The 56,673-nt window shown below is 50.3% G+C and carries 55 protein-coding genes and 2 pseudogenes (1 of these 57 only partly in view); 29 read left to right on the top strand and 28 right to left on the bottom strand.

Going from position 1 to position 56,673, the window contains the following annotated elements; translation table 11 throughout:
• Positions 1 to 93 precede the first annotated feature (93 nt).
• Both NTV65_04530 and NTV65_04535 read right to left on the bottom strand, forming a co-directional pair.
• The gene (locus tag NTV65_04530; protein MCX6114470.1) at positions 94 to 825 is read right to left on the bottom strand and encodes a hypothetical protein; all 732 of its coding nucleotides are present in this window, start codon (positions 823 to 825) and stop codon (positions 94 to 96) included.
• A gap of 13 nt (positions 826 to 838) precedes the next feature.
• On the bottom strand, positions 839 to 1,126 hold the full coding sequence (locus NTV65_04535) for a J domain-containing protein (GenBank protein MCX6114471.1): 288 nt from the start codon (positions 1,124 to 1,126) through the stop codon (positions 839 to 841).
• Positions 1,127 to 1,331: 205 nt separating this feature from the next.
• Here NTV65_04535 and NTV65_04540 point away from each other — a divergent pair, with 205 nt between their 5' ends.
• Positions 1,332 to 2,216: a cobalamin-dependent protein gene (locus NTV65_04540; GenBank protein MCX6114472.1), complete on the top strand. Its 885-nt coding sequence runs from the start codon at positions 1,332 to 1,334 to the stop codon at positions 2,214 to 2,216.
• Here the strand turns inward: NTV65_04540 and cmoB are convergent.
• Positions 2,199 to 3,209 carry a tRNA 5-methoxyuridine(34)/uridine 5-oxyacetic acid(34) synthase CmoB gene (cmoB, locus tag NTV65_04545; protein MCX6114473.1) on the bottom strand — a complete coding sequence of 337 codons (1,011 nt, stop codon included), beginning with the start codon at positions 3,207 to 3,209 and terminating at the stop codon, positions 2,199 to 2,201. The two genes, NTV65_04540 and cmoB, sit on opposite strands and share 18 nt — an antisense overlap.
• 85 nt (positions 3,210 to 3,294) lie before the next feature.
• On the opposite strand from cmoB, the gene apaG reads away from it, so the two are divergent.
• The 3 genes from apaG to NTV65_04560 all read left to right on the top strand — a co-directional run bounded on the left by apaG (position 3,295) and on the right by NTV65_04560 (position 7,415).
• Positions 3,295 to 3,684: a Co2+/Mg2+ efflux protein ApaG gene (gene apaG, locus NTV65_04550; protein ID MCX6114474.1), complete on the top strand. Its 390-nt coding sequence runs from the start codon at positions 3,295 to 3,297 to the stop codon at positions 3,682 to 3,684.
• A 9-nt stretch (positions 3,685 to 3,693) separates the two neighbouring features.
• A complete protein-coding gene (locus NTV65_04555; GenBank protein ID MCX6114475.1) occupies positions 3,694 to 5,181 on the top strand; it encodes a Mur ligase family protein in 1,488 nt (495 codons plus the stop codon).
• A 143-nt stretch (positions 5,182 to 5,324) separates the two neighbouring features.
• Positions 5,325 to 7,415, top strand: a complete 2,091-nt coding sequence (locus NTV65_04560) for a hypothetical protein (GenBank protein MCX6114476.1) — start codon at positions 5,325 to 5,327, stop codon at positions 7,413 to 7,415.
• An 89-nt stretch (positions 7,416 to 7,504) separates the two neighbouring features.
• Here NTV65_04560 and ahcY read toward each other — a convergent pair whose 3' ends face one another.
• The 6 genes from ahcY to gpmI form a co-directional block, all read right to left on the bottom strand.
• Positions 7,505 to 8,803, bottom strand: coding sequence for an adenosylhomocysteinase (ahcY, locus tag NTV65_04565; GenBank protein MCX6114477.1), 1,299 nt, complete (start codon positions 8,801 to 8,803; stop codon positions 7,505 to 7,507).
• 275 nt (positions 8,804 to 9,078) lie between these two features.
• A complete protein-coding gene (locus NTV65_04570) occupies positions 9,079 to 9,258 on the bottom strand; it encodes a carbon storage regulator (protein ID MCX6114478.1) in 180 nt (59 codons plus the stop codon).
• Between the two features lie 163 nt (positions 9,259 to 9,421).
• The gene (mazG, locus tag NTV65_04575; protein MCX6114479.1) at positions 9,422 to 10,300 is read right to left on the bottom strand and encodes a nucleoside triphosphate pyrophosphohydrolase; all 879 of its coding nucleotides are present in this window, start codon (positions 10,298 to 10,300) and stop codon (positions 9,422 to 9,424) included.
• Between the two features lie 20 nt (positions 10,301 to 10,320).
• On the bottom strand, positions 10,321 to 10,542 hold the full coding sequence (locus tag NTV65_04580) for a phosphoribosyltransferase family protein (protein MCX6114480.1): 222 nt from the start codon (positions 10,540 to 10,542) through the stop codon (positions 10,321 to 10,323).
• Between the two features lie 25 nt (positions 10,543 to 10,567).
• Entirely contained in the window at positions 10,568 to 11,047 is a 480-nt protein-coding gene (locus NTV65_04585; protein ID MCX6114481.1) for a hypothetical protein, read from the bottom strand.
• Between the two features lie 38 nt (positions 11,048 to 11,085).
• Complete coding sequence (gene gpmI / locus NTV65_04590; GenBank protein MCX6114482.1) at positions 11,086 to 12,606, bottom strand: 2,3-bisphosphoglycerate-independent phosphoglycerate mutase; 1,521 nt, start codon at positions 12,604 to 12,606, stop codon at positions 11,086 to 11,088.
• 179 nt (positions 12,607 to 12,785) lie between these two features.
• Here gpmI and NTV65_04595 point away from each other — a divergent pair, with 179 nt between their 5' ends.
• Complete coding sequence (locus NTV65_04595) at positions 12,786 to 13,727, top strand: cation diffusion facilitator family transporter (protein MCX6114483.1); 942 nt, start codon at positions 12,786 to 12,788, stop codon at positions 13,725 to 13,727.
• 90 nt (positions 13,728 to 13,817) lie between these two features.
• Here the strand turns inward: NTV65_04595 and NTV65_04600 are convergent, their stop codons facing one another.
• The 4 genes from NTV65_04600 to NTV65_04615 form a co-directional block, all read right to left on the bottom strand.
• Positions 13,818 to 15,119, bottom strand: coding sequence for a hypothetical protein (locus tag NTV65_04600; GenBank protein ID MCX6114484.1), 1,302 nt, complete (start codon positions 15,117 to 15,119; stop codon positions 13,818 to 13,820).
• Positions 15,120 to 15,238: 119 nt separating this feature from the next.
• Complete coding sequence (gene minE / locus NTV65_04605; GenBank protein ID MCX6114485.1) at positions 15,239 to 15,568, bottom strand: cell division topological specificity factor MinE; 330 nt, start codon at positions 15,566 to 15,568, stop codon at positions 15,239 to 15,241.
• Between the two features lie 88 nt (positions 15,569 to 15,656).
• Complete coding sequence (gene minD, locus NTV65_04610; GenBank protein MCX6114486.1) at positions 15,657 to 16,487, bottom strand: septum site-determining protein MinD; 831 nt, start codon at positions 16,485 to 16,487, stop codon at positions 15,657 to 15,659.
• A gap of 4 nt (positions 16,488 to 16,491) precedes the next feature.
• Positions 16,492 to 17,487, bottom strand: a complete 996-nt coding sequence (locus tag NTV65_04615) for a hypothetical protein (protein ID MCX6114487.1) — start codon at positions 17,485 to 17,487, stop codon at positions 16,492 to 16,494.
• 334 nt (positions 17,488 to 17,821) lie between these two features.
• On the opposite strand from NTV65_04615, the gene NTV65_04620 reads away from it, so the two are divergent.
• The 8 genes from NTV65_04620 to NTV65_04655 all read left to right on the top strand — a co-directional run bounded on the left by NTV65_04620 (position 17,822) and on the right by NTV65_04655 (position 24,642).
• A complete protein-coding gene (locus NTV65_04620; GenBank protein MCX6114488.1) occupies positions 17,822 to 18,346 on the top strand; it encodes a phosphatidylglycerophosphatase A in 525 nt (174 codons plus the stop codon).
• Positions 18,347 to 18,356: 10 nt separating this feature from the next.
• A complete protein-coding gene (locus NTV65_04625) occupies positions 18,357 to 19,439 on the top strand; it encodes an aminopeptidase (protein ID MCX6114489.1) in 1,083 nt (360 codons plus the stop codon).
• Entirely contained in the window at positions 19,436 to 20,365 is a 930-nt protein-coding gene (gene pyrF / locus NTV65_04630; GenBank protein MCX6114490.1) for an orotidine-5'-phosphate decarboxylase, read from the top strand. Before NTV65_04625 ends, pyrF begins: the two co-directional genes overlap by 4 nt.
• Before the next feature lie 105 nt (positions 20,366 to 20,470).
• A complete protein-coding gene (locus NTV65_04635; GenBank protein ID MCX6114491.1) occupies positions 20,471 to 21,049 on the top strand; it encodes a hypothetical protein in 579 nt (192 codons plus the stop codon).
• Positions 21,049 to 21,594, top strand: coding sequence for a hypothetical protein (locus NTV65_04640; GenBank protein MCX6114492.1), 546 nt, complete (start codon positions 21,049 to 21,051; stop codon positions 21,592 to 21,594). Before NTV65_04635 ends, NTV65_04640 begins: the two co-directional genes overlap by 1 nt.
• Before the next feature lie 124 nt (positions 21,595 to 21,718).
• Positions 21,719 to 23,197 (top strand): hypothetical protein, encoded by a 1,479-nt coding sequence (locus NTV65_04645; GenBank protein MCX6114493.1) that lies wholly within the window; start codon positions 21,719 to 21,721, stop codon positions 23,195 to 23,197.
• A 395-nt stretch (positions 23,198 to 23,592) separates the two neighbouring features.
• Positions 23,593 to 23,994: a fasciclin domain-containing protein gene (locus tag NTV65_04650; protein MCX6114494.1), complete on the top strand. Its 402-nt coding sequence runs from the start codon at positions 23,593 to 23,595 to the stop codon at positions 23,992 to 23,994.
• Between the two features lie 84 nt (positions 23,995 to 24,078).
• Positions 24,079 to 24,642, top strand: a complete 564-nt coding sequence (locus tag NTV65_04655) for a glutathione peroxidase (protein MCX6114495.1) — start codon at positions 24,079 to 24,081, stop codon at positions 24,640 to 24,642.
• A 271-nt stretch (positions 24,643 to 24,913) separates the two neighbouring features.
• On the opposite strand, the pseudogene NTV65_04660 reads toward NTV65_04655, so the two are convergent.
• Both NTV65_04660 and NTV65_04665 read right to left on the bottom strand, forming a co-directional pair.
• A pseudogene (locus NTV65_04660) lies at positions 24,914 to 26,172 on the bottom strand (deoxyribodipyrimidine photo-lyase).
• 238 nt (positions 26,173 to 26,410) lie between these two features.
• On the bottom strand, positions 26,411 to 28,594 hold the full coding sequence (locus NTV65_04665; GenBank protein ID MCX6114496.1) for an alpha-glucosidase: 2,184 nt from the start codon (positions 28,592 to 28,594) through the stop codon (positions 26,411 to 26,413).
• Between the two features lie 339 nt (positions 28,595 to 28,933).
• On the opposite strand from NTV65_04665, the gene NTV65_04670 reads away from it, so the two are divergent.
• Positions 28,934 to 31,075, top strand: a complete 2,142-nt coding sequence (locus NTV65_04670) for an RNB domain-containing ribonuclease (protein MCX6114497.1) — start codon at positions 28,934 to 28,936, stop codon at positions 31,073 to 31,075.
• Between the two features lie 12 nt (positions 31,076 to 31,087).
• Here NTV65_04670 and NTV65_04675 read toward each other — a convergent pair whose 3' ends face one another.
• Positions 31,088 to 33,115, bottom strand: coding sequence for an ABC transporter ATP-binding protein (locus NTV65_04675; protein ID MCX6114498.1), 2,028 nt, complete (start codon positions 33,113 to 33,115; stop codon positions 31,088 to 31,090).
• Positions 33,116 to 33,432: 317 nt separating this feature from the next.
• Between NTV65_04675 and NTV65_04680 the strand changes: the two genes are divergently transcribed.
• The 5 genes from NTV65_04680 (at position 33,433) to lpoB (ending at position 38,168) form a co-directional block, all read left to right on the top strand.
• Positions 33,433 to 34,869: a hypothetical protein gene (locus NTV65_04680; GenBank protein MCX6114499.1), complete on the top strand. Its 1,437-nt coding sequence runs from the start codon at positions 33,433 to 33,435 to the stop codon at positions 34,867 to 34,869.
• A gap of 72 nt (positions 34,870 to 34,941) precedes the next feature.
• Positions 34,942 to 36,117, top strand: a complete 1,176-nt coding sequence (locus NTV65_04685) for a PEGA domain-containing protein (protein ID MCX6114500.1) — start codon at positions 34,942 to 34,944, stop codon at positions 36,115 to 36,117.
• Positions 36,118 to 36,128: 11 nt separating this feature from the next.
• Positions 36,129 to 37,130 (top strand): hypothetical protein, encoded by a 1,002-nt coding sequence (locus tag NTV65_04690; protein ID MCX6114501.1) that lies wholly within the window; start codon positions 36,129 to 36,131, stop codon positions 37,128 to 37,130.
• Between the two features lie 14 nt (positions 37,131 to 37,144).
• Entirely contained in the window at positions 37,145 to 37,552 is a 408-nt protein-coding gene (locus NTV65_04695; protein MCX6114502.1) for a DUF1425 domain-containing protein, read from the top strand.
• Between the two features lie 16 nt (positions 37,553 to 37,568).
• Positions 37,569 to 38,168 (top strand): penicillin-binding protein activator LpoB, encoded by a 600-nt coding sequence (gene lpoB / locus NTV65_04700; protein MCX6114503.1) that lies wholly within the window; start codon positions 37,569 to 37,571, stop codon positions 38,166 to 38,168.
• Between the two features lie 13 nt (positions 38,169 to 38,181).
• Here the strand turns inward: lpoB and NTV65_04705 are convergent, their stop codons facing one another.
• Positions 38,182 to 39,864, bottom strand: a complete 1,683-nt coding sequence (locus NTV65_04705; GenBank protein ID MCX6114504.1) for a class I SAM-dependent methyltransferase — start codon at positions 39,862 to 39,864, stop codon at positions 38,182 to 38,184.
• 411 nt (positions 39,865 to 40,275) lie between these two features.
• Here NTV65_04705 and NTV65_04710 point away from each other — a divergent pair.
• Both NTV65_04710 and NTV65_04715 read left to right on the top strand, forming a co-directional pair.
• Positions 40,276 to 40,548 (top strand): annotated as a pseudogene (locus NTV65_04710) (type II toxin-antitoxin system RelE/ParE family toxin).
• A gap of 9 nt (positions 40,549 to 40,557) precedes the next feature.
• The gene (locus NTV65_04715; protein MCX6114505.1) at positions 40,558 to 40,863 is read left to right on the top strand and encodes a putative addiction module antidote protein; all 306 of its coding nucleotides are present in this window, start codon (positions 40,558 to 40,560) and stop codon (positions 40,861 to 40,863) included.
• Positions 40,864 to 41,172: 309 nt separating this feature from the next.
• Here NTV65_04715 and NTV65_04720 read toward each other — a convergent pair whose 3' ends face one another.
• The 8 genes from NTV65_04720 to polA form a co-directional block, all read right to left on the bottom strand.
• On the bottom strand, positions 41,173 to 41,400 hold the full coding sequence (locus NTV65_04720; GenBank protein MCX6114506.1) for a hypothetical protein: 228 nt from the start codon (positions 41,398 to 41,400) through the stop codon (positions 41,173 to 41,175).
• Entirely contained in the window at positions 41,369 to 41,902 is a 534-nt protein-coding gene (locus NTV65_04725) for a hypothetical protein (GenBank protein MCX6114507.1), read from the bottom strand. Before NTV65_04725 ends, NTV65_04720 begins: the two co-directional genes overlap by 32 nt.
• A 77-nt stretch (positions 41,903 to 41,979) precedes the next feature.
• A complete protein-coding gene (locus NTV65_04730; protein MCX6114508.1) occupies positions 41,980 to 42,168 on the bottom strand; it encodes a hypothetical protein in 189 nt (62 codons plus the stop codon).
• A gap of 199 nt (positions 42,169 to 42,367) precedes the next feature.
• Positions 42,368 to 42,928 (bottom strand): hypothetical protein, encoded by a 561-nt coding sequence (locus NTV65_04735; protein ID MCX6114509.1) that lies wholly within the window; start codon positions 42,926 to 42,928, stop codon positions 42,368 to 42,370.
• A gap of 5 nt (positions 42,929 to 42,933) precedes the next feature.
• Complete coding sequence (locus NTV65_04740; protein ID MCX6114510.1) at positions 42,934 to 43,638, bottom strand: hypothetical protein; 705 nt, start codon at positions 43,636 to 43,638, stop codon at positions 42,934 to 42,936.
• A 9-nt stretch (positions 43,639 to 43,647) separates the two neighbouring features.
• Entirely contained in the window at positions 43,648 to 44,337 is a 690-nt protein-coding gene (locus NTV65_04745) for a sigma-70 family RNA polymerase sigma factor (GenBank protein ID MCX6114511.1), read from the bottom strand.
• A gap of 18 nt (positions 44,338 to 44,355) precedes the next feature.
• Entirely contained in the window at positions 44,356 to 45,606 is a 1,251-nt protein-coding gene (locus NTV65_04750) for a glycosyltransferase family 87 protein (GenBank protein MCX6114512.1), read from the bottom strand.
• Entirely contained in the window at positions 45,585 to 48,338 is a 2,754-nt protein-coding gene (gene polA / locus NTV65_04755) for a DNA polymerase I (GenBank protein MCX6114513.1), read from the bottom strand. Before polA ends, NTV65_04750 begins: the two co-directional genes overlap by 22 nt.
• Positions 48,339 to 48,658: 320 nt before the next feature.
• Between polA and NTV65_04760 the strand changes: the two genes are divergently transcribed.
• Positions 48,659 to 49,219 carry a hypothetical protein gene (locus tag NTV65_04760; protein MCX6114514.1) on the top strand — a complete coding sequence of 187 codons (561 nt, stop codon included), beginning with the start codon at positions 48,659 to 48,661 and terminating at the stop codon, positions 49,217 to 49,219.
• A gap of 86 nt (positions 49,220 to 49,305) precedes the next feature.
• Here the strand turns inward: NTV65_04760 and NTV65_04765 are convergent, their stop codons facing one another.
• Both NTV65_04765 and NTV65_04770 read right to left on the bottom strand, forming a co-directional pair.
• Entirely contained in the window at positions 49,306 to 49,650 is a 345-nt protein-coding gene (locus NTV65_04765; GenBank protein MCX6114515.1) for a zf-HC2 domain-containing protein, read from the bottom strand.
• 344 nt (positions 49,651 to 49,994) lie between these two features.
• Complete coding sequence (locus tag NTV65_04770; GenBank protein MCX6114516.1) at positions 49,995 to 50,684, bottom strand: response regulator transcription factor; 690 nt, start codon at positions 50,682 to 50,684, stop codon at positions 49,995 to 49,997.
• Between the two features lie 226 nt (positions 50,685 to 50,910).
• On the opposite strand from NTV65_04770, the gene rplU reads away from it, so the two are divergent.
• The 3 genes from rplU to obgE all read left to right on the top strand — a co-directional run bounded on the left by rplU (position 50,911) and on the right by obgE (position 52,763).
• Complete coding sequence (gene rplU, locus NTV65_04775; GenBank protein MCX6114517.1) at positions 50,911 to 51,294, top strand: 50S ribosomal protein L21; 384 nt, start codon at positions 50,911 to 50,913, stop codon at positions 51,292 to 51,294.
• 51 nt (positions 51,295 to 51,345) lie between these two features.
• Positions 51,346 to 51,621 carry a 50S ribosomal protein L27 gene (gene rpmA, locus NTV65_04780; protein MCX6114518.1) on the top strand — a complete coding sequence of 92 codons (276 nt, stop codon included), beginning with the start codon at positions 51,346 to 51,348 and terminating at the stop codon, positions 51,619 to 51,621.
• Positions 51,622 to 51,710: 89 nt separating this feature from the next.
• Positions 51,711 to 52,763 (top strand): GTPase ObgE, encoded by a 1,053-nt coding sequence (gene obgE / locus NTV65_04785; protein MCX6114519.1) that lies wholly within the window; start codon positions 51,711 to 51,713, stop codon positions 52,761 to 52,763.
• 6 nt (positions 52,764 to 52,769) lie between these two features.
• Here the strand turns inward: obgE and ald are convergent, their stop codons facing one another.
• A complete protein-coding gene (gene ald / locus NTV65_04790; protein ID MCX6114520.1) occupies positions 52,770 to 53,864 on the bottom strand; it encodes an alanine dehydrogenase in 1,095 nt (364 codons plus the stop codon).
• 176 nt (positions 53,865 to 54,040) lie between these two features.
• Between ald and folD the strand changes: the two genes are divergently transcribed.
• The 4 genes in view from folD to gcvP are tightly spaced (at most 30 nt apart) and all read left to right on the top strand, a layout consistent with a single transcriptional unit that may run on beyond the window.
• Positions 54,041 to 54,967, top strand: a complete 927-nt coding sequence (folD, locus tag NTV65_04795) for a bifunctional methylenetetrahydrofolate dehydrogenase/methenyltetrahydrofolate cyclohydrolase FolD (GenBank protein ID MCX6114521.1) — start codon at positions 54,041 to 54,043, stop codon at positions 54,965 to 54,967.
• 10 nt (positions 54,968 to 54,977) lie between these two features.
• Positions 54,978 to 56,075, top strand: a complete 1,098-nt coding sequence (gene gcvT, locus NTV65_04800) for a glycine cleavage system aminomethyltransferase GcvT (GenBank protein ID MCX6114522.1) — start codon at positions 54,978 to 54,980, stop codon at positions 56,073 to 56,075.
• A 14-nt stretch (positions 56,076 to 56,089) separates the two neighbouring features.
• The gene (gene gcvH, locus NTV65_04805) at positions 56,090 to 56,470 is read left to right on the top strand and encodes a glycine cleavage system protein GcvH (GenBank protein MCX6114523.1); all 381 of its coding nucleotides are present in this window, start codon (positions 56,090 to 56,092) and stop codon (positions 56,468 to 56,470) included.
• A gap of 30 nt (positions 56,471 to 56,500) precedes the next feature.
• Positions 56,501 to 56,673: the 5' portion of an aminomethyl-transferring glycine dehydrogenase gene (gcvP, locus tag NTV65_04810; protein ID MCX6114524.1), read on the top strand. The gene runs 2,755 nt beyond the window's last position; the window shows 173 of its 2,928 coding nt (coding positions 1-173); the start codon lies at positions 56,501 to 56,503; its stop codon lies beyond the right edge, outside the window.

A 56,673-nucleotide genomic window follows, 5' to 3' on the forward strand; every position in this document is an offset into this window, starting at 1 on the left:
CATTACGAATGATGTGCTCTACCAACTGAGCTAGGGCGGCCCACTGTCAGGGAAATATAGCCCCAACCTCTGAGTATTTCAACTGAATGTAGGTTAGATGTGCCTGGTCTTTAAAAAGATCGCACATTTTGCGATGACGTATACTCGGCACAGCAGAAAGATACCGATGTAGGGCAGGTAGTCTTCAGGACCTAGGGTTTCTTGGGTAACGTAGCGCACAATAAGCATGATCGGACAGAGTAGTGAAATAAAGTTACACCAAAAAATGAGGTGCTGTCCGGAGGACGGGTATCTTAAAATTATGATATTATTAGTATCGTGCTGGAGCGTAATCGCGTTGACGACCTGAATAGGGTCTGAATTCAGCCCATGGAACCGGATCAATAGGTGAGATCTTTTCACAGTAGATCTTAATTTATAAATAGCTCTGAGAAGTAGCGGCTGTCGTTCTATATAAGATGTAGTGAAGTTCACCGCGAGGTACATGGTTTGCACAGAGCGCTCTGCCCAAACGCGCTGAACATCGGGCCAGAAGAGCTTGCCAAATCCGAGAATAAAAAGGCCCACATTATCAACCCTGATAGATGGTCGGCGGCAACATAGCAGCGTCAGATTCCAGAGCGACATGTTTGTAGCGCTAAATCCAAGGATAATGCCGCAAACTCCCTGCAGGGGAGCCTCCTGCCCAGATTCAATCAGATAGTTGCTTATGTAGAGGGTAACTAGCCCGATTAGAAGTCGCCCAAACGATGCCAACAGCCGTTGATGAATGATAAGGGGCGCCAGTTCAAATAGTGGAGGGGTATAAGATGCTGGACCACGCACCCTCGAGAAGCTATCACCCCCTGTCGGAGGGGTTTGCTGTGTGCTCTTCGGTCTTATAGGGGGGTACGGTACAGGGGGGCCTTTTTTTAGCAGGAGTCTCTTTTGGAAGCTTCCTGATCCTCTCCATGGCATCGTTAATCTTCTTGGTCTCGTTCTCAGCCCTAAGTTGTAGCCGCTTGTCGTGCTGGAAGCGATCGGGGTGCCAGACCCGGATCAGGTCCTTATAGGCCATGGCAATCTCTTGAGCAGTAGCTTCAGGAGGTAAACCAAGGATCGCTAGGTAGTGGGCGCGAGGATGCATACAATGGGGTATTACCTGATAATGACAGGATGTTACACAAAGAGTCGTAACTTATTGAATAATAATTAAAACACCATTTGGTCATGTTGATTGGTCGCCATAAAATTCAATTGAAAGGTTTGAATGCAACACATGTTACAACTGTCAGGTAGTGGGCTTTAGTAGGCAGCTTCAAGTAGGCTCTACGATTAAATGGGGTTCATTTATGGCTCAAGAGATCCTTCCAACATTAAGAGAGGTATACAGCAACGCAATCCTCGCGGGTGAGTCTGAGCGCGTTTGCAAGGTGATCGACCAGGGCTTAGCGAATGGTGTGGTCCCATCAAAGCTTTACCTAGAGGTCGTAATGTCTGTATGGCGCGAGATCGAAGCGCTGTGGCAGCGTGGTCAGATAACGATTCTGCAGGAACGGATCGCGACACAGATAATGCTCCGTCAGATGGGGCGTCTTCGTGAGATGTTAAAGGCACGCCGTAAGCTTGGACTAAAAGCGCTTGTCAGCGCTGTAGTAGGTGATCAGCATCTGGTTAACGCGCAAGCGGTTGCAGATCTCCTTATGGTTGATGGATGGGAGGTGGATTTTCTTGGAGCCGATGTTCCTACCGATCACCTTGTTGCATTCAGTAAGACACGGGGTGCCAATCTCGTCTATATCTCTGCAACACTCGCCGAGCACCTCCCGGCGGTCCAACACCTTGTGGCACAACTTAGAATGATTGAGGCAGCTCCAAAGATCCTAATTGGTGGTGCCGCCTTTGCCGCACACCCCGAAAAAGCTGCAATTATCAAAGTAGATGGATTCTCAAATGATCCACAAGAGATCGTTATGATGGCTCGTCAGGTGAGTGGAGTTCTAACCGCCGAGAACGCCTTGGCGTTATTTCTTATAAAACTTGGACACTCTGTACATGACTACAGAAAGCTCAGAGGTCTGAGCCAGCAGGAGCTCGCCGGTAGCGCGGATCTAGACCGCGCCTATATCAGCGCCGTAGAGCACGGTAAGCAAAACATCAGTATCGGTGCGATCTCAAAGCTTGCAAAGGCGCTCAACCTTTCAATCGAAGAGCTCCTGCTAGGGATTGAATCCTGACGTCTTAGAGAGGCCGACCTCGCCGGTTACAACAGCGCTGTGTGGGGCAGGATGCCCTTCAATCGTCTTAGTATGATCGTGAGGATCTAGAAAATCAGCCAGACTTTCATAAGGGGCCCAGGTGGTTCTTCTTTGCTCCATTGGTGTAATCGGCCCAAATCGATGCACACAGACGTTCTTAAAACCTGCGCGCTCAAGGAGTGTGGCGAGAGCATCGGCGGTTGGAATTATCCAGGCGTTTCTCATCTTTGCGTAACGCTCCGGGGGTAAAAGCAGAAACGATCCAGGCTGATCGATAACGAGGCTCTCAATCAGCACCGTGCCACCTGGACGTAACGACTCAAATAGTTGCCGAACGGCTGCATGCGGGTCACGTTGATGGTACATGACCCCCATGCACACGATCAGATCAAAGAAACGTGGAAAGGCCGTCAGCGCTGAAAGTCCAACCGGAACGAAGCCAAGATTAGGGACCCTTAGGATAGATTGCAGCAGCGCAAACTGTAGCCAGCAGCGGTCGACCGGATCAAATCCTAATGCCAGCTCAGGATATAGCGAGGCGAGCTTAAAGAGAAAATAGCCGTTACTACATCCGATATCCGCGATTCGTAAACCGGAGCGCTTAGGTAATAGTGGAGCTATACGGCGCCATTTAATGTCGGAGCGCCACTCAGCATCGATCTCAAGCTCCCCCAACTTAAATGGCCCGATGCGCCACGGAATAAGCTCCTCGCACAACGCGCGCAGGTTAGAGAGATTGACCTCCGGCTTGAGAGTGGCTGAGATACTATAGTGGTCTAATATGGAGTCTATGCAAGCAAGGCTCTGCGCTATATTCGAACTAAAGCCCCCCTTAAAGCGTTTCCAATGTTCAGACCGAAGTAGCTGCCGCCACGCCCTCTTAAGCTCATGGCTAAGAGCCGTAGCGGCGATCTCCGAGCGATATGGAAAGAGGGGCCGTAGGGTTGATGTAATAGGGGGATAGCTCTGCACCCCCTTGAGCTACCACGGAGTGATGGGATAAGCCAAGCACGCGGTTACTTTCCTTGCGACTGATGCTGGGATAAACTAACGGGTAATGAGCACATTTACCGAGACCACTGCGAGCATCACCATTTCAGTCGAGCCTACCCCTATTCCAGAGGACTCAAGGATAGAGGATGGGGTGTTTGTCTTTGCTTATACGGTTCATATCGAAAACAACTCAGGAGAGACGGTGCAGCTTATGGAGCGGCACTGGGTAATAGAGTCTGCTGATGAGCAGATTGGTGAGGTCACCGGTCCGGGAGTGATAGGGGTGCAGCCAACCTTAAAGCCTGGTACACGCTTTGAGTACACAAGTAGCACAGTTATTCGTGATCCGATCGGAGCGATGAAGGGTAGCTACATATTTCGCCGCAGGGATGGATCTCTGTTCGTCGCTCAGATCCCCCGTTTTCGACTACTCTTTCCGACACTATTTAATTAGATTGCAACTATGCCGAAAGATTTTTTCTCAAGTGCACAAACAACTAGCCTCTCATCACTTACGCACGGTGCAAAGATTCATGTCATCGGTGTATGCGGCGTTGCGATGGCACAGCTAGCTGTTGTGTTAACAGAACGGGGATATCAGGTATCCGGGAGCGATAAGGAGTTTTATGAGCCGATGAAGAGCCTGCTTGGGCGCTCAAAGGTGCAGATCAAAACTGGCTATGCCGCTCATAACGTGCCCCTTGATGCAGCGCTAGTTGTAATCGGTAACGCAATTAGTTACGGAAATCTCGAGGTTGATGTAATTGAGCAACACAATCTGCCCTACACCTGCTTTCCCAAGATTCTGCAGGAGGTGGCTATCTCAGGTAAGCACTCAATCGTAGTTACCGGCACACATGGAAAGTCGACAACAAGCGCCATGATCGCCGCCCTGCTCGTACAACACGAAATAGACCCGTCGTACTTTATTGGGGGTATCGCCCCCGGGCTTCCTAATAGCTTGGCCGTAGGCCGGGGTGATTTTTCGGTGGTTGAAGGGGATGAGTACGATAGTGCGTTCTTTGCCAAGGTGCCAAAGTTCTCGTTTTATACCCCAGATACCGCCGTTATAAACGCAATTGAGTACGACCATGCTGATATCTACCCCAATATAGAAGCAATTGAAGCTGAGTTCACAAAACTTGTTACTGGATTAAAGGCTTCAGGTACCGCCATCTGCTGTACCGACTTTGTATGCGTTAAACGACTCGTAGCGGACTGGAAGAAGGCAGCAGCATGCCGCATCGTTACATTTGGAGAGGATCCGGAGGCTGATTACGTGATTACCGCGCGTGAGCCGGTGGGCATGTCGCAGAACATTTCAGTTCGTGGACCAGGGCTAGGTGATCTGAGTTTCTTCCTCCCGATGGTAGGAAGCTACAACGCTCGCAACGCCCTAGCAGCACTTATCGTATCTCATACGATCGGACTTGAGACGGAAAAGAGCTGCGAGTTCTTAAGCACCTTTCACACAGTAAAACGGAGACAGGAGGTGCGCCTTGCTAAGGACGGAGTAGTTCTGATGGAGGACTTCGCGCATCATCCAACGGCGGTGCAACAGACGGTAGAAGCTGTGCGTGAAGCCTTTCCTGAAGCACGCATCTGGGCTGTATTTGAGCCGCGCTCAAACACGAGTCGTCGTAAGGTTTTTCAAGACGATTACATTAAGGCATTTAAGTGTGCGGATCGGGTAATTTTTAAGAACGTTACTGCGCGCACTATAGATGCCGAGAGCGATCTGATCGACGTTGCGCTGCTTAGTGCTGCAGTCACAGCATCAGGGGTCTCCTCTGTATGTCTGGATGATGTAGGAGCGATACGAGCGCAGCTGTGGAGCGAAATAAAGCTTGATCCAACTCAAACACAGCCGCTAGATGTTATCTGCGTTATGTCCAACGGCTCCTTTGATGGGTTAAACGATCTATTACAAGCCGACCTGGCAGGAGCCTGAGTTTTATCCGTAGCCTTAACAGATTCAGACAGATTCATACACCCTGAGTACGATTAGCAGGCCCCAGAGGGTGGGATAATTGCAGTTAATTAGCGCTCTGTTTAGTATGCTCACCTAAAGATCGACGGCAGATTTAGGGATTCATGACTCATTCTAACGCACATTCGCAGCTTGATACGAGGGACCCGCAACCTCCTGAGGTGTGTCAACCACAGCTCAATAAAATGCCAATTGCAGGCAGCGCGATTTACAATCCGGCCCTAGCACAGAGTCGCACGGAGCAGGAGCGCACGCTGCTCGAAGCGATCTGCCTCGAACATAATGCGCGCGAGAGATCTCCCACGGTCTCGGAGCTGCGAGGTGCCCTTTGCACAACTGCGCTTGGAATGCTCTCAGCCAGTCGCTTGCAACAGATAGTACGCAATATTAACAAACGGCTCGCTGATCCAGCCAACCATATTACGTTGACGGAGGACCGTCCATTTTTCAAGTTTCGCGGAGAGGTTCAAGCTGCGTTCCTAGAGTTGCTAGGCGTATACAACCAAGCGCCAACGCGAAGAGAATTAACTAATCTACTTAGATCAAAGAACGTAAAAATAACAAAACCCTCCCTTGATAATATACTGAGGGATCTACGACAGAGCTCTTCAGAGGGCTCGCAACGAGCCTTTAGGTTGTCGAGATGCAGGCTCCCCGTTACGTGGAGAGATATCAGCAAAGCGTATAACGAGGCTGCTGTGCTTCTAAAGAGCCAAGGGGTGCGCCGAGCTCCTGCATCTGAGGATGTATCGCATTTTCTAAAGAGGGCCGGATTAAGGCTCTCTGCGCGGGCCCTTGAGTATCGAATGCTTAACTGCCCAGAAAAGGTTGGAATAAAGCTGGCTGCCTACTCCGATCCTGCGCCGGATATTATTAGAAGATGTTATAAGAAACTTAAGGTAGCAATCGAACGTGCTCCTACTATTAAGGAGCTAACCAAGGCCTTCAATGACAGCTCCCTTAGGAACACCTCGACAGATGCCGTCTGGGCCCGTATTCAAAGGATGAACGGTAGGGCTAAGGGTACACGAGTGATTCTGACAGAGACGAAGCCCTCAGGTATCTATGATTCCGATATAAAGGCCAATTGCGAGCGGTTTGAAAAGCAACATGCGCGCCTGCCAACATTTACAGAATTAAGAGAGGGATTGCTCAAGGATCTTCCGCTAGCCTGGATCAGGGAGGACTCGTTGCATCGCCGGGTATCGCGCCTAGGAATAACTTTAACGCATGAGAACTGCCTTAAATCAGCAACGCAGCTGGTGGTGTCCGAAACGATCTCCGATCTTAGGATCCGTTTTGGAAGAGGGCCGATGCAACAGGAGGTGCTTGAGGAGCTTATAGAGAGGGGCACCCCGCTAAGCTCTAAGGAGCTTTTTAAAACCCTTGGCACACTAAAAAAGCGCCGCTCTGAAGAGTTTCGGCAGACGGTGTTACTCGGCAGGCCGTACCAGCTGCTCGGTAACTTAAGCTCCCATTACGAGGCCCTCACAAAACAGACCGGACGATCTCCCACCACCTACCCTACAACCGAGGCGCTGCAAAGTACCCTGGGATGGACCCGCGAGGGGCTTACACGAGCTCTGCCTGTGGCTCAAGAGCGCAGCATAGCACGACAACGTTTCCCAATCGTTTTAGCCGATACAACCCTTGGAGAGAGCCTGCAGGGCCTCAGGGAGCTCTCTCTCGCAGTGCTTTATCGGGTGTATGGTAAGGAAAAAGGAGAGATCTCTTCGACATCTTTAGCTAGTATAAAAGCGCTACCAGCGTTACTAAAGGGCTGGCAGTTGCCACCCCTACCTAGCGATCTTAACGAGAACCGATCCGCTATCGATGAGGCGCTACTAAGCTGCGAGCTTTCATGGATCCATCTGGTGTGCATGTACGCACCAGATCGAAAGCTTCCCGAGCAACTTGAGTTTGAGGCGCGCAAGCAAGAGGCGGTATGGGACCGTATATTTTCGATCGTGAATATAGACCAGACCCCATTTAAGGGTATGGCCCAGGCCCTGCTACTTGCTCAACATACGAACAGAATGCAGGGCGTAACGGTTGCGCTCTTACTGGAATCTGCAAGTACAGCTCCTAATACCGCTACGGCCTGGAAGGGGCTTCGTATTGAGGTACAGGCCCTAGCACAGCTCTGTGGATTCCCTAGCCTCAATCTCTTGCGCCCTAGAGCCTCTCTAGAATAAGTGAATAGCTACTAATAAAAAAAGCAGCCGGGACGACTGCCCCGGCTGCTCTTTATTAGAGATCTCTGAATTAGAGAGCTCTGTATTCTTTAGTACCGATAGTGCTCCGGCTTTAGTGGTCCCTGCTTATTAATGTTGAGGTACTTAGCCTGCGCATCGGTCAGCTCCGTTAGGTCAACGCCAAGCTTCTTGATGTGTAGACGAGCAACCTTCTCATCGAGCACCTTCGGAAGAACGTGAACCCCAACTGGGTACTGGCCCTTCTTGGTGTAGAGCTCGATCTGAGCAAGGACCTGGTTCGTAAATGAGGTCGACATTACGAAACTAGGGTGACCGGTGCCGCAACCAAGGTTTACGAGACGACCACGAGCGAGAACGATCAGCGCGCGCCCATCAGGGAACACGAACTTATCAACCTGCGGCTTAATGTTTAGCTCCTTGGAGTTCTTCTCAAGCCACGAGATATCAATCTCGTTATCGAAGTGTCCGATGTTGCACAGAATGGCCTCGCCCTTCATGGCCTTAAAGTGTCTCTCGGCGATAATGTCGATGTTACCCGTTGCGGTAACAAAGATATCTGCGATCGGAGCCGCTGTTTCCATCGTTACAACCTGGAAGCCCTCCATCGAGGCCTGTAGCGCGCAGATCGGGTCGATCTCGGTGATTAGCACGCGAGCTCCGAGCCCTTTCATCGATTGTGCGCAACCCTTGCCGACATCGCCGTATCCGGCTATGACGACTACCTTTCCAGCGATCATAACGTCCGTTGCGCGCTTAATTCCATCTACAAGCGACTCTCTGCAACCGTATAGGTTATCAAACTTAGCCTTAGTGACTGAGTCGTTAACGTTAAATGCTGGAACCTTAAGCTTGCCGGCCCTAAACATCTCATAGAGACGGTGAACGCCGGTGGTGGTCTCCTCAGAGATCCCGATTACATCATTCAACATATCGGGGTACTTTTCGTGCATAAGTATCGTCAGGTCTCCGCCATCATCCAAGATCATGTTGGGGGTCTGGCTACCGAAGTGCAACGTCTGTTCAATACACCAGTCGTACTCCGCAAGGGTCTCACCCTTCCAGGCGAATACAGGGACCCCTATAGCGGCAATAGCTGCTGCGGCATGGTCCTGGGTCGAATAGATATTGCAGCTCGACCAACGCACTTCAGCGCCGAGCTCCGTCAGGGTCTCGATCAGAACTGCGGTCTGAATAGTCATGTGTAGGCAACCCGCGATGCGAGCACCCTTAAGGGGTTGTTGCTTGCCGTACTCAGCACGCAGCGCCATTAGGCCAGGCATCTCCTTCTCAGCTATCTCGATCTCTTTACGACCCCAATCAGCGAGCGAGATATCAGCAACTTTGTAATCTGTTTGATCTGTTTTCATGGCGGTTAACATAGGTATTTATTTTCTCTAAGATTGCGCCTGTACATACGCGTGACAAGCGTCGTTGAATGCTTGAATGTTATAACAGCAACAAGGGGGGGACAAGTCGTTGAGATGAGATTTAGGTTAGTTTAGGTTGCGGAGGGAGGGAGATCTGAAGAGATAACCTTTTTGAAAACCGCCGCATAAATTTATAGAATAAATTTATAGAATAAAACTGTGCAAGCAGCAGTGATAATGTGAGTTATCACTGCTTCTTGCGAACGTTTCTGAACTTAAGCATCTTCAGGGCGGTCATGAGTCTCAGGGGGGAGGAGCTCTTTTCTGAGTATTGGCACATAATCTGGTGCCTCGATACCCAAACGAATCCTCCCTCTATCGACCTCAATCACCGTAATCACTATCGAGTGCCCGATCATGATTTTTTCCCCAACCTTACGAGTTAGTACCAGCATTTGAAGCCTCCTAGCTTAGCTGGAACTGAGTACGAGCGCCGGTTGCCATACATAGCTTTGGCTGCGCATACTCCAGGACGTTGGTGGTCTCTTATGAGCTCCCTCCTCCGCCATAAGGCTGGAAGGAGAGCCTAATATAGCCTAAAATGGGCCATAGTCAAAACTATGGAACAGTGTTTTTAACCTGTTGCCACGCTGTTTGGAGCTGCTCTGCAGAGAGATCCTGCATCTTTTGAGTGCTAAATTCGGACGCTATAATGCCTTCAAGGAGCTTAAATCTCTTAATAAATTTGGCATTTGCGGCTGCTAATGACTGCTCTGCACTAAAGCCCAGATGGCGACTCTGTTGAGCAAGGGTAAAGAGCAGATCGCCGAACTCTTCGATAACTTTGGCACCGACCTCGGCGCCTATTTGGGCCTGTTGTGACTGCTCTAGCTGGTTGGGTTCAGAGCTTGACGGCAGCTCCGCAAGGAACTCCTGGAGCTCCTCCCGCACCTTTTCGGCAACGCCATTAGCTGAGCTCCAATCAAATCCAACCCGTGCGCAACGTTCTCCGATCTCATGCGCACGCAATAGGGCGGGCATAGAGCGTGGTAGTCCATCTAGTAGCCCACTGCTGGTGGTACTGCTGGGTGTGCCGCTCTCTGCGCGCTCGCGCTGCTTAATTATCTCCCAATTCTCCAGCACGTCCTGAATGCCTGAGATCTTAGTGTCGCCGAATACATGCGGATGACGTCTGATTAACTTATCTGTGATGCCCTGAATAACGGATTCAAAGGAGAAGTGAGCGTTCTCGCGACCGATCTGAGCATAGAGCGCAATGACAGAGAGAAGATCTCCCAGCTCTTCGCAGATCTTTGCCGGGCCCTCATCAACGGCATCTCCTATCTCATACGCCTCTTCAATTAAGTGCGGCTTAAGGGACTCGAAAGTTTGCTTGAGGTCCCATGGGCAGCCGCCCTCTGGATCTCGTAATTTTTCGATAGCCTTAAGGAACTCCTGAAAGGCGTGGGCGGCTTGTTCGTGGTGTGTTGCAGACATAAGCGGACGTTAGCACCGCCTCAATAATGCTTCAATGCTGGAGGTTGCAGTAGCTCAAACAACCTTCTGCGAAAGCGTGACCAGACGGTTGTGCGTGCTAACGCTACGATATCAACCTGGATTGCCCCGGCCTGTAGTAAAGCAAACGCGGCCGCAGCGCTCGTTGCTCCGGTAGTGATAACATCCTCTACCACCAGTACGCGCTTGCCACGCAGGTCGCTTGCGCGTTTGACCTGGAACATCTGTCGCAGTCTGCGTAAGCGTGCCTCATGTGAGAGTGTTGCTTGAGGAGAGGCGTTTGCGGTAGTTGGCCCGTGATGATGGTACAGGGATAATAAGATCCCACTCCTGTGTACCGAAGAGCTGCTTTATATTGTGAGCCAAGAGATCCCCGCACATTCGAGCGACCCAGACGCTGGGGCGATACTTCATAGTACGGATCAGATCGCGGGGAATGCCCCCGTACTCCCAGATAAAACGGGTCTGTCTTATAAGGGGAGGGAGTAGCACGCAGCCGGGACATCGCTGCGGTACGTAGCCAGGATATAGCTGCGTATCGTGCGTAGTTAAGATCGGGCTAAAGCATTGAACACAACGCCCCTGCTGAATGCTGCCCCAGTCTGATAATTTAGGCGTACAGCGAAAACAGAGTGAGGAGCCCTTCAAAGGGCGGGTGCACACCAGACACTCGCGTGGCAGGAGAACCTCAAGGCAGTAGTACAGCCAACGTAGGAGTTCCTGAAGCATAGCACGGGATATCGGCGCTTCTAGAATTTAGTTGCGTACTAAAACAAGGAAACTCCCGTCATCTCCTTGGGCTGCTCAATACCCATCATCTTAAGCAACGTTGGCGCAATATCACACAGAGCGCCGTCCTTGCGTAACGTGAGCGGCTGCGGGCAGTTAAACAGAATAACCGGAACCGGATAGGTCGTGTGTGCCGTATGAGGTGTGCCATCTTCATAGTTTATCATCTGCTCGGCGTTGCCGTGGTCGGCAATAATAATCGCTTGTCCCTGCACCTCTCGTAAGGCTAGGAGGATCTCGCCTAGGCAGCTATCAACGACCTCCACCGCTTTAATTCCTGCGCTTAGAATACCGGTGTGTCCAACCATGTCGCAATTTGCAAAGTTAACTAGGATAAAGTCGTACTGCTGTGAGCGCAGTCCGTTAATGACAAGCTCGGTAACTCCGGCCGCACTCATCTCGGGCTTCTGATCGTATGTTGTTACATCACGCGGGGAGGCCACCATTTGGCGCGCCTCTCCGGCGTATTTCTGTTCGATCCCACCGTTAAAGAAATATGTAACGTGAGGATACTTCTCGGTCTCTGCAACGCGTAGCTGCGTTCTACCGGTGTTTGCAATGACTTCACCTAAATGGTTCTTAATATCGAGCTGAGAAAAGAGAAAGGGTAGGGGCACTGTATGGTCGTACTCTGTAAAGCAAAGCACGTTTTCTGGCTTTGGAGGTGGAGTATGGCGCACAAAACCCGAGAACTCCTGTGCGCATAGCGCAGCAACTATTTCGCGCATACGGTCTGCACGGAAGTTAAAGAACACTAGGCCATCACCCTCTTCAAATGAATGATCGCTAGTTACAGCAGGCTCAAGAAATTCATCGCCAACGCCACGAGCATAGCATCCCCTTACGTACGCAAGCAGATCAGAGGTCTGGGTGCCCTTGCCAAGCACGATCGCATCGTAGGCCAGTTGAACACGCTCCCAACGCTTATCCCGATCCATAGCAAAGAAGCGCCCACACACCGAGCCGATTGAGCAACGTGGATAGGATGAAAGGCTCTCTATAAGCTCCTTAAGGTCGCCCTCAAACGCAGAGGGCGAGACATCACGACCATCGCTGATCAGGTGCAGCACGAGTCTAGATGAAGCGTTGTCCTTAGTAAGTCTAGCGAGTAGAAGTTTTAGATGCTCAAGGTGCGAGTGCACTCCACCCGTACTATAGAGCCCGATCACGTGGATAGTTTTTGAGCTTTCAGTAGCTTTGATGAATGTGTTGTACTCAGGGGACTCGCGCAGGAACTTGCCCTGTAGTGCTCGGCTAATTCTGAGTAGCCACTGCTCAATCACGCGCCCAGCGCCGATATTAAGGTGCCCAACCTCTGAGTTCCCCATCTGTCCGGCAGGCAGCCCAACAGCCTCACCAAAAGTCGTAAGGGTTGCGTTCGGAGAGCCGGCCAGCAGCGCGTTGATAACCGGCTTTTTAGCCAAGTGTACGGCGTTGCCCAGCGGATTGGGGTTAAGGCCGAAACCATCGAGGATACAGAGTAACGTTGGCTTTTTCATAGTAGTTGGATCTCCTTAGCACACTATAATAGGGGACCCAAGAACGTGCCAGTAAAACTAAGAGGACAGCTGGTTAAATTTATACAAACACCACCCGATTTCTGGGCAACAGTAGTCCTTACTGTACGAATGATATGACCTAGGTTGCTTGCGGACTAGGAAAGCGGATACAAGGAGACATGAAGCAGGAACAGCACCCTGGTAGCATCCAAGACAGATATCAAGCGGGAGCCCGTGCTGCGCTTATAGGTATGGCTGTTAATGGCGTATTGGCACTTATTAAAGGAGTGGCGGGAGTAGTAGGTAACTCATACGCGCTGATTGCAGATGCTATAGAGTCTGCCTCCGATGTTGTTACATCTCTTATCGTTCTCGTTGGTCTTAGACTGGCCGGCAAGCCTGCCGATCGGAACCATCCCTATGGACACGGCAAATTTGAACCCCTGGCGGCTGTATTTGTTTCTATCATGCTGCTCGGAGCGGCAGTTCTTATTATGGTTGCGAGTGTTCGAGAGATCCTTACCCCGCATCACGCACCAGAGCCGTTCACGTTGGCGGTACTGATTGGGGTAATAGTATGTAAGGAGTATCTTGCGCGTCGTACCAAGTCGAAGGGTGAAGAGCTTAAAAGCATGGCTGTCAAGACAGAGGCCTTTCATCACCGCGCGGATGCTCTCACAAGTATGGCCGCGTTTATCGGCATATCGATAGCTCTTATTGGAGGAGCTGGCTTTGAGATGGCGGATGATATCGCTGCAGTAGTAGCCGCAGGTGTTATCGCAATTAACGCAATGTTGCTAATGCGCCCAGCTTTATTTGAACTGATTGATACTGCACCGAATCCGGAGTTCGCGAAAACCATCCGTGAGATAGCGAGCAAAGTGCCCGGTGTTAAGGGGACCCATAAGTGTGGGGTACGTAAGGTTGGCTTATCTTATTTTGTGGATCTCGATGTCTTGTGCGATCCAAGCGAGACTATTCGTCATGGGCATGAGGTCGCACACAAGGTGGGAGAGGCTATTCATGCCGCATTGCCGGAAGTAGCGAAGGTCTTGGTGCATGTGGAGCCGTCTGATGATTTTGGTAGACGCACACAAGATGCTTTTGGTGTACAGGAATAAGGTGATAAATAGTATTTCACCAACACAGTATTACCCTAAGTAACTGAAGTAATATGCCGGGTCGACATTGGCCTATTGGGTACCCCAACACTACGGTGTCGAAAGAATTGGAGAAGGGGCGCTGCGCGAGCTAAGGGGCAGAGCTTTGCTGGAGGTGCTGCTCTGTGCTGGCTCTACTAAGTGTTGCCACAGCTCTGCGGTCTCCTTAATCAGTCCAAGACGGCTTAGGCACAACCCCTTTAGGTGTATCTGCTCCTGGATTAGCTCGGGGGTGAGCTGCACCCCCTCCTTCTCAGCTAGCGTCTGAATAGAATTAAGAACCTCGCGCGCATCCTCAGCGCGAGTAACGGCGAGTAGGGTACGCGCTACAAAAAGCTCAGACTTAATTCGAAACAGGCCGCGCGTATTTTGCGTGGCGCTACGTGCTGCAGCGAGGGCGTGATCGGCGCGTGATCTTACCTCAACCTGCGGGGCGTTTAACCATAGATCAACGACCTTGTGCCAGCGCGCAGGATCGCCGTTAGCGGCCTTGGCAGCCTTAACAAGTAGCTCGGCGGCGTTATCTAGGTGTCCTAGGTTAATTTCAAGTTGGGCTAGCTGATCGAGGGCTGGAGCATAGTTTGGATAACGTTTTATAAAGGGTGGCAGGGCCTGGCGCAGGGTAGCCTCGTCCTTCGATTCGCGCAGGATATTAGCGAAGGTCAGGCGCGTCTTAATCTGAGTCATCTCCTCAGAGCGATATCCCGTCTTTTCTAGCGCATTCTGGTATTCAAGCGCAGAATCTGGGCGCCCGAGCTCCTCAGACAGCTCCCGTATTAGCTCCAGGGCTCGTTTGTTCGGACCCTTTTCCACGATCAGAGCCAAATTATCGCTGGCAGCAGTGTTATTTCCAAGCTTTCTATTTAATTCAGCCGCACGAAATAGCACCTCTGAGCTTGAGCGGCTGCTATGCCTAGTCTCATCGAGCACCCTTAACGCCTCTCTCAGATCCCCGATTGATTCAAGGCAGTGGGAGAGCTCAACTCGGGCGATCACGTTATTGGTATCGTGCCGCAGTATCTGCTCCAAGACATCGCGCGCCGCACCGAAGTCGGTACTAGCCATATGGCAACGTGCTTGAACGAAGAGCTCAAAGAAAGCCTGGCGGGTACGCTCTATCGAGCGCAGCTTTCTTTCGCGCAGATAGCTCTTAAAACCGAAGAAGAGCGCAACCATGGATGCGGCGACGCAGCCGAGCGTAAAAACGCCGAGATAGATAACGCCTGCGTAGGTAGTGACGTGTAGGGTTGGGCCGAGCTTGAGCGTTGCTGTCTCTGAGTTCGTAAGGGTAACGTACAGCGCCACTGCTACTAAGATCGCAAAGATCAGGAATTTATTGAACTGTTTGAGCATAGACCCCTCACGCTCGTAACGTAGCGCTAGCTAGATAGTACTCCGCTGTTTAATAGGAAGTATACAGTAAGTAATTGCAGTCCGAGCATTATACGCCCGAAAGTTATACCGCCTGAAAGTTATATCGTAGAGACCACAACCTCATCGCGGAGCTCGGGTAGTACCGGCTTCGGAGCATGGCTAATCGAGCCAGCGCGACGCACGATCACCGGCGAATTAATTAGCAAGGTCGTGTGGTCCTCGATACGGTGGTACTTCACGTCGAAGCCCTCTTTGTCTATGACAAAGTACTTCTCAATGACCTTGACCATCTCCTCGCGAAAGCCTGACATCTCCTCGTTTGTCAGTCCAGTTCTGTCCTGGACTAGAACGAAATGCAACCTGCTTTTAGCAAGTGATTTACTTTCGTTAGCATCTCCAAAAATTCTTTTCCTGAGCGCGTTGAACACGTTTTGAAACTCCCTCAGTAAACTATCTAAACTATAATCAGTGTTATGACCTTATCCGCATTATTTACATCCGTACAGATGAAAACCGCTATTGGCCTACCCCAAGTCGGCGGGTAATGCGGGACCAGATAGATCCACCCATAAAGCTTGGGATCGGCACCTGCTCACCACACACACGCGCGGCAATCCTGGTAAATGCCTGGCCTGCCTTAGATTTAGGATTGTACACCACTGGCTCGCCTGTATTGGCGGCAACGATTATCTGCTCGTCGCGCTCAATTACCCCGATTATCTCAACTCCAAGGATATCCTGAACATCCCGGACTGAGAGCATATCGCCGCGCCGTACCATCTCAAAGTCGATGCGGTTGATGATCAGACGGGCTTCGATACCCTTTGAAGAGAGCAGCCCTACAACGCGGTCTGCGTCGCGAATGGCCGAAACCTCGGGTGTGGTTACGACGATAGCGGACTCGGCACCAGCGCAGGCGTTTCTAAAGCCCTGCTCGATACCAGCCGGAGAATCGACCAGGATGTAGTGGAACTCACGCTTGAACTGCTCAAGTACGTAACGAACCTCGGCCTCATCGATCACGTCCTTATCATCGGTCTGTGAAGCAGGAAGGAGGTAAAGGTTGTTTGATTTCTTTGACTTTATGATGGCCTGAGATGGTTTGCAGATCTTCTTAGCAACATCAACGATGTTAAAGACGATGCGGTTCTCAAGGCCAAGGATAACGTCTAGGTTACGCAGTCCGATATCAGCATCAATTACGAGAACCCGTTGTCCACGTAGGGCCAGAGCAGCTCCAAGGCTTGCTGTGGTCGTGGTCTTTCCCACTCCCCCCTTGCCAGAGGTGATAACGATGACCTCTCCGATCTCTCTTTTTCCACCAGTTGAGGTGCTTCTATTGTTCATTAAATTATTCCCTTCTACGTGACCACACGGTTCGTGATTGGTAAGGCTCTACAACGATCATGCTACCATCAACCCGAGCTACCTCAGGCAGCCCTCCGCGCGGCATGCTCTCAGAGTTCTCAGCGCCAGAACCTCTAGAGATAACAAGTCCAATACGGAGTTGGGTTGGTTGTAAATTAAGGCTGAAGATAACGCGGCCGCCACCACTCTCGTCGTAGGCACCAGCGTGGGCGATGCCTCTGAGAGTTCCGAGGATAACGATATCCCCGCCGGCGATAATCTCGGCACCCGAATTAACGTCGCCGAAGATAACGATTGAATGCTCCGTCTCGACCCGCTGCCCCGAACGCAGGGTGCCGTATATAATGCGTGTATCCGGCTCGTCCCAAAGCATCGGATTGGGGGTTGATTGACGCCCGTCAAAGCCCTCTATACCACCGAAAAGACTTACGTTTTTATCCAGAGCTGGGAGCTGCCGTGTGCTCGAACTGCGAGCTTCTAGTGCGCTGCGACCGCCCCCTAAAATAGAGAGGCCTGGGGCTGCTGATGGTGTCGCCGTCATAGCCATTTCAGGGGCGGCTGGAGCAATATCTCCGAGACGGCTGACCGAAGGCTTAAGTCTAGAACTTCTAACAGAAACTGAGAACTGGCTCGAAAGTAATGAGGTAATATCATTAACGATCGAATCCTCAGGCTTGCGCCCAACCCACTCTAAAGCAACATCGTTGCCGGTTAGAAAGGATCGGCGTGATTCAAGGAAGTTAGTAACGGCGATGCTGAGATCCTGCTGCTCAACTCGGCCATCGATGCGCAGTACAAGCCCCTCTGCAGTTCCGCGCGCAGTGATAACGCTGCTTCTCTCCTCGACGAGCTTCTCATGGACGGTAGTTGTTGCATTAGCTGGGGTCGCAGTAAGAACGGCTGCAGGTGATGGTATGCCAGTATCTATTGAGTCAAAAGATGTAGTAGTCGCGCTGTCTTCGTTGAAAGGATTATTCATACCACCCTAGGTTTAAGGCCTGCGCTATAATTAGAACGCACACGAGTGTAGGACTGCGAGATGAAAAAATCTAGGATAAAGCGCATTGCTTAGACCAAAATTTTATCAGAAATATTTCCAGTTGCGCTTGACGACATATTTTAAATAATACACCAAGCGCTTTAACAGGAGCGGGACATTACTTTAAGTGGCTTATAGCAAAGTAGTGGAGCCAACGTCAACAAACAAGTGTTGAAAAACAAAGCGCCCCTAATTTTGCAACGCTAGGAAGGACGCGCCATACTTTGTATCGCAATGAATACAGGACCGGAGTTAATACGGAGCTTGTCGGCTTATGATACATCTCACCTCTATTTTCTCACGCATATTTGTCACACCCGCGCATTGGATCAGTAGTGGGTTCGGGAGCGGGTACGCAAACGTAGCCCCCGGCACCTTCGGAAGTGCGGCGGCGCTTATCTTCTGGTGGCTGCTCTGGTCGTGTGGCATCCTCTCTGGTTTTGAATCTGGGGTGCTGCTCTGTATTATTACGACCCTTGTCGGAGTGCTTGCAATTCGGCGCTGTCTTAGGGCAGAGGGGGCGGGCTCAGACCCACAGCTATCTGACCCGCAGTGGATAGTTATAGACGAATGGGCGGGGATGTTTCTTGCTCTAATCGGTACCTCGCCAGCCGCGCCGCTTGAGGTGCTTAGCCTTTTCGTGGCGTTTCGTCTCTTTGATGCTCTAAAGCCGGGCCCAGTTGGATGGGCAGAGGATCTGCCGGGGGCCTTTGGCATCATGGCGGATGATATCGTGGCCGGGGCGCTCGCCTGGGGGGTTGTTCAGGGGGGCGTGTACCTGATTGGACTATATATATAGTATCGTTATCGTGAAGCTGCTTTGTATTCTTATAGTTGGAGCCACCGCACTGGTACTTAGCTCCTGTTCCCCCGGCTATGTGCTGCAGGCGGCCTATGAGCAGAGCAAGATCCTCGTTGGTCGGCGCCAGATCGACCAGGTAATCCTAGATTCCGAGACCCCTGAGGAGGAGCGTGAGAAGCTGCGGCTTGTGCTTGCGGCGCGCAGCTACGCAGCCGATGAGATGGGGCTCACAACAGGGCGCTCCTTTACGACCTATAGCGATATCGGCAAAAGCACTCTGGCGTGGGTGCTTCTGGCGGCTCGTCGGGACTCCTTTGCGCTCCATACCTGGTGGTTTCCGATAGTGGGGGAGGTGCCATACAAGGGCTTCTTTGACGAGCAGGACGCGAGAGATCAGGCTGCAGAGCTTGAGGCCGTGGGTTATGAGAGTTGGATTAGGGGCACAGATGCCTTTAGCACCCTGGGGTGGTTCAACGATCCGGTGCTCTCTACGACCCTTAAGAGCTCCCCAGTTCGTATAGCTAACACGGTGATTCATGAGAGCGTACACTCGACGGTTTGGATTAAAGGTAACGTTGCCTTTAATGAGAGCCTGGCGCATTTCGTTGGATTGACCGCTACGGAGCGCTTCTTTGCGGAGCGTCTCGCTGCCTGTCTCGCAAAGCAGGGGGGTGATTGCGCGGCACAGCGCGAGTTGGCGCAGCTCTCCGTTAAGGATGCGGCGCTGCAATATGAATTAAGCGCCGCTATAGAGGATTTGTATCAGGATCTTGAGGGGCTCTATGGTCAGAAGAGCTTGAGCTTTGAAGAGAAGATAGCGCAACGTATTGTTGTGTTCTCTGAAAATACGGCGGCCTTAAGGGCTAAGTATCCGCAGCTTCAGGCGTTGCAGCACGTGAATAACGCTGAGATTATGCAGCTTAAGATATATCTAACTGAGCTTGAGCTATTTAGGGAGCTTTACGAGCAGGAGGATAAAAACTGGCCACAATTTATAAAACGGATTAATGAGGTTCGCAGTCAGCATCAGGAAGACCCTCTGCAGGATCCATTTAAGTTGCTGCGAAATATGATAGTAGGAGAGACATGAAGAGCTTCGCCGATAGACTTCAGGATTCGATCACAAAAACGTCGAGCGTACTCGTTGCTGGTTGCGATCCGGTGATCGACGATCTGCCACCGTTTCTTTTAGTAGAAGCCGCGCGTTGCTGTACGAGCGATGAGGCGATTATCGAGCACGTATTGAGCGCCTTTAGCGAGCTGTTTCTAGCCGCTATTGAGGGGAGTGTCGCTGCGGTTAAGCCCAATATCGCCTTCTTTGAGCAGTACGGCCTAGCTGGCCTTGGGGTGTTTGCTAAGTTATGCAGCGCCATTCGCAAGAAGGGCATCCCGCTTATCACCGATGCAAAACGGGGTGACATCGGCTCAACGGCAAGTGCCTATAGCGCTGCATTTTTGGGCAGGAGTACGGTTGCAGGGAGAGCCTTTAGCGCTTTTGAAACGGATGCTCTGACCGTTAGCCCCTTTCTCGGTTTCGATACCATAGCGCCATTTATGAACGACTGTATTAAGTACGGTAAGGGGCTATTTGTTTTAGTGCAGACATCCAATCCAGGAGCAAAAGCGCTGCAAGGTTTAACGTGCGAGGGGCGCTCGGTTAGTCAGCACGTCGCAGAGTGGTTGGCGCAGAATGCCGCACAGTTGCAGGGCGAATGTGGGTGGTCGGGCTTAGGGGCCGTTGTTGGTGCCTCATATCCGGAGGAGGCGCAGGCGCTACGCACAACGTTAGCTAGCAACTTCTTTCTGATACCAGGGCTCGGTGCGCAGGGCGCAGGAGCAGCCCAGGCCGTAGCAGGTTTTGGCCTCTGTAACGGCAAGCGCGGTGGAGCGCTTGTGAACGCTTCACGCGGACTTCTTACCGGAGCGAGCTCAAACCACGATGAGTTACTTGCCTCTATCCGTAGCAACGTAGCGCGATTTAATGCTGAGTTAACGCAGGCGTTGCAGGCTGAATAAGGAGCTTGTATGCCTTGATTCAGCAACTTACTGAAATAGTTGCGAAATTATTTGCCTATTGCATCGTATGTGGTACTATATAATATACACTAATGGTATGTTAATATGATCCACTTCTACCTCCCATTTGCAGCGCTAAGGCGCACCAAGAGGCTTTCAGAGCGTGCGCTCGTCGCTGCCTCTGGGCTCTCAAGAGGAGCTGTGCGGCAGTTGTTGCGACCTGAGCAGGGTAACGCAACCGTGGGTTCCATATCGCAACTAGCTAACTGTTTCGAGGCTGATGTAGAGGTGCTGCTTGCGCCCAAGCAGCAAGAGATCTTTTCAGAATATTCAACTATAGCCGCGGCACTTAAAATAGAGCGTGATGGCTTCGACACATGGAAGATACACCTCTTTGACCTTGTGGATGAATTCCACCGCACGCTCGATCCAAGATTGTTAATGCTTCCACCGCACCGCACGTTTGATCGAGCACTCACAGCCCTACTTGCGTCGCTTGTACGAGACCTGTGTGAAAGGAATGAGATCTCCACTCCAACCTGGGCTGCTAGGGGATATTTTCTACCGACTCCATGGTTTGTATCGGAGATGCAGTCGCTTAAAGCCAGCGCTTTGCTTGAGTCGCCGCTATCATACCGCGCAAATAATATCTTTGTTCTCGATAATTTTTTGATGAGGGCGTAATGTTAACCAAGGATCGAATTATACGACTTATGGAGCTCCTGAATGAGGCTCTGCAAAAACGTGGAGAGATCGGAGAGATCGGCCTAGTAGGCGGAGCCGTCATGTGTTTGGTATACAATACGCGCGCTGCTACCAAGGACGTTGATGCGATCTTCGAGCCCGCAGTCACCTTACGAGCAATTGCAGCGCAGATAGCCGCGAGTGAATCTCTTCCGCCAGATTGGCTCAACGATGCTGCAAAGGGATTTATATTGCCCGGCTTCGCGCAGCAGGAGGTCCTATCGTTATCAAACTTGCGAGTGTGGGCTCCAGAGCCGCGTTACATGTTGGCGATGAAATGCATTAGTGCGCGCTGGGACACCTCAGATCGAGATGATGTAATTTTTTTGATTCACCTGTTGAAGCTTACAAAGGCTAGTGAGGTCTTTGATATTATAGAGCGCTACTATCCAAAGAATCTGGTTCCCCCTAAAACCCAATTTTTTATCGAGGAGATCCTTGAGGGAGTTGGGAGCTCCGTCGCAAGCGCCTCAGATATCGACTAATACCACCTAATTCGCCCCAAAAATAACAGCTAAAGAGGCAGGTGTAGCCGTGCTGCACTAAATTTGATTACAACATGAAGTCCGTTTATTCTTTAATAGACAGCGCCTTAAGGAGACCTTCTCTATGTCGATCCAGGAATCAAAGCCAGCATCAGATCAAGCGCCAACATGCCATGTCCTGTATCCGTTTCAGATCTCCACATCGCAAGGGGGTCTTTTCAGTGCAGCACAGGTAACGGGCAATGCCAGCTTGCCGGATCCATTTCAAAAACTTGTATTTCATTCAGCCGACACAGAGCCATTAATGCTTGGCAGGCGAGAGGTGCGCCCGGTAACAAACGACGGCAAGTCACTTCCATTTGATCCATGGTTTCGACAGGATTTTCTCTTGCAACACCTACAGGCTTACACAGAGATGATCCCTGCCTGGATGGCGCGTGAGATCTATCGCGATCACTCAATAGCTAACCCCGGTTCAATTGAGTACCTAAGTGAATTTTTTAAAAAACACCCCGTCGATCTCGCACTTGATGAGGCCCATAGCGCACGCTTCGGCTCTGCACTTCATGCGATGAAAGCTGGCGATGTGGTAAGTATTCAGGGGCCGGTATGGTTTATGCCGTTCATTCGTGAGAACTCTCAGAAGATGCGCGATATCGGGGTGCGGCACGTTCAATTCGAGCACCAACTCATACCGGAGAAGCTTGATCAGACCCTGCTCGGTCAGCGGCTTCTGCCCTGCTATCAGCAGGCGGATGTACTCTTCTTTCACACCTCTGTGTACGCCGATCGATTGGCAAACATGCTTAAGGGGCCACTACCTGAGATGCTAACGGTGGATCTCGGTATCGATAAAGCGTGGGTCGATCAAGCTCTGGCGCGGATATCACAACCGGGGCACATTCAAGCTTGGAAGAAATTAACCGAACAGCAGCAGGAGTTGATAACCGCAGTCTTTCAGGCAAAAGAGTCGATCACACACCGCTTTATATGCTTTGATCGTCTGGATCCGATGAAGGGCACGCACACCGTTATCGCAGGTATAAAGATGTTCCTAGATGAGGCGCGCCAAATTGAGGGAGAAGGGTACAGAGACCGCTATCAATTTGCGTCGATCCATGAGCTTCTCAACGTTGATAACTATGCGGAGATGTCGCCGAAAAATCAGTATATACGGGTGTGCAAGGAGTTGTACGCTGATCTTCAGCGTGAGCATCCTGGCATGTTGTATATCAGTGATTCATTCACTAACCAGCACGGTCATCGAGATATCCTTCCAGTAATGATTCGTGGTAGCACCGTTTTGGCGCTGCACGGGCAGGATGGTCTAGGGCTTTCAGCTCTTGAGGGCGCCTACATCAACCGAAACGAGGACGTTGGATTGATAGTTGGGGACCAAGCTGGATGTTATCTTGAGGCCGATAAGCGCGGATTCGGAAAGCTTGTACACGGTGTGGAGGCTGGTAACCCGGTTGCTGTTAAAGACGCTATTCGGCAGGTCGTTCAACTAAGAGAGCGTGCACCAGGGCTCTTGGCCGAAAACAACTCCAGTTTTGCGCGCGGATACGTTATCCCTCGCACGGGCACGATGGCCCTTACTTAGAGCGATAGAACAGATCGATAGCTATTCATCCGAGTCTTTTGAGCAGCTTAGCGGCCATGCTCTCAAATCTGGTTTTTAAGGGTTAACCGGAATCAAAGCGGGAGCAGGTAACGGGAAGCGATTCACGTTCTCGTGCAGGGGTTTTCCATCTAATGTACCCAAACTTATCGGTGAGGAACCCTAACAACTTATCAGCAACTTATGAGTCTCCCTCACAAGCGCCCATGTGGGGCCGAGAAACAGTTGATAGCACTGAGCAAAGACTATCTGCTCAAAGAAATAGAGCCTTCATGCAGTCCTAATGCCTAACATTAATTTAATGATCAAAACAGTGTGCTCTGGAAACCAACATGTAAATATTTTATTGTGTTGATTAAATAAAATAAGGAACTTTTATGAAAGATATAGTTGATACAGCAGTTGCGGCAGGTTCGTTTAAAACATTAGTGGCAGCAGTTACAGCAGCTGGTTTAGTAGAGACCCTGAAAGGAAACGGTCCTTTCACAGTTTTTGCACCTACTGATGAGGCGTTTGCAAAGCTACCTAAGGGAACCGTAGAAGCACTTTTGGCTGATATTCCAAAACTGACCTCTATTTTAACCTACCATGTGGTCTCCGGTAAAGTTACTGCTGGTCAAGTAGTTGAACTTTCTGAGGCAAAGACCATTCAGGGAAGTATGGTAAAAATAGATGCATCAGATGGAGTTATGATAAATAATTCTACAGTAGTTACTGCTGATGTGATGGCTAGCAATGGAGTAATTCACGTAATCGATACGGTATTAATTCCTGCTTAGTTATCTGTTTTTAACCTTTACCAGGTAGAGAGGCACAGCTGAACTGGCTCTCTTTTTTTTATGCTTATGGCACCTTCTTTTCGTATGTTAAAACCTTTCTTAGCGCTTGTTTCTGCCTATGTACTGCAAACCCCGCAGTTAGCGTATGCCGAGGTGCCTACGGCAAAATCACTGTTTGAGTTGTCTGCCACGGATGTGAGTGGAGTTATACGGTCTCTTAGTGAATATCGCGGCAAGGTTGCTTTGGTAGTTAACACTGCATCTAATTGCGGCTTTACGTCACAGTACAGAGGGCTTGAAGAATTGTACAATCGTTATCGAGATCGTGGGTTTATTGTCCTTGCGTTTCCTAGTAACGACTTTGGGCAACAGGAGCCTGGTTCTAATGCAGAGATAAAAACGTTTTGTGAGTTAAAGTACAAAACTACATTTCCGGTTTTCGCCAAGGGTCCGGTGAAAGGAGCACAGAAGCAGCCAACGTATCACTTTCTCACAGAGCTATCAGCGAAGGATTTTCAGGGTGATCCAGGTTGGAACTTCGTTAAGTTCTTAGTCGATAAAAACGGCACTGTGGTGGACCGATTCTCTTCAGCGACGACACCAACAGATTCTGATATCACTGATAAAATCGAAGAGCTTCTAAAATAATCTTGGTAAGACAAAATACCGTTAGCTCAATTAGCTTTTATAAAGTAGCTGTGGTGCATTGTAGAGTTGTTCTTCAGAGCATTCTGTAGGGCTTGAGTTTGGCCTCTGTACGTTAGTAATTAGTCTGTACTAATTAGTCTGTGCAGATGAGCGAGAAGTTTAAATACATCCTCTGCGTTTTGCACACGGTAAGATACTAGTAAGTTCCGTCCACCCACACCGATGTAATCTGTGAGAATTGGGGGACGAATACAGAAGTGGTAGAACATCTTTAACTATTCTGAGATAAAGCCTCTTTATATGTTGCTAAGCACCTCTCTCTTGCAAATTTATGGTCTACAATAGGTTTTGGATATTTAAAGGGATCAGAAAACTCTGGCACCCATTTTTTAATGTATCTAAATTCCTTATCAAACTTTTTTTCCTGTTCATAAGGATTAAATATCCTAAAATATGGCGCAGCATCAACTCCACTGCCTGCCGCCCATTGCCAACCCCCAACATTACTGGATAGTTCAAAATCCAACAGCTTTCTAGCAAAATATCTCTCGCCCCAGCGCCAATCGATTAATAAATGTTTGGTTAAAAAGCTAGCCACAACCATTCTTATTCTATTGTGCATAAAACCCGTTGCGTTTAATTGGCGCATGCCAGCATCCACAATTGGGTAGCCAGTTTTACCTTCACACCAGGCCTTAAACTCGTCCTTGTTGTTACGCCATTTAATTAAATCATATTCTTTTCTAAAAGAGCTTTTTGCCGAGTATGGAAAATGTGCCAAAATAGAAAAATAGAAGTCTCTCCAAATCAACTCGCTTAACCAAACCTCACTTTTACCGAGAGAATTTTTCACTAAATCTCTAATGCTGATGGTTCCAAACCTTAAGTGAACGCTAATTTGAGATGTAGCTTCTTTTGATGGAAAATCACGATCAATTCCGTAATTTTCTAAAATATTCTGGTAAGATTGATCTGGGAAAACTAATAAGCTTTTCTCAAAATCCATCGTTTTTAAGCTAATGACAGACAAGTATTCTTTTTCTAAAAAGTTACTAAAATACTTTTCAGTTGGATAAGCTTCGTAATGGATAGGTTTTAATTTATCAAGCCAGCGTCTTTTATAAGGGGTAAAAACTACGTAAGGTTTACCGTCATCTTTTAATACCTCTCCTGCCTCAAATATACATTGGTCTTTATAGGTTTTAAATTCGATGCCTTTACATGATTAGTATAAACCTCTTTTACATCATATTCTTGTATTAGTTGCTCCCATATTTCATCAGGGTTGCCATATTTCACGAGTAATGAAGAGTTTAAAACTTTTAATTCCTCATTCATTCGCTCTAATTGCTGATGAATGAAAGTTACTCTTGCATCGTCTTTATCTTCTAACTTACTTAAAATGTTTTTATCAAATATAAAAAGTGGCAATACCTTTAATCCGCTTTTTAATGCTTGATATAAACCAGAATTATTATTTAAGCGAAGGTCTCTTCTAAACCAGAAAATAGTAATGGGCAGCTTATTCATAATTTTTATTTAATGCTTATTTTATTGTTAGAAATCTGAATTTAAAGCCTGTTTGTTTAATTTTATTTATGTCCATTTCTGTGGTCCTAAGCACAACCGTTCCAAGTTGTCCGGCATTTATCCGATGCTTTTTGAAACAACAATATCATCTGTTTTGCCAAGAGCCATAGGGTCAGATCTATAAGAGATGCTGCAGAGTTGCAAGAGAGGGTATACCGGCGCACCCAGGGCTTACGCCTTACCCAATAGGATACCGAAACGACAAGCTCTCTCGTTTGCCAGCTAAGTTCCAAAGCTCAAACTCAAGTGAGATCGGTCGTGGTCGTGCCGACTCAAAGGTGGCGCTACACGACCAGCTACCATCCTGCAGGGTTACCGAGCAGAGGAGCTTCGGATAACTCTTCCAGGAATCATAACGGGTCTCTCCATCATCGAGCAGTATTTCGCACTGCGCGGTTGAATCGGTAAATCCAAGTAGTCGGTAGTGGTGCTGAGGCTCCGCTGAGGTATGAAGCCCTGGGGTAGCCATAGGAATCAGGGCGCCAGCTCTAAGAAAGAGCGGAACCTCCTCTAGGGTCGCAGCAACAAAATGATCTCCACCTTGCTGAACTTGCTCTCCAGTCAAGCCTTGCTCCGTTCCTATCACCTTGAGCCATGGCCCGTTTGGCAGATATACGAGGCGGCCCTGCGTAGCAGCTTTGACAACCGGCGCTACTAGTAGCCACCGACCGCACAGGAACTGATCATCATCCAGCCGCTCTGCAGCCTCCTTGAACTCTAGAAAGAGCCCCCTGATGAAAGGCTCACAGTGTAAGGCGCTCTTAATAAACTCTGAGTACAGATAGGGCAGGAGCGCATAGCGCATCTTTATCGCAGCGCGACAATGCACGAGCGTCTTATCGTCAAAGGCCCAGGGCTCCTGATTTTTAGCCCACATCGCCGCATGATTACGAAAGAATGGGGTAAAGGCACTGAGCTGCGTCCAACGCACGAGCATCTCAGCGGTGCAGTCTCCGCTAAATCCTCCCGTATCTGCTCCGCAGAATAGAAAGCCCGAGAGGTTAAGCGAGATCAACATCTGGATGTTAAGTGAGAGGTGCTCCCACCACGAGTGGTTATCACCGGTCCATATCGCCGCATAGCGGTGCATTCCAGGGTAGCTGCTTCTTGAGAGGAGGAAATAGCGCTTTGTTGGATCATCAGCTAAGAGCGCATCAGCAACGGCCCGCGTCATCTGCGTTCCGAATAGGTTATGCACCTCACGGTTTACAACCTGCTGACCGTTAATAGTGTGTGTAAATTCGTTGTAATACTCCTCCTTATTGATAACGCCCTTATCCCAGAGCGTATTCGCCAACTGCTCACCAAAATCGTTGCGCTCATCAAAATGGCGTACCTTCTGTGCGAAATCCTTGAAAGCATCCGGTGTATAAAAGATGGAGGGTTCGTTCATGTCGTTCCAAAATCCGGCGATGCCCTGCTCTTTGAGTGGCTTATATAGGGCTCCCCACCAGGCGCGCACATCCGGGCGAAAGAAGTCAGGAAAAACAGAGGGGCCTGGCCAGACGGCTCCAACAAATGCCCCAGCCCCATCACTTCGACGACAAAAGAAGTCGCGCTTCATCCCCTCGTCATAGACCGAAAAGCCCGGCTCAGCTTTGACCCCAGGATCAAGTATTGAGATGAGCCGAATGCCCTGCTCTTTAAGCTCCATACTTAACTTGGGTAGGTCAGGAAAGCGCTCCTTATTAACCGTAAAAACCTTGTAATCTTGCATGTAGTGGATGTCCATGTGGATAACGTCACATGGAATATCGTGTTGCTGCATCTTTGCGGCTACCTCACGCACCGATCCCTCATCGGGATAACTCCACCGACTCTGGTGATAACCAAAGGCCCAACGGGGTGGAATATACGGGGTACCGGTAAGAGCTAGGTGCTTTGAAACTATATCCTGTACCGACTCGCCCTCAATAACCGTCAGATAGAACCCGGCTGTTGCAACGCGAATATCCAGGGTGTGCGGATCCAGCGCTCCAACATCAACCAATACCTCTCCTGGGGAATCGATAAATATGCCGAGCGGCTTATCACGCAGGATAATCATAAAGGGATGAGATCCGTACATCGAGCGCAGAGATGGAATGTGCGTTGGAGAGTCGGTGTTAAAGAGTCGAAACGACTGCCCACGGCAGTTGACGGGTCCGACGTGCTGCCCAAGACCGACCACCCCCTCCTGCTCCTCCAGAGCGATTGAAACACGGTAGCCCTGCGATCCGGTCTCTTGCACCAAAAAGCCGCAAGGCAACTGACCAGGGCGCCAGGCCCACGTCAGGGGTGAATTAACAAACGCCTCAGTTTGAAAGGGGTTCCCAAAGGAGAAAACAGAGGCGGATGAGATCGGGGTGGATACAGAGACCATGGTAGTTTCCTAAGAGAAAAGTAGGGGCAGTATCGCAGAGTGATAGAGATCAGATCAACTATAATAGGACCCCATAGAGCCTGTTTGACATTCCAGGACCCCTCACGCACAGTAGTATATAATGTATGAGGTAACTGTTTACTGGGTTAGCTCCTTATACGTTAGCCCCTATCAAGGGGCGAGTTTGCGGAGCAAACTGGGGAGAAAACAATAACTATTCACCCCTAAAATGAGCGTCCCCGTTCAGGGGACGTCAAGAAAGGGTGTCTTGAGGACAGATCGCAAGGTCGAATCCTTATTAATTACCAACAAGTTTATACTAGGGTGAATAGTTAACGTATGAGTATCTTTCCTAAGGGGTCCAGCAAGCCCACTACACAAAATCTAAAGAGCCAAGTTAGCGATTCGGTTATCGATACTAGAGTCGATAGCATAGTTGATAGTATAGTGCAGTTCGAAGATGACGGAGCCGTCATCCTTGCTGTTGTTACGGCGATCAAAAAAGACAAACGCACTATTCTTACAATTCGAGGGCGGGAGCTCGATCTCGCCCCACAGCGGCTCTACACCCTGCCAGGCGCAGCAGCATCTATTACAGGCAGCACAGCAGCTCGAATTGAGGCGTTGAAAGCGTTACAGGGGCGGATTGAGAGCGAGGCTGATGCGCTTAACGTTTCGGAGCTCTGGAGCTTCGTGCAGGATGATGTGCGTACGTACTCCGTTGCTGAGCTATGTAAGAGCTACTTTGGCTCTGATACGTTAGAGAAACATGCGGGGCTGCGCATAGCGCTGATTAGGGAGCGACTACACTTCAAACGTGATAAGGATCTTTTTGAGCCGCGCGTGGCTGCTGTTGTTGATGATCTTAAGTGTGCCGAGGAGGCCAAGAGAAAGAAGGCGCAGGTTAGAGAGATTACGGTTGAGTTTTTAGCCAAGCGAAAACAGGATAGCACGCTCCCTATTCCGCTTGAAATTAGAGATAATATTCAACTGCTAGAGGAGGTCGCCGCTGGTATTCAACATACCGAGCCTGCACGACAGAAGGAGGGCAAGGAGCTCGTGCACCTAGCTATGCAGCTTCTAAAACTCCCCGAAAATACCTCTCCCGAGAAACAGGCCTTTGAGATCCTATTGACGATTGGACATTTTGAGCGCGATACAAACCTCTCTTTTATCAGGCACCGTATTCCTGTCCAGCATGAGGCTCGCGCGGTGCTAGAGGGCGAAAGCCTGGTTATTCCAAGTGAGATAGCGGATTTCCCCGAGCATGAGCGATCGTTTCGTGAGGACCTTACCCGCTTGCGAGCAATAACTATTGATGACGTTTCTACCCAGGATATGGACGATGCGATCTCGCTCGAACAGACGCAGGACGGCTATCAGTTAGGGATTCATATCACCGATGTAGCATGGGCTGTGCTGCCAGAAACCTATCTAGATTTCGCCGCTAGAAGGCGTGCCACCTCTATCTACAGCGCCGATCAGACAGTTAATATGTTGCCGAGCGAGCTCTCTGAATCAAAGCTGAGCTTAAAGCAGGGGGCTGTTAGGCCAGCTCTTTCGGTGATCCTCTCAATGGATCGATCGTTTGAGGTACTGAGCTCGCGTATTACGCCTGCATTTATCAAGGCAGCCGAGCGTTATAGCTACGATCAGGTCGACCATCTACTAGAGCAGGGGGATAGCACCCTCTTGCTGCTGCACGACATAGCGGCAGCGTGTGAGGAGCGGCGCATTCGCAAGGGCGCAACACGTGTTCACAAGCGCGAGGTCGTGCCGTTTAAGGAAGAGGACGGCTCTATTCGCCTACTTGAGATCGAAGAGGACGGCCCCGCACGCATGCTTGTCTCAGAGATGATGGTATTGGCCAACTCGATTATGGCGCAGTTCGCGGCAACACACGGAATCCCAGTGCTCTTTAGAGGGCAGGAGCGAGCTGAGGGAGCCAAAGAGGGAGCCAAAGATGGAGCGACAGAGGAGCTTGTGCCGGAGGGGCCAGCCAAGGATTTCTCTGCTCGCACGAAGCTTAAAAAATCCAGCACATCATGTGAGCCCCGTTCGCATGCGGGACTTGGGCTTGATGCCTACATCCAGGCTACCTCACCGATCCGACGGTATATGGATCTCTGTCATCAGAGACAGTTTATCTCGTTCTTTAGAACATCAAAACCGTGGGTAACACGGCCTGAATTCGAGCTTATAGCGAAGGAGGTTGAGGGGCATCTACAGGCCGCAACGGTTGCGAGTCGTGAGACGAGGCGCTATTGGCTGCTGCGCTATCTTGAGCAACGTGAGCGTGGCAAGGCCATAGCTGGCACGGTCGTACGGCTTGATCTTAAAACCCCCCTAATTGAGCTTGATGAGATCTACATTACACTTTTTGCGCGAGTCCCTAAGGGAACAAAGCTAGGAGACCATGTATCACTTAAGATCTCAGCGATAGATCCGCACACTGAATATGTGCGGCTAGAGGCCGTATAGCCCTGGCCGAATTTAGAACTCCAGCGAGCCGCGCTTAGATTCGTCAAAATAGGCCTCGGCCTGTTTGCGGTACACGCGCGCATATTCACCACCGCTATTGAGTAGCGCCTGATGGCTTCCGATCTCCTTAATAGTGCCCCCTCCTAGCACGATAATCAGGTCACAGTTGCGCAGTTGATCGAGCTTATGAGTTACAAGCGCGAAGGTTCTTTCGCCGGGGAAGTTAAAGAGCGCGCGAGTTACCTCGATCTGCATATCTGGATCAAGCTTGGCGGTATGTTCGTCGAGTGAGCAGAATCTGGCCCCAGTTGCGATGGTGCGTGCAATACAGATCAGTTGTTGTTGCCCACCTGAGAAGCTCTTTCCATTTTCGAACTGTGCTCCACTAATGGTCTGAAGACCGAGCGGTTTATCATGAAATAGGATCTCTCGTATGCCGAGTTTGTCTATCACCTTAGCAGCCTGCATACCACCACACTCCGGCCTGACCCCTAGTTCGATGATCTCCTCAATTGAGAGTCCGGGAAATGACTCATAGTCCTGAGTTAGGTGGGCACCGAAGATACGGGTTGTTTTGAGGTCGTGACCACCAACCAGGACCCGGCCTGATGAGGGCTCAAGTCGCCCCGAAAGGAGTTTTATCAGGGTTGATTTACCCGCGCCGTTCTGACCGATGATTCCAACCTTTGAGCCGGCTGGAATAACGATCTGACCGGGAATTTGCAACGTATCTCGTTTTGAACCTGGGTAGCGTAGTTTAATATCCTCGAGCACGATCTCAGGGGCTTGATCCAGCACCTGAAATTGCTTGCCATCATGTAATTTTTTAGAGATGTCGAGCAGCTGATAGCGCAGAGAGGCGAACTCAAGCTTTGTAACCTGACGACTAAAAAGATCGGAGATAAAGTTAATCTCTCCCTTTATCGAATAGAGTGAGTATACCAGCCAGAGACAGATGGCCGGAGAGATCTCGCCCAAGACCGCTCCCATGACAACCCCTGCATACGATATGGCAGTTAAAGCTTCACACCCATAGTCAGAGAAGAGATCGTCGGCCAGGTTTTTAATCGTAGCAGCGCGCCGTAATGCATAGCTAGCGCGGCTCCACTCCATTACCTTGTCTACTAGGCGCTTTGAGGCTGAGAGTAAACTCAGATCGGTTAGGCCGCTATGGTTAAGTAGCGAGGTGCGCCCGTAGTTAATGCGTTGATCGAATGTTGAAGCTTCGTCCTCGGCCTCAATCGACCGCGCTGAGCAACGCACAGCGCAGCGATAGGCCAAGAATCCTCCGATAAAGGCAGGAACGGTCCATAGGCCATGACCACTCAAAAAAATCGCCCCTGTTGTTACCGCGAGTTCGATCGCCTGCTTGCTGCCCTGGAAGGTGCCCTCTACCAGGGCGCGAATGGAGTATTCGTTGCGCCTGATCTTTGTTAGGATTTTCTGAACATCACGGCGCTCGACTACCTCAGGAGAAAGGTTTGTAGTGGCGTTAAAGATAGACTCGGATAGATAGGGCTCGATCTTCTCAGTGTGTTTCTCGGAGGCCACGTCCTCTTTGAATTGAAAGTAACGGTATGTAACAGCGGTCGCAAGGCTGATCGCAAGCCAGGTGAAAACGGAGTTAATCGCCGCTGGGTTGTTGGCCACCTCGCCTGTCAGTCCGAGGGTTTGTGAAGTCGCATAGGAGCTGGCAACGATAGCAACTGCTCCAGCGGTGGTGTACGCAAGCCGCTTCGACCAGGTATCCTTTGTTTCATTCCACGCTTCTTTTATGCTGCGTAGATAGTCTTTAAAAAGGGAGCGGTCGCCGGTGCTCTTGATTAGTTGAGAGACGGCCTGTTCGGGTGCGGTTTGATGTGGTTGTAGCGATTCGGTTGTAGGGGGAGTTGATTGAGCAGGCTTTGGTAATTCAAGGTGCTCAATAGTATCACTGAGGCTCTTTGCAGTTATCCCGCTCCCCTGAGCTTCAGGGGGGGGGATCTGTGAGCGTTGCAGCGGCAATCCATCGTAGGGTGACGTTTGCTCGATTGAACTCATACCAGCGGCTAGCTCTGTATCTAAACAAGGTTTTAATCATTGGTGATACCATAGTAATAGGGTGAATGCGAGCATCTTTAGAGCTCGATTGGCATTAAGGGCAAGACATAATCTCCTTTGATATTAGATGGTTATAACGATACTATGGGGCTAATAAGCCTTCTATTGCCGATAGGTGCCAGTAGATTATTACCAGCTAGTGGGCATGTTATGGATTTATTTAGATCTAAGTTATCAAGGAACCATCGGATCTGAACGAGGTATATGAAGTGAATAAGATGAAACTTATACCTGAAGTAGGATAGGGGATGGGATTTATGATCAAGCTATCCAAGAAAAGCATCTCGCTATTATTAACTCTCTTGCTTGCAAATGGCTGTGCGGGCACCCTTCAAAAGGTCGTTGGTGCTGGTTCAGAGGTCCCAGGGCTAATGGAAGATCTGGCCGCAGGCGAAACGGTTACGGTAGATACCGTTCTGTCGAGCGATATCAATGGTGATGACGCTGTGCTCGCTCGCGCAGAACGTGGGCGCATTGCTCAGATACAGGGAGACTCTGTAGCGAGTGTGCCAGAATTTAAGGGTGCTATTGAAAAAATCAAGGAGCTTGAGGAGCGCGCAAAAATTAGTGCCAGCGATGTAGGCGCACACGGCGCAGCTTTAGTTATTAACGATAATCTGATCCCCTACGAGCCAGCAGGGTTTGAGAAGGTGCTTGTATACCATTTTCAAGCCCTCAACTACCTTATGCAGGGTAAACTTGAAGCTGCTGGTGTTGAGGTGCGACGAGCAAATGCTGAGCAGGTGCGTGCCTTAAAAGAGCATCAGCAGGAGCTTACCAAGGCAGAGGGGCAGGCCCGAGAGAAGGGATTCGCCACCTCTGATTTTGTTGCTGGAATTAATCAGAGTTTAGGTGACTCGCAAGCTGTAGCTGCTCTCGTAAAAAATTCATTCCAAAATGCCTATACCTTCTACATGTCAGCGGTCGTGCACGAGTTGATGAATGAGTCGAATGACGCCTATATAGACTATAAAAAAGCGTTGGAGATCGCCCCAGAGAATGGGTTTATTCAGCGTGATGTGGCGCGCTTAGCGAAGTCGCTCTCGATGACGGATGATATCAGTAAGTTTTCGAAGCGCTTTCCAGAGGCATTTGCTGCCGCAAAGGGGCGTGATAAGGCAAAGACAGAGGTTATCGTCTTATTTGAGGATGGCCTCGTGCCGGGCAAATCGTCGTTCTCTTTTCCGATCCCTATTCCGATTCCAGGCGCACCAGGGTTAACCACCGTTTCCATCCCGACGTTCGAAGCCTCGGTATCTCCGGTTTATCCAGTTATTCTTAAGGTGGGTGATATCGAGCTGGCACGCAGCCAAAGGATCTGTGCTATAGATGCCCTCGCTGTAAAGGCTTATGAGGAGAGCGCTCCCGCAATGATTACTCGTCAGGTAATCAGGGCCGCAATTAAAGGGGCGGCATCATCACTTGCCTCGCAGCACGGAGGTGAGTGGGGCGGAGTGGCGGTATCTGCATTCAATACAGTCACCGAAAATGCAGATATTCGCAGTTGGAGAAGCTTGCCCCAAAACGCACAGGTCCTCCGAGCTCAGGTCGATCCAGGGTCTACCATTGAACTGGTACATGAGGGATCTGGCGCGAGTGGATTGCTCGTGTTACCTAACGAGGCTGGTAAGAGGGTTGTCGTTCGCGCTACGTGCGTGGGCTCACGACTTTTCGTGCAGTATGTCGCCGATTAGAAGCCAGGTAGATAGAAAAAAGCTTTTTGACGGAAAAGAAATGCTTTAATATTTTTCTAAAAAGGAGACGCTATGGCTGTACGATTATGCAGGTATCTCGCGGCAGGTATCTTTTCAATGGTCGCCCCTCTCAATGTCTCTTTGGCCGAAGTCGAGCCGCCAAAGGGGCAGGGAGATGAATCTTTAATTCGAGCGGCCATCTTCGTGCAGAACAATGCGGGCGAAAAACTCGATGAGAGCGTCTCGATGTTTATAGACGTCCTCGGATCCCGTTTAGCAGACAAGGGGTTCTCTATCCTCGATTCCCACGACGTTATCGCGCGGTTTCAAGAGACGAAAAACAATGATGATAAGTTTGCTGGTGCCGTGGCGGATGCCGCTAAGCTAGTGAAGTTTGAAAAAACAGAAAGCTCTGTTGACCAGGTTCTTACGGGTGCTTCTGCTCTTCGAATTGCGCAAATGCTTGATGCTAATTATCTAATCGTTGCCACCCTTTCGTCGCTCGGAGAGGAGCGTAGGCGATTTACCGGGGAGGGGACGCTCTACAAGACCAACAACGAGGTCCTTATCCGCACTCTCCGCGTAAGCATCCGAGTGCTTGAGGGAAATCAAGGTGGCTCGGTGTACGGCGATACTCTTGCGGTGTCAAAAAAAATCGGATCCGTTGCGCAACTTGAGGTTGTAACTGACGACATGAATAACGCGCTGATCGATGAAGCGGCTCAGCAGATTGCGGACAATATATCAAAGAAGATCTCGAAGATTCGTGACGCTAAAGTTGAGACACTCTCGATGGCTGAACTTACGTTTACATCGAATATTGAGGGGGCAACCGTTGAAATCGATGGAGCTGTTTTGGGAACGGTCCCAGGGAGCTTTGCTGTTCGACCAGGCCTTCATCAAATCGCGGTGTCTAAGGAGTGGTACTCGACGTGGAGACGCACGATCAACGTGGTTCCAAACCAAGTAATCACTGTGGCGCTTGAGAGGTCAAAAGAAGGAGAAGTGCGACATGAGGAGGCGCTTCGTGTTGCTCGCCAGGACGAATTGACTCGTAAGCAGGCTGATGCTGCTATTGCAGTGGCGAAGGAGCAGAGCGGGGCTGATGCGTACGCCAAGAAAGCTGAGGCAGAAGGGAAAAAAGAGTATCTCCAAAACAGCTACTCAAAGATCGAGGGGAATATCGATAATCTGACCATCGAGCGGGAGCCCGACGCAGTTTTTAAGATTGAAGAGCAGGCCAAGTAGGAGGACGTTATATGTACAGTCGAATGATCGCGATAGCTAGTGTCATCGGTTCGGTTGTGTGCGGCGCACCAGGTGCGTTCGCACAGCTCTCGCAGGGCGAGAAAGACGCGGTATTTATCGGAGTCGTTAAAGTTCAGCCGGCGGTCCATGAGTCAGCGGCGAAGGCTGGGCGGACGAGCCAGCTGAACCAGATCGTGCAGGGATTGAGAGGGCAGCTTGTAACGGAGCTTAATCAAACCCGGGTCTTTCAGATCGTGGAGCGAGATCGGAAGGAGGATATTGAGCTAGAGCAGGCATTCTCTGAAGTAGCGGTCGATCCAAACGACAAGAATCGCGCTCAGACGATGAAAATGGCCGGAGCGAAGTATGCCTTCCTGCCCCAGATTGATGGGTTTGAGGACCGAACCTCAACCACGAAGTACGAGGCTATCGGACGTAGTTCGATGTCACGGTCGGCGTGGGTGTCAGCTACTGTCTCGATCGTTGATACGACTACTGGCGCGATTTTGCCAGATTCGCCAAGTGTTACCGTGAAGAGCGGAAGCGCGGCAGATTTGGTTCGTCAGGGAGCCTCTTTGGGCGGAGATGCTCTGATCTCTGCGCTTACCAAGGAGCTTGCACAGAAGCTCTCCCAAGAGTCAATTATGCTCATTCGTCCCCCGAAGGTGCTCACTATTACCGGTAATCAAGTGATGATCAATCGGGGCACCGAGGCTGGGTTCGACGTGGGAGTAAATGTCGAATTCTTTGTGACAGAGGATGTAAAGGACGACGACACCGGAGAGGTGTTCAAGAACGAGGTGCTTGTCGGCGCTGGTACGATTAATCGCGCCGATCCTCAGAAGAGTTTTGCCGAGCCGAGTGGCGAGAATCTTGGTATCGCCAAGAACTGCGTCGTACGAATTACTAAGGGTAGTGCACAAAAGCCTAAGGCGAACGTCGCTCAAAAAAATCCAGTAGCCCCCGATCCAGTCAATCAGGGATCCGGAGAGAAGCCGCTTGCTTTTAACTAAGGGGGGGTAGAATTATGAAGAAAGCGCTCGTGAGCCTTGTGCTCTTAGCCTGTGTCGGATGCTGGGGCACCTCTGGTACTGAAACTGTATCGGTTACCGGCCCTAACGGTGAGTCTACCTATACAACCTATATACACGCAGCAAATCAGCGCCTGGCGCGGCGTGTTGCGGTTATACGGGTGGATCGCATGGAGATTGGGGGGCTAGTCAAAAGTGCTGTAACGCTTCAATCCAGGACAACAGATACCGAGGCGGTTCAGTATCGTTGGGTATGGTTTGACTCGCACGGCTTTGAGGTAAACAGCTCCTCACAGGCCTGGCACCCAGTTTTGGTGTACGGCAAGCAAACGACCTCCGTACAGGGTGTAGCGCCGAATCCTAGCGCCAAAGAGTTTAAGCTTCATCTACGATATCAGGAATAGTTACAGGAGATAAATTATGAAGAGATTATTAGTACTCACACCACTTCTTGCAGTTGCTGCTCTGTCTAGCGGATGTGCTGCAACAACCGTTCAGTACGGCGATGCGCAAGCTCTTAGCACCGTTTCGACGGATTTTGGATCCTCGGATCTTCAGCAGATCGCAGCATCCCTGGTGGACTCAATGTTGACCTTTCCCCCGGTAGTTGAGGAGACTAGTAGGCGTCGGCCGGTATTGGTGATTGACCGCGTAAAGAACAAGACCATGCAACATATCGACACGGAGTCCGTTACGGATTCGATTAGAGCTCGCATGCTGAAGTCTGGTAAGTTTAGGTTTATTGATCGCACGACCGATTCTCACGCGATCGATGAGGTGCGTTACCAACAGGAGAGCGGATTAGTAAAGAAGGGCAGTGCTGTAAAATTCGGACAACAGCTCGCTCCAGAATACATACTGACAGCCAATTTCTCTGAGATCGAACAACGCAACAGCGATACCACGGATGTTTATTACAAGTTCACCATGAACTTAAAGAACCTGACTACAGGCATCCTTGAGTGGTCAGATGAGAAGGAGATCCGAAAAACAGCAACGCGCTCTATCTTTGGCAGATAGAGAGTGTGGGCGATCAGATCTTACGCCACGCCCGCACAGTCGAGAAAACCCCCGGTATAATCGGTAGGTAGGACTGCGTCTGAGTTGGGTCGCTCGGCTTTAGTAGGGGCAGCTCAAGCGCCTGCGCCTGTGCGTTATGAGTAAAGAATTCATCACAGGCCTGACGGATGCCCGGCTCATTGTTGGCGTGATGAGAGAGGATAAGCTCCCTGTTCTCTGGCGTAAGTGCGGGCAGATAGTCGTGTACTATTAGGAGTCCCCCCGACTTTACCAGTGGAAAATATAGCGCTAGATCTCGCTTTACTCCCTGATAGGAGTGGTCGCCATCTATAAAGATCGCATCCGCTAGGCGACCTCCACGCTTATACTCCTGAGCGATAATAGGGGCTGCGATATCTGAGTTCATCTTTAAGTGGCGCGCATCGTTACCTAGCTCTCGTAGCACCTGGTAGAACTGACTCTGTCCGGTTGGCTCAACGGCGATGGCTGAGATCGGAAGCCCATGGGTGCGTAGAGCGATACAGCTCTGCAGGAGTGAGGCACCGGCATACGAACCTACCTCAGTAAATAAGACCTCTCCCTGTGCTGCTTGGCACTGTAGCTGCGAGGAGAGTAGCCAGAAGAGTTGAAAGCGCTCGTTTTCTGACATCTGGCTTTCGATGCCTAAGAGCGCTACGTCGTGGCGCGCGAACTCCTCTGCGATACGGGGAGAGATTGCGGCGTTGATCGGAAAGCGCCCAGGTTTTTCAAACCATACACCCGTATCGTCGATGCTGGTCATAATCGGATTGATCTGTTTGGTAATAAAGAACTCCTCGCACGCTTTACGACATCCCTCCCAGTAGCCGAAGTCATCGATCTGAATAAGGCCCCGATCTACAACCCGATCATAGAAGGTTTCGAGTGGTGTTTTTGTTGAGGAGTACCACTCTGCATTCAAATGAAGAAGGGAGATCATCCCCACCCAATTTTTAGATGGTGCTAGAGTTGATTCAAATAAACCTTCAATTGGACGCAGTAGATCGCGGACACCGAGCTCATCTGCAAGGCGCTCAAGACTGGCCAGTGGGGCGGCACAGGTTCCGGTACCCCAGCCGGTTAGGTCGGCTGGTGTTCCATCATGTTTATCGTGAGCGCCAGCCGGCGGCATTCCGGAGAATGAATCAAAGCACCAGACGAATCTAGGGCTCCTGCTGTAACGTCGAATAACGTAAGCGAGCAGCGCTGATGAGCCACCAGCAGCCACGCCACACTCTACAAAGTTACCCGGAATATTCTCAAGGCAGATCCGACGGGCATGTGAGAAGAGGCGATAGAGCCTCTCAGTGCTGAGCATGGTGTAGGGACGAATGACTTTAAGGAGCTGATTAAAGTCCGGGTCATCTATAGTGCTCACAGCGCCTGTATAGCCTATCTCCTGAGAGAGCTGATCGAACAAACGTTGTGCATCGATGTTCCCTGGAAATAAGTGCAGCTCTTCGCGCAGGGACTCCAGCGCCTCTTGAGGACGATGCATGTTGATAAAGCATGCGGCACGAACGAGATCTAGGTTTATCAGAGGGGTTCTTAACGCCTTGGCGCTAAGCGTAACGTTGAAGGCGTCCTCGACAGAGCTGGCCTGCAGTAATTTCGTTGCTTGCAGTAGAAGCGCTTGAACGTCAGAGCTGGGTGGTTGTAAGTCAAGGTTGGTTGACATGAGAGAGCTCTCCGCAGTTATTCTAATACCAATGTTAAGAGTCAATCTGAGAGCGAGAGGATTCGCTTTTTTAAGCTATTAGAAGCTTGTAATATTCTGATATTATAGGGTTTTATTGAGAGTGGGCGCATAGCAGAATTAGGCTGACGATCTTTTTCATGGCCGGTCAGATACCGGCGTTCCCAGGGGGGAAGGCTTACGCCTAGGCAAAGCCCTGGGACCGCCACTCTCCAGAGTGGCTGGGTATAAATGGTCAGGTTGACGATCCCCTCCATGGCCGGCCTAGAGTCCGGAGCGCCCAGGAGCTTATGCCATTTAGTGGGGTGTTCGCTATGCGCTCTTAACACTCACAAAGTAACCCCGCTCAAATGATCGCTTGACGCACAGTAGCTTTAAAGCTACAGTATACTTATGAATCAGACGATAGTCATTTACGAGCAGAAGCGTGGCAAGAGCGCCTTTCTCGATTGGCTATTACATCTGAAAGATGTCAAAGCAAGAGCTGTCATACGAGCCCGTATCAATAGACTTGAGCTTGGAAACTTCGGTGATTGCAAGAGTTTGGGCGCCGGAGTCCTTGAGCTCAGAGTCTCATTTGGACCCGGCTATCGTGTCTACTTTGGTCGAGATGGGAATACAGTAGTGGTCCTTCTGTGTGGCGGCGACAAAGGCTCCCAAACAAAGGGTACAAAGATGCCAGTAAAAAGTTATAGAGCTGAGCTCCTCAAACAGCTCAAAGATCCAAAAGAAGCCGCTGAATATCTCAACGCATGCATGAGCGATTCCGAGGAGGTGTTTCTTCTCGCCTTACGTGATGTCGTAGAGGCAAGCGGCGGAATGGCGAACCTTGCTCGCAAGACGTCGCTTAATCGTGAGAATCTCTATCGAAGTTTGTCGAAGAAAGGAAATCCCAAGCTCTCAAGCTTGGCGTCTATTCTGGAAGCTGTCGGGATAAACCTGTACTTCGCGCCGACGAAGAAACAAAAAAAAGCAGCCTAAAGAAAGGGGTAGAGAAGTGAAGGACCACATCTGGCTCCTTGCGAGCAGCTATATACGAATGAGACAATTCATCCCTACAAGATTTGTCTTTGGTTAATGGTAAGAATTTTATATTAGGTGGAGGGGATAAACTCCCTGTAGAGCTTGTATCTTTAGAAGCAGGTGCGCTGTTACGCATCAGGAGGATAAGGAGATACGAGAAACTCGCAGGGGGGGGCTAGATAGCTGCTGCGGTTAGTTATTGAAGCTGATGTGCGCGTATGAGCTAGACCCGACTGTGTTGAGGGAGCTAGTGTAAGCTCCTGGTTATTAGAGAATGAACGGCCCGTAGCATGCGCGCGCCTTCTCTTTTTTTAGCTCAAAAAAATCTGGGCGAGAATTAATAAACGGTAGGTAGGTCTCGCTCAGGGCTATGATAGCAGCGAGATCGAGCTTTGCTGGGACGCTATGAAAGTCCCCGCCCTCTGGAAGAGTAAGAGGGGCGCTTAAAAGGGACTCGACCCACTTAGGAATTGTTGAGTTTGATGAGTCGCTCATATACCGTTACGTTAGCATATTTTAGACATAATTGTCGAAATGGCTCTGAATTAAGTGGGAGCGTGGCTATTTTTAGAAGTGCCAAAAGATCTCCTTGATCTTTTTGGGTGCGCTCTGCCTGCTCATACTTAAGGGAGTGCAGCTTCATTGCGATCAGGTTTCCAACTGAGGCAAAGGGAGTGCGTGTTCCAAATAATTCTGTGTAATGCGCATCAGCTAGAGCTTTCTCCATGGTCTCTTTATTAACGAGCATAAGATCGATCGGCCATGCGGCGATCTCAGATGGAGTTGTTTGAATGAACGAGGAGCTCTCCTGATAGATAGTATAACGAAGATCCGTTAAGAGTTGCCTCCAGAAGCCCCTCTCAGAGGCTTCTACCATCAGATCAAGATCCCCTGTTGTTCTTGAGATACCGTGGATGTTAAGGGCATGACCCCCTATTACAAGGAAGCGATTTTTGCCCTTTGTAGCAGCTTTTTCGATGAGTTTAAGAATCTCCATAGCCACTTCATTATACGGCAAGTGAGTGGGGCTGGCGAGGCTTTATCCCGAGTACCTCGGTAAGTCAGGACGCTGCGCTAATGTATCTCAGGCGCTGGTGTAGCCACAGCTTCTCTAGCGATCTCTTCGGCTAGATCTTTGCAGAGATCGTCTATCATATTAAAGGCGCGTGTGAGGGAATCGATCCCATCGCAGGTGATCTCAATCATCTCAAAAGCGAGATCTTCATCATACAACTCCGGCAGTTCTTTTTCTGGCTTGGACATAGAGTCTCTCCTGGTAGCTGTTGCAGTCTTTCGCTAGACTTAAAACTATGTGGAGCATTTATCGTTCCAAGGGGAGTAACGGCAGATAGAGCCCGGTACTTTAGGGCTAAATAGATAAGAGTAGTTATCTTAACTTGTTATAAGAGAGGATAGGGGGCAGATCCGTGATACATAAGACGGAATTCTGACACGCTGGGCACTAATTTCCGGCGTTGAGGGGCTTCTCTACAGGCTTCTCTGCCGGCTTCTCTATAGCAGTGGCTTTAATCGCCAAGATTACCCCCTGTTGGTGCGCGCACTCGGTTCCGGTCAGAACCGAATCATCAGCATCAAAGTGCACCCGGGTGTTGAGGATCTCATCTCCGTCCTTATCTTTCCAGTTAAGCCAGATGCCCACTCGCTTATTATCCATATACATCGGCCTAAACACTAGGGACTGACCGTTTGGAAGCTGCATCGTTTCACGCTGCCCCAGTGAAATAATCTGCTCCTTAGACTCTAAGAGTGAGAAGGATGAGAATGGGATCTGCGATAACTTTGGAGCTAGGTCCGAGATCTCCTCAGGCACATGCGCAGCTTGTATCTCTTGACCATCCTGCCCTGAGTCGAGGGGGTTAGTAGCCTGAATAGTTCTTACCGAGATCTTTATCTCGCTAATCTCTCCCTTGCCCTCATCCGCATACGCAGATTTAAACGATACGGCGCATAGCAGTAAAGATGATAGAAAGAGGTAAGTGATGGAGCTAGTATAAATTACCATACGAACTATCTCAACTGATCTAGGGGTATCACGCCAAGACCCAGATGTGGGGTGGCTTCTATAACAGGGGGAATATCAACCGCTCGGAGTGTGGCAGTCGGGATGTTTTTTCTGCGCACCCAGATCACAGCTGATTTTCCAGAGGGGTTTTGTAGTAATTTTAGGGGGCCATTTGCGCGCATCCAATCAACCTCTAACGTTGAATCGTCACGTCTGTTAAATCTAATCGGTTGCGAATCAAGTGCGCCGAGAGCAGCTTGCTTAAAGGGTTGTGGCAAAGTTGCTAAGGTAGCGGCAGCCTTTCCATCCTTAGCGGCGGGTTGTGCAAGGATGATAAGTAGTGTGGCAGCAACGGCCGCTCCTGATAATCCACCAAAGAGCGCCTGATTTAAGCGAATACGTTTAAAAGCTGGAGCTAACTCAGTAGTAGGCGCTGAGCGGCGCTCACCCAGATAAAAGGCAGCGCTCTCTTCAGCCGTTATGCGTGAATCGATGCGCGACCACAGATCAACTCCCTTAGCTTCTGAAGATATAGCGCGGCATTCAGCGCCGACAGCAGAGAGCCCATTAAAAAAGAGCTTGGCTTGATCGTTTCTGATAAGAAGTCTCTGGGCCTGAAACCGAGAGATAAAGCCGCACTCACCGTCGAAGTGGCGCGAGAGGAGTAGCTCCTCTTTTTCAGTCAGCATTTTTATCTCATTTTTCGTCATTACGTTACCTTAACGAACCTTAGCGAGTTCTTGCGAGGAGGAAGCTGCTGCCCCCTCTGGACTTAATTCTTTAAGAGCGTTCTGCAACGCCTTACGGGCATAAAATAGGCGGCTCATAACTGTGCCTCTACGAACTCCGATAGCTGCGGCGATCTCCTGGTAGTCTAATCCATCGACCTCACGCAACGTGATCACAGCCCGATGTTCCTCCGATAACTGACTAAGCACAACTTGTAGCTTACCACCAAGCTCCTTCCTAAGGAGAACGGCCTGCGGCCCCTCTACGTTTTGAAGGTGCTCTATGTCTTGGGTGATGGTGGGTGAAGAAGCCCCCTGTCCAACACCGGACCCGTCAGTATTGACGCCCCAGGACTCCTTAAATTCAAAATGCTTACCCCCCCTGCGAATGGTCCTGCGCTTAACGTCTACGGCCATATTAAAGGTGATTCGATAGAGCCAGGTATAAAAAGAGGAGTGCCCCTTAAAATACTTGAGTGATAAGAACCCCTTAACGAAACTCTCCTGAACAACGTCCTCGGCATCTTCGCGGTTTTTTAAGATATTAAAAGCCATCGTAAGGAGTCGCGCCTGGTAGCGCTCGACGAGCACGCGGTAAGCGTTGCGATCACCCTCAAGGGTATACTGAACCAGCTCCTGATCTGATTGGGGGCCCTGTCCTCGCTTGCTCTCTATAGTCATACCCTGCTTGTTATAAGGCTATCTGTGCCTATTTGCTAGCCCAGGGGGGGAAGATAAGGAGATGGTCAGTAACGTTACGAGGTAAGCTAGCGCAGCAAGAATAAGAAAGATGGGCAGGGGAGTTACGGTACGAAGTGCGCTCGCTAGGCCGCAAGCCCCGCACCAGATGCCAAGAAGATAGAGTTGCTTGTGTGTTTTAAGGGATAAAACTGAGCAGATAGCCACCAGCGCAAGACCCAGGTCGTAGAAATTTGCTTGAGGGGTTGCAAGCACGACGGTAACTCCGAAGAGGGGTAGAAATTTCGGCAGTCCTATTGGCTTGCTAAAGCTTTGGCGTGCCGCAAAGGCTAAGCGCAGTAAGAGCGCGGTAGTTAGCGCTAGAGCTGCCCAGGCGAGAGCTGAGTTCGCCTGATCTGGCATGCCCGTTACAGCGCCGAGTAGTCCGGTCATCTGTCGTGCGTTAGGAATAATATTCATCGGTGTAAAGCGCGTCAGGGCATCACACCAGGTTGCAATCCAGTCTAGCCCTAAAACTAAAGAGCCGAGCAGATAGAGTATTGTCGCAACCAGAGCCGTTGTTGCTACAACACGCACCCGCCACTGAATAACAGGGAGCATTAACATTATGAGAGCGTAGTGCGGCTTAAAGAACCAGAGACCTATTAAAGATCCAAATATAATCTCACCCCTAAGATCCCGCCTGCCCTGATATATAAAACAGAGCGCATAGATAAACATACTTGCAGCGATCAACTGCCCGCCAAAGACACCCAACAACACAGGAGCACAGAGCAGCAGCCCCGCTAAGATCTCTACGGAATATTCGGCTAGTCTTGAGTTAATACGAGTGATGGCGCGCGCCGTTAGAATAAGGAATAAGAGCTGAAGCGCGCCCCAGACTACGTGCCCCCATAAAGGGCCGAGCCACACTAGGGGCCTTGCAAGCAAGGCAACGTAGGGAGGATAGATCCCTGGTAGTAGCGCGCCTTGTAGCTGCGGCCAGATCTGATTTTGGATCTCTCTCTGGAGCGCAAAATCATAGAGCCTGTGTGGTTCTGAGCCGGCGGCGATAGCGGCTAGCGAGAAAAAAGCAGGGAAGTCACCGAGTTTTACAGATGTTAGGGGGCCTGATAATGAGCCAAGCGGATCTAGCCCAACCCAGGCTAGCGCTAATGCGAGTGCAATAAGGAGTGCGATTGCAATCCTTCTGATGCGGCCAGGCGCTGTAAAGAGCTGCGGCATCTCTACTACGATTGCGCCTCCTGCCAATTACGGCCACTACCTGCATCGACCTTGAGCGGCACACTGAGCGTTATAACGCTCTCCATGGCGTCCTTAACGGCTTCAATCAGTTGTGCGTTCTGTGCTGTGCCATGATCGGGCGCCTCCACTAGTAGCTCGTCATGAATCTGCAGGATTAGCTTAGCGCCCACGAATTTATCGGCGAGGAGCTGCTCAACTTTTATCATGGCGAGTTTAATAATATCGGCAGCGGAGCCCTGTAACGGAGCATTGATTGCAGCGCGCATAGCAAACCCCTGATCACGACCACTGGTATCGATTGAGCTGATAATGCGCTTGCGCCCAAAGATAGTCTGCACCTCTCCATTTGAGAGTGCAGCCTCTTCAAGCTTTGAGAAGTATCCCTTTACGCGTGGATAGCGGTTAAAGTAGTTCGTAATATATGCGCTGGCTTGCTGTACCGGAACGCCCAGCTGTTTAGCGAGGCTAAAGGGGCCCATGCCGTAGACGATACCGAAGTTAATTGTCTTGCCGAGCCGTCGTTGATGATCTGTCACTTCGTCGTTGGCCGAGAGCCCCATAATCTCACGGGCGGTGCTGGCATGAATATCTACGCCGGCGTTAAAGGCCCGGATCAGGGTCTCATCAGCGCTTAAATGCGCCAAAAGCCGCAACTCAATCTGCGAGTAGTCGGCCGCAATAAAGAATGAGCCGGATTCAGGAATAAAGGCTGAGCGAATGCGCCCGCCCGTCTGGCTCTGAACCGGAATATTCTGCAGATTAGGCTCAGAGCTAGAGAGTCGTCCGGTGCTCGTGATGGTTTGGTTCAGTCGGGTATGAACACGACCGGTAACCGGAGAGATGACCTCCACTAGGGCGTCGGTATAAGTAGATTTAAGTTTATGCAGCCCGCGGTACTCTAAGATTAGAGCGGGGAGTGGGTGGATTTCGGCGAGCTTTTCAAGGACGGATGAATCAGTAGAGAAGCCGGTCTTTGTTTTTTTGATGCCCTTGGTAGAGATAGCTAGTTTATTAAAGAATAGATCAGCTAGCTGTTTTGGTGAGTTGATATTAAACTCGCAATCAGCGCAGCTGTAGATCTTTACCTCAAGTTCTTTAAGCTGCAATTCAAACTCTGCTGACATGCTGCACAGCAGCTCTCTATCGACCTTAACTCCCAGGCGCTCCATATGCGCAAGTACCGGAACAAGGGGCATCTCAAGCTCGTTAAGAACGCGCGTAAGGGTTGCTTCATTGACCAACGGCAGTAATTTCTCCTTCAGCAGCCATGCGTAGTGCGCGTCCTGACAGGCGTAGCGTGTTGCGGCTTCAATTGAAACAGCCGAGAAATCGGCAACACCCTCCGTTACCTGTTCGTACTCAATGACTGGGAGCTGCAGCAGATCGTTTGCCAGGGCGGTTAGATTAAAGCTGCGGCTATCGGGATTAAGTAGGTAGGCGGCAACCATTGAATCAAAGCTTACGCCCCGAACCGGGATGCCGTTAATCTCTAGGATGCTGACATCATACTTTAAATTCTGACCGCATTTTTTAACTGTGCTATCAGCAAAGATCGCTCCTAAAGTGCGAGAGAGCTCGCTCCACAAAACCTGATTAGGCTGAGCAGAGCTATCAAGCGCGCTATGTCCAATTGGCACATACCATGCGGCGCTATCGTTCCAGCAAAAAGAGATCCCAACGATCTTTGCCTCGTGCAGCTTGAGCGAGGTGGTTTCAAGATCAAAGGAGAACTCTCTCTGAGCGTAAAGCTCCCTAGTCCAGGCGGCAAAATCTTGGGCGCTAACGGTTTTATAGTCAAAGGCAGCGGCTGCCTTTGCATTGCGCGAGACGCCGATGATCTTCTGAAACTCCTTAAAGAGTGAGGTGAATTCGAAGCGCTCAAAGAGTTCGCCCAGATGATCTGCATCGATCTCGCGTTTTGTAAGAAGGGCCTCGATATCACAGTTTCCGTCCTGTAGCGCCTGTAACGGTACATTATAGTCGACCTCGACTAGCCTACGAGCGAGTCGCAAGAGCTCCAGATTAGAAGAGATCGATTCGGCTATTTTTTTACGATTTCTGATCTCAGCATCGTTCTTAATATCCTCTACGTGCGAGATAACGCCCTCAACCGTAGAGTATTTCTGAATTAACTGCGTGGCTGTTTTTGGACCAACGCCATCAACACCTGGAATGTTATCAGAGCTATCACCTGTCAGGGCCAGAATCTCAGTAACCTGCGAGGGACCAACGCCGAATTTTTCTATCACGCCCGAGATTCCGTAACGTTGATCCTTCATCGTGTCCCAGATCTGAACTTGATCCGAGACGAGCTGCATCAGGTCCTTGTCGCCCGATACGACGACAACCTGCTGGCCGTTCGCCACCAGCTTAGCTGTCAGTGTGGCGATGATGTCATCGGCCTCGTAGCCCACGCACTCAAGCACCGGAAGTCCAAGCGCGCGCGAGATCTCTCTGAAGAACGGCATCTGCTCAACTAACTCTGGCGGACACTCACTGCGGTTGGCTTTGTATTCAGGGTAGAGATCGTTTCGAAAGGTCTTTCTGCCCGCATCGAAAATGACCGCAACTTTAGAGGAGTTAGCCTGCGCTATGGTCCTCTGCATCATCTTTAAAAATCCGTAGAGCGCATTGGTCGGAAAGCCCGCTTTGGTCGTCAGCCTTTGAATGGCGTAAAAAGCGCGAAATATATAACCGGAGCCATCGATCAGGTAGGTGATGTCGTTAGGGTTTGTCATAACAGGAGGTTACGAGGGGTCTTAGGTCTTCGTCAACAGTCGGGCGAGGTAGTTGGTAACTATTCACCGTGCGTTACCGTTGTATGCGCTAATGCTTATAGGAGGCGGTCTTTGTACGGAGCTGCCCCTTTCTTGTCGTCCCCTGATCGGGGACGGCAGATTTTGTGAATAGTTAATATTATCACCCCCGATTTGCTCTGCAAATCGACCCCTGAGGGGTTTGTTATAAAATCGTTATAACTACGTAACAGTTTCGAGATGCGGGGGGATCATAAACCTTATGTCTTTTATGTTTTGTCTATGTTTTTGAGGAATGAAGTATGAGAACGATTAGTAAGGTTATGACGACTGTCTTTGGAATTACCCTCGGTTTAGGAGTGGCAGCTCCGGCGGCAAATGCTCAGGTGACTAGTTTGGCTAGTGTAAATGAGCTACGAGCCGTAATTGATTCCGTTCAGGGCATCGGTAACGGCTTGGGGAACTCGAGCGCCCGACCGGTAGGAAAAGATACTGATCTTGTATTAACCCTGAAGGGAAAGCTCTATCAGCAAGATAAGAGCGGCAAGGTAACTGTGGTCGGTGATGTCAAGCAGCTCAGTATCGGACTACCAGCAAAGGTGGGGGACCGTACTAACGCACAAGATATTTGTCTTAGACGTGCGGAGGCTCTCCAGGCCGGCCATACTAGGGCGAAGCTTGAAATCTTTATGGAAGCACTGCGTGTTGGTGAGCAGCACTACAAGGTAAAGACGCTCTTTGGCTGCTCTGACCTGACTGTAGCATTGGCGACACCAACGCCAACGCCAAGGGCGACGCCAACGCCAAGGGTAACGCCAAGGGCAACGCGAACACCAACGCCAACGCCAATTACGTTCAGGTAGAATAGATAGTTATAGTGTACGGCCCGCCTACGCATCCATAGTGGCATCCACAGTGGTTCTGTAGCGCGGGCCGTAACCTTTTTGTCTTACGCGATATATGAAAGGCTAAGCCCGAGGCGTTGATTAAGGGCCCTGCGCAGGCGGTTTTGTACATCTACTGCGATCGGCTGCTCTGGTTCACGCAGCTCTGCAGCGCCCTCAATGACATGGGTATAGGAGGCAAAGAGGGCCGCGCACTCAGGACAATCGTTTAGGTGAGTGTCCATTACGAGGCGAGCGTTCTGACTAAGGTCGTTATCGACGTAATCCCCCAAGCGTGCGATGACATCATCGCACCCGTCAAGCTCAAGTAGATCGGAGTTAGCGCCAGATCCGAAATTGTCGCCGAAATTGTTGTCCAAGTTGTTATTGTCGAAGTTATTGTTATTCATTGAGAGGGTCCTTCTAAAAGATACGGTTCGCGCTTTCTGACGTCCCTCCCCAAGCTTTGAACGAACTTCAAAGACCAGGGGAACAAAAACACACAACAAAAACCTAGCGAACCAACCTTTTTTCAACCTCTTACTACTTCAACCTTGCGCCACTCTAATTTGCATACCGACCTAACTTGCATACCGAGTGGGGGTGCCTGCGACATCATTTCCCTATTTCGATTCCTCTTGAGCGAAGATCGGTGCAAATTTGTTACAAATTTAAGAAAAAATAGTTACAAGAGCGAGGATAAGACTCTAACTATTTGATATTATTGTATAATTTAAGCTAATAGGAGCGTCTCTTACGCCACAAACTTATAACCGACCCCGTGCACGGTCAGGATATGCTGGGGCTCGTCTATGTTGGCCTCAACCTTTTGGCGCAGGCGGGCTATATGGTTGTCTACAGTGCGGGTGGTTGGGTAGGAGTTGTACCCCCAAACCTCATCTAATAACTCATCCCTGGTCACGACAGAGCCAACCTTGACCACTAGGTAGCGCAATAGTCTGTACTCCCTAGCTGAGAGGTCGATAGGCTCATTATTTTTCAGGGCGCGGTAGGCCTTAAAGTCAACGACCACATCTGAGAAGCGAATTTCATCAATTGATGTAACCCGTTGAACGCGCCTTAGGAGGGCCTTAACTCTGGCAATAAGTTCAAGCATTCCAAAGGGTTTGCCAAGATAATCATCGGCGCCAAGCTCAAGCCCCAAAACCTTATCAATCTCACTTGAGCGTGCGGTTAGGAGTATCAGGGGGGTGGAGTTTCCAGCGTTTCTAATCTCGCGACAGGCCTGCAGGCCATCCTTGCGAGGCATCATGACGTCCATGATGATCAGATCAGGTTTTCTGGTATTTATTAGTTGAATACCCTCTTCGCCGTCACAAGCGCTCAGGACCTGAAAGCCCTCTAGTTCAAGGTTCATAGTGACGCTTTTTCGGATAATATCCTCGTCCTCTATGACAGCAATTACAAATCCATCTCCTCGCATCGTCTTCCCCAGGGCTGAATTTTGAGAGCTATTAGTAGAGAGTATAGCAAGGGTAGAAGGGCATATGATATAGCCCACTCACCTTGCTTTTCCCCGCTCAGATCGGTATCTTACCTGCTCTGAAGTTCTGACTCTAGTACTTTCAGACAGTTATCGCTAGCGGAGATTATTCCAGAGCAGTAAGCCGCAATAATCTTAGAGTTCAAGCGAGTAAAGATAGGGCGTTATGGCAAAAAAGCAGTCTGATGAATTGAATACTGATAGTGTAGCGCAGGCGGAGCCTAAGCTCTTTGCTGTTGTTCGTACATGCGGCAAGCAGTACCGGGTTACAGCAGGCACTAGGATCTCAATTGCTACTCAAGAGGGCGAGAAGGGGGACAAGATCACCTTTTCCGACGTTCTTATGGCTGGCAAGCTTGATGGCAGCGAGATAAAGATCCTTGCAGGTGGCGAGAAGTCACTCGGCGTAACCGTTATCGGACGTCTCATTGCTCACATTAAGGACAAGAAGGTTATTATCTTCAAGAAGCGCCGTAAGGGTGGATATACAAAGAAGCAGGGACATCGCCAGGCAAAGAGCGAAGTCATGATCGAGAGCGTTACGCTTTAATATCAGACAAGATAAGTTATTAGTTGTTCGATTTGAATTTAGGGTGATGTCATGGCACATAAGAAAGCGGTAGGAAGCACCAGGAACGGACGAGATAGTCGCGGTAAGCGTCTCGGAGTAAAGAAGTTTGCTGGGGAGGTTGTTCGGGCAGGAAGCATCCTAGTTCGTCAGCGTGGCAGCACATATCACGCCGGTCAAAATGTTGGGACTGGTCGTGATTATACGTTATTTGCGTTAACTGATGGCGTTGTTGCATTCAAGAAAGGGCTTCGTCAGTACATCTACGTTAAGCCAGTGGCTCCAGTAGTGGCGGCTGTATCGGTATAGTCCAAGCAGCTCATAGGCTGTTTGAAATCTGAAAAAGGAGGAGTTCGGTTGGCCCGACTCCTCTTTTTTTTGTTGAGGATAGTGCGCAGATGAAGTTTATAGATGAAGCGGTAATCGAAGTTAGTGCCGGTAAGGGTGGTGCTGGATCACGACATTTTCGGCGTGAGAAGTTTATTCCACTCGGTGGTCCCGATGGCGGCAACGGTGGACGGGGCGGATCTGTAATTCTGCGCGCCGATCCAAACGTGCATACCCTGCTTGATTTTAAGTTTCAGGCTGTCTGGGAGGCCACAGGGGGTGATGTTGGCGGTGGATCCCGCAAGGATGGCAAAGCTGGTGAGGATGTGATCGTTAAGCTTCCGATCGGCACGCAGATTTATGCCTTTGATCTTAAGACCGAGACTCAGGGCGATCTAGTATTAGATCTCGATGTTGCAGGGCGTGAGTTTGTTCTGGCAAAGGGTGGCAGGGGCGGAAAGGGCAATAACTTTTTCAAGACCTCGACTAATCAAGCGCCTGAGTATGCGCAGCCGGGCGAGCCGGGCGAGCAGGGCGCTTATTTTCTCTCGCTTAAGCTTGTAGCGGATGTGGGCTTGGTAGGATTTCCGAACGCAGGTAAGTCGACCTTAATATCTCGTATCTCTGCGGCGCGACCTAAGATCGCCGACTATCCCTTTACTACCCTGGTGCCGAACCTTGGGGTTGTTCAGGCCAAGGGCGGGCGTTCATTTGTAGTTGCCGATATTCCCGGGCTTATTCCTGGGGCGAGTGAGGGCAAGGGGCTCGGTATTAGATTTTTAAAACATGTTGAGCGCACTCATATCATCGCGCATCTGCTTAACCTCACCCAGCTTACTGAGGATGGCGAGGAGGCCGATCTAGAGCAGCTCTTTGATTGTATTAACGCGGAGCTTGAGCTCTTTTCAGAAGAGCTCGCTGTGCGAGAGCAGATCGTTGTCTTAACGAAGTGCGATGCCGTGTCATCGCCCGAGCGAGTCGAAGAGTTCACCCGTCGCTTTAAGGCGCGTGGCTATGATGTGGCCGTTATTTCAAGTGTGGTCGGTAAGGGTATCGATGAGCTGATTGAGCGACTAGCGCAGAGCGTGTTTAAGGCTCCAAGCGTAGGCGCTGAGACTTTATAATCTTTGTCATTTGCTATAGGGCATCCCAAGCGCCTCGGCTGTAAGCTTATTGGTCAGCTTGCCGTGAAAGCAGGTGAGAGCATGTTTCATCTCGGGCGCAGAGCGCAGGATCTTTGCGGGGCCCTGTTCGGCTAGCTTTATAATATACGGCAACGTTGCCTCAGCCAGTGCGAGGGTGGAGGTGCGGGGAGTTTGAGCCGGCATATTGCATACACAGTAGTGTATAACGCCGTCGACTAAGTAGGTTGGATTATCGAGCATTGTAGCCCTGCTAGTTTCTGAGCAGCCCCCCTGATCGATACTAATATCAACGAAGACCGCACGTGGTCCCATCGATCGGATCATCTCCGCCGTAATAATGCGTGGGGTGCTAGCACCCGGAATTAAGACAGCACCAATTAAGAGATCCACTCCTGCGCAACCGTGAGCAAGTGACTCTGATGTTGAGAGCGCCGTTTGTACATTTGGAAACTCGTGAGAGAGCTTTGTTAGCTTCTCTGCACTAATATCGAGAACGGTAACCTGAGCTCCCATGCCTAGAGCGGTTGCGCACGCAGCATGTCCTGCTATACCGGCTCCGATAATCGTTACCTTGGCAGGTGGCGCAGCAGCTGCCCCACCAAGTAGCACTCCGCGCCCCCCGTGCTGCGAAAGTAGGAGGTGTGCGCCGTTTAGGATCGAGAGCTTTCCAGCTACAACGCTCATCGGCTCCAAAAGCGGAAGGCGCCCATCGCTGGTCTTTAGGTTCTCGTAGGCAAACGCTGTTACTTTTTTGTTTAGCAGCTCCTGGGCGAGCGCCGGAAGGCTCGCCAAATGCAGAAAGTCAAAGAGAATTAGCTCTGGCCTAAAAAACTGGAACTCAGAGGGGTCGGGCTCCTTTACCTTAACTAGCAGATCTACGTTGCTCCATACCTCTGCCAACGTTTTAACTATCTTGCAGCCTGCCTTACGGTAATCGTTATCCGTGAATGAGGAGCCCTCGCCAGCACCCTGCTCAATCAGGAGCGAGTGCCCAAGTTTTATAAGGGAGAGAGCCCCAGCTGGGGTAATCGCAACCCGTTGCTCAAGCGTTTTGCGTTCTCGTGGTACACCTATCTGCATATATATATAGTCAGCCCATTAAGAGCGCTTCGTCTAGCCCCTACATCACCAAAAGTCACAAAATAGAATGCTTACGCCTAAGCGAAGCGCTGGGCTACTCTATTAGTTTACTTGATGCGCTTGCTCGACTATAACTTCTGACGGTAGTAGTTGATACCTTTTTGGGGACCCAGAGCATGGCTTACGACGCCTCTTCACCAAAGATCCTAGATGGAAAAAAGCTGGCACGCGCCGTAGCTACTACCATCTCGGCACGGGTTGCCGACCTTAAATCTCAAATTAAACGGGCCCCAGGGCTGGCTGTAATCCTGGTCGGAGAGAATCAGGCCTCTAAAACCTATGTCACCTCTAAGCATAAGCTCGCCAGGGAGTGTGGCCTTGAGAGCTTCGATGCGCACCTTTCAGCCACCACAACGGCCGCACAGCTGCGCGAAGTTATTCAGAGCTATAACGATAACGATCTAGTTGATGCAATTCTGCTACAGCTTCCACTACCCGCCCCACTAGATGGCGCTGAGTTTATACGGCTAATAGCCCCTGAAAAGGATATTGATGGGCTGCATCCGATTAATCAGGGGCTCCTGCTGCAAGGGCTACAGGCGCCGCGCCCCTGTACTCCGCTCGGAGTGATGACGATGCTTGATCTGGCGCTCTCAGATATTACGCTTAGTGATAACACCGTGCTGCAGGATCTGCCGAAGGCCTCCTTAGCCGGGAAAAGCGCCGTTGTAATCGGGCGCTCTCAGCTAGTTGGCAAGCCGATGGGGTTTTTGCTCCTGGAGCGCAACGCAACCGTGACATTTGCGCACTCAAAGACCGACGACCTTGCTGCAGTATGCCGCGCTGCAGATATCCTAGTGGCAGCGGTCGGAGTGCCGCTGCTCGTTAAGCGCGATTGGATCAAGCCGGGAGCTATCGTGCTCGATGTTGGAATAAATCGACTCCCTAACGGCAAGTTGTGTGGAGATGTTGCCTACGAAGAGGTTGCGCCGCTCTGTGCCGCCATTACTCCCGTGCCAGGTGGCGTAGGGCCGATGACGGTTGCGATGTTGATCTCAAATACGGTTGAGAACTGTGCGCGCAGAAACGGACTTATACTATAAAGCTACTACTATGAAGCGAACCCCACTCTACGATGAACATGTGCGGCTAGGTGGTAAACTAGTGGAGTTCGCCGGCTGGGAGATGCCGGTGCAGTACTCAGGCGTTGTGACCGAGCACGTTAATGTGCGCGAGCGGGTCGGGCTCTTTGACGTTAGCCATATGGGAGAGATCTGGGTTAGTGGCCCCGAGGCTGAGAGCGCCCTTGAGTACATGACCTGCAACAAGGTTTCGGCGCTCTATGACGGCAAGGCGCACTATAACGCTATCCTTAATCCAGCCGGTGGAGTGATAGACGATATTATCATCTACCGCTTTAGCGCGACACTTTTTCTGCTGTGCGTGAACGCTTCAAACGCAGAGCGTGACTATGCCTGGCTCACTGAAAACAACCCAACAGCGGCCCTTATTACGAACGCCAGCGCAGAGTACGGCCAGATCGCCGTGCAGGGCCCACATGCAATGGATCTCCTAGCACCACTCGTAAGAGACTATGACCTCTTAAGCCTAAAGAGCTTTCACTTCGTAGAGTCTGAGCTGCTAGGTAGTAAGGTGATAATTGCAAGAACCGGATATACCGGAGAGGATGGCGTTGAGATCTTCGTTAAAGCTGAGAGTATCCCTGATCTGTGGAGACTTCTGCTTGAGCACGGCGCAAGCTACGGAGTGCTGCCGTGTGGGCTTGGGGCGCGAGATTCGCTTAGGCTTGAAGCGGCGCTGCCACTGCATGGACATGAACTAAGTGAAGACACTCCGGCCCTTGAGAGTGGGCTCGGTTGGATAGTTAAATTTGATAAGGGCGATTTTATCGGACGGGACGCTTTGCTTAAGCTGAAAGAGCAGGGGTTGCAACGTAAGCTCGTTGGGTTTTATCTAGACAAGCCCGGTATAGTTCGTCAGGGAGATCTCGTGCAGCAGGCCGGGGCTCAGGTAGGGGTTGTAACCAGCGGCACAAAGACCCCCACCGTTAATAAGGCTCTCGGCATGGCGTTTGTTAACGTTAATCTGAGTGCACCAAATACTGAGTTGTCGTTCGTTGTGCGTGGCCGCGAGATAGCGGGACACGTTGTGCCGCTACCGTTTTATAACCGTACCAGACTAATAGCATAGGAGGAGTTTATAGTATGAAATTTCCAGAAGAGTGTCGCTACACCAAGGATCATGAGTGGGTGCGTATGGAGGACGGTCTCGCCGTTGTTGGTATTACTGAGTTCGCTCAGGCCGAGTTAGGAGAGCTCGTATTTGTAGAGCTTCCAACAGCCGGCAAGCACGTAGCACAGAAGGCTACGATGTGTGTGGTTGAATCAACCAAAGCAGCCTCGGATGTGTATTCACCGCTGACCGGAACGGTAGTGGGGATAAATGAGGCCCTCAGTACAGACCCTGGGCTGATTAATAGCAGCCCTTATACGGAGGGCTGGCTTGTTAAGCTCTCTGGGGTGTCAGAGCTTGAGCTAAACGCACTTATGTCGGCAGAGCAGTATCAGAAGCATGTTGAGCGCTAAATTGAACGGTATATTATGTTGGCAGAAGAGATGAAAAACGAAGTCAAAAGTGAGCAAGTAACGCAGCACCGTAGCGGTTTCGGAGTATCCGGATTTCCTGCGCGGCATATCGGTCCAAGCACCGACGAGATTACTCAGATGGCGGCGTTTCTTGGCAAAGGCTCGCTCAAGGATTTAATTGATGCCGTAGTTCCTAAGAAAGT

It is taken from the genome of Pseudomonadota bacterium (assembly GCA_026390555.1).
Classification (GTDB): domain Bacteria; phylum Bdellovibrionota_C; class UBA2361; order UBA2361; family OMII01; genus OMII01.

What these genes read in the sequence shown, in the direction of transcription:
- NTV65_04735 (MCX6114509.1), bottom strand. Translation starts at nt 42,928, where the DNA reads ATGGTAATTTATACTAGCTCCATCACTTACCTCTTTCTATCATCTTTA.
- gcvH (MCX6114523.1), top strand. Translation starts at nt 56,090, where the DNA reads ATGAAATTTCCAGAAGAGTGTCGCTACACCAAGGATCATGAGTGGGTG.
- NTV65_04715 (MCX6114505.1), top strand. Translation starts at nt 40,558, where the DNA reads ATGCCAGTAAAAAGTTATAGAGCTGAGCTCCTCAAACAGCTCAAAGAT.
- rpmA (MCX6114518.1), top strand. Translation starts at nt 51,346, where the DNA reads ATGGCACATAAGAAAGCGGTAGGAAGCACCAGGAACGGACGAGATAGT.
- NTV65_04535 (MCX6114471.1), bottom strand. Translation starts at nt 1,126, where the DNA reads ATGCATCCTCGCGCCCACTACCTAGCGATCCTTGGTTTACCTCCTGAA.
- NTV65_04745 (MCX6114511.1), bottom strand. Translation starts at nt 44,337, where the DNA reads ATGACTATAGAGAGCAAGCGAGGACAGGGCCCCCAATCAGATCAGGAG.
- NTV65_04680 (MCX6114499.1), top strand. Translation starts at nt 33,433, where the DNA reads ATGATCAAGCTATCCAAGAAAAGCATCTCGCTATTATTAACTCTCTTG.
- NTV65_04555 (MCX6114475.1), top strand. Translation starts at nt 3,694, where the DNA reads ATGCCGAAAGATTTTTTCTCAAGTGCACAAACAACTAGCCTCTCATCA.
- minD (MCX6114486.1), bottom strand. Translation starts at nt 16,487, where the DNA reads ATGAACAATAGAAGCACCTCAACTGGTGGAAAAAGAGAGATCGGAGAG.
- apaG (MCX6114474.1), top strand. Translation starts at nt 3,295, where the DNA reads ATGAGCACATTTACCGAGACCACTGCGAGCATCACCATTTCAGTCGAG.
- NTV65_04580 (MCX6114480.1), bottom strand. Translation starts at nt 10,542, where the DNA reads ATGTTCCAGGTCAAACGCGCAAGCGACCTGCGTGGCAAGCGCGTACTG.
- NTV65_04695 (MCX6114502.1), top strand. Translation starts at nt 37,145, where the DNA reads ATGAAGAAAGCGCTCGTGAGCCTTGTGCTCTTAGCCTGTGTCGGATGC.
- lpoB (MCX6114503.1), top strand. Translation starts at nt 37,569, where the DNA reads ATGAAGAGATTATTAGTACTCACACCACTTCTTGCAGTTGCTGCTCTG.
- NTV65_04645 (MCX6114493.1), top strand. Translation starts at nt 21,719, where the DNA reads ATGTCGATCCAGGAATCAAAGCCAGCATCAGATCAAGCGCCAACATGC.
- mazG (MCX6114479.1), bottom strand. Translation starts at nt 10,300, where the DNA reads ATGTCTGCAACACACCACGAACAAGCCGCCCACGCCTTTCAGGAGTTC.
- NTV65_04560 (MCX6114476.1), top strand. Translation starts at nt 5,325, where the DNA reads ATGACTCATTCTAACGCACATTCGCAGCTTGATACGAGGGACCCGCAA.
- NTV65_04705 (MCX6114504.1), bottom strand. Translation starts at nt 39,864, where the DNA reads ATGTCAACCAACCTTGACTTACAACCACCCAGCTCTGACGTTCAAGCG.
- NTV65_04585 (MCX6114481.1), bottom strand. Translation starts at nt 11,047, where the DNA reads ATGCTTCAGGAACTCCTACGTTGGCTGTACTACTGCCTTGAGGTTCTC.
- gpmI (MCX6114482.1), bottom strand. Translation starts at nt 12,606, where the DNA reads ATGAAAAAGCCAACGTTACTCTGTATCCTCGATGGTTTCGGCCTTAAC.
- gcvT (MCX6114522.1), top strand. Translation starts at nt 54,978, where the DNA reads ATGAAGCGAACCCCACTCTACGATGAACATGTGCGGCTAGGTGGTAAA.
- NTV65_04765 (MCX6114515.1), bottom strand. Translation starts at nt 49,650, where the DNA reads ATGAATAACAATAACTTCGACAATAACAACTTGGACAACAATTTCGGC.
- NTV65_04655 (MCX6114495.1), top strand. Translation starts at nt 24,079, where the DNA reads ATGTTAAAACCTTTCTTAGCGCTTGTTTCTGCCTATGTACTGCAAACC.
- folD (MCX6114521.1), top strand. Translation starts at nt 54,041, where the DNA reads ATGGCTTACGACGCCTCTTCACCAAAGATCCTAGATGGAAAAAAGCTG.
- NTV65_04725 (MCX6114507.1), bottom strand. Translation starts at nt 41,902, where the DNA reads ATGGAGATTCTTAAACTCATCGAAAAAGCTGCTACAAAGGGCAAAAAT.
- NTV65_04640 (MCX6114492.1), top strand. Translation starts at nt 21,049, where the DNA reads ATGTTAACCAAGGATCGAATTATACGACTTATGGAGCTCCTGAATGAG.
- NTV65_04635 (MCX6114491.1), top strand. Translation starts at nt 20,471, where the DNA reads ATGATCCACTTCTACCTCCCATTTGCAGCGCTAAGGCGCACCAAGAGG.
- NTV65_04760 (MCX6114514.1), top strand. Translation starts at nt 48,659, where the DNA reads ATGAGAACGATTAGTAAGGTTATGACGACTGTCTTTGGAATTACCCTC.
- NTV65_04595 (MCX6114483.1), top strand. Translation starts at nt 12,786, where the DNA reads ATGAAGCAGGAACAGCACCCTGGTAGCATCCAAGACAGATATCAAGCG.
- rplU (MCX6114517.1), top strand. Translation starts at nt 50,911, where the DNA reads ATGGCAAAAAAGCAGTCTGATGAATTGAATACTGATAGTGTAGCGCAG.
- NTV65_04690 (MCX6114501.1), top strand. Translation starts at nt 36,129, where the DNA reads ATGTACAGTCGAATGATCGCGATAGCTAGTGTCATCGGTTCGGTTGTG.
- obgE (MCX6114519.1), top strand. Translation starts at nt 51,711, where the DNA reads ATGAAGTTTATAGATGAAGCGGTAATCGAAGTTAGTGCCGGTAAGGGT.
- NTV65_04685 (MCX6114500.1), top strand. Translation starts at nt 34,942, where the DNA reads ATGGCTGTACGATTATGCAGGTATCTCGCGGCAGGTATCTTTTCAATG.
- NTV65_04675 (MCX6114498.1), bottom strand. Translation starts at nt 33,115, where the DNA reads ATGAGTTCAATCGAGCAAACGTCACCCTACGATGGATTGCCGCTGCAA.
- ahcY (MCX6114477.1), bottom strand. Translation starts at nt 8,803, where the DNA reads ATGAAAACAGATCAAACAGATTACAAAGTTGCTGATATCTCGCTCGCT.
- NTV65_04650 (MCX6114494.1), top strand. Translation starts at nt 23,593, where the DNA reads ATGAAAGATATAGTTGATACAGCAGTTGCGGCAGGTTCGTTTAAAACA.
- NTV65_04730 (MCX6114508.1), bottom strand. Translation starts at nt 42,168, where the DNA reads ATGTCCAAGCCAGAAAAAGAACTGCCGGAGTTGTATGATGAAGATCTC.
- NTV65_04615 (MCX6114487.1), bottom strand. Translation starts at nt 17,487, where the DNA reads ATGAATAATCCTTTCAACGAAGACAGCGCGACTACTACATCTTTTGAC.
- NTV65_04540 (MCX6114472.1), top strand. Translation starts at nt 1,332, where the DNA reads ATGGCTCAAGAGATCCTTCCAACATTAAGAGAGGTATACAGCAACGCA.
- NTV65_04740 (MCX6114510.1), bottom strand. Translation starts at nt 43,638, where the DNA reads ATGACGAAAAATGAGATAAAAATGCTGACTGAAAAAGAGGAGCTACTC.
- pyrF (MCX6114490.1), top strand. Translation starts at nt 19,436, where the DNA reads ATGAAGAGCTTCGCCGATAGACTTCAGGATTCGATCACAAAAACGTCG.
- NTV65_04665 (MCX6114496.1), bottom strand. Translation starts at nt 28,594, where the DNA reads ATGGTCTCTGTATCCACCCCGATCTCATCCGCCTCTGTTTTCTCCTTT.
- NTV65_04620 (MCX6114488.1), top strand. Translation starts at nt 17,822, where the DNA reads ATGATACATCTCACCTCTATTTTCTCACGCATATTTGTCACACCCGCG.
- ald (MCX6114520.1), bottom strand. Translation starts at nt 53,864, where the DNA reads ATGCAGATAGGTGTACCACGAGAACGCAAAACGCTTGAGCAACGGGTT.
- NTV65_04770 (MCX6114516.1), bottom strand. Translation starts at nt 50,684, where the DNA reads ATGCGAGGAGATGGATTTGTAATTGCTGTCATAGAGGACGAGGATATT.
- NTV65_04600 (MCX6114484.1), bottom strand. Translation starts at nt 15,119, where the DNA reads ATGCTCAAACAGTTCAATAAATTCCTGATCTTTGCGATCTTAGTAGCA.
- polA (MCX6114513.1), bottom strand. Translation starts at nt 48,338, where the DNA reads ATGACAAACCCTAACGACATCACCTACCTGATCGATGGCTCCGGTTAT.
- NTV65_04720 (MCX6114506.1), bottom strand. Translation starts at nt 41,400, where the DNA reads ATGAGCGACTCATCAAACTCAACAATTCCTAAGTGGGTCGAGTCCCTT.
- NTV65_04570 (MCX6114478.1), bottom strand. Translation starts at nt 9,258, where the DNA reads ATGCTGGTACTAACTCGTAAGGTTGGGGAAAAAATCATGATCGGGCAC.
- NTV65_04670 (MCX6114497.1), top strand. Translation starts at nt 28,934, where the DNA reads ATGAGTATCTTTCCTAAGGGGTCCAGCAAGCCCACTACACAAAATCTA.